Genomic DNA, 47,778 nt, shown 5'->3' with positions numbered 1-47,778 from the left:
GGCAAGTTGAAGCCCCAGCCCCTCAACGTCGCCGGGGATCTCTACATCGCCGGCGAGTGCCTGTCCAGCGGCTACATGGGCTCGCCGGCGCTCACCGCGTCGAAATTTCTTCCCGATCCGTGGAGCGAGATCCCCGGCGGACGTATGTACCGCACCGGCGACCGCTCACGCTATTGGGCAGACGGCAATCTGGAGTTCCTGGGCCGCCTCGACGCTCAGGTCAAGGTGCGCGGCTACCGCATCGAGCTGGGAGAGATCGCCGCCGCCCTCACCGACCACGAGAGCGTCTGCGACGCCGCGGTCATCGTCCGCGAGGACACTCCGGGGGATCAGCGGCTGGTGGCCTACATGGTGCCGGAGGAGGGGATGGAGGTCTCCGGCGGCGAGCTGCGGCCGTACCTCCAGCAGAAGCTCCCGGACTACATGGTGCCGTCCCGCTACGTCACCCTCGACTCGCTGCCGGTGACCGCCAACGGCAAGCTCGACCGCGAGGCGCTGCCGGAGCCGGAGGGCGACCGGCCGGAGCTGGAGCAGGCCTACGTCGATCCCGAGAGCGAGGTGGAGCAGACCATCGCCGACCTCTGGCAGCAGGTGCTGGGGGTCGACCGGGTGGGGCGCCACGACAATTTCTTCGAGCTCGGCGGCCACAGCCTGCTGCTCACCCAGATCCACCTGGATCTGCAGCAGAAGCATCCCGAGCTGACCCTGGTGGACCTCTTCACCTACCCCACGGTGGCCTCCCTGGCGGAGCACCTGAGCCGCGCCGCCGGCGCCGCCGCGGAGGTGGAGCAGCATTTCGAGCGCGCCCGCGCCCGAGTGCAGAAGAAGACCGTCGATCAGGAGACGGACATCGCCATCGTCGGCATGGCCCTGCGCTATCCCAAGGCGGTGACCCCGGAGGAGTTCTGGGCCAACCTGACGGCGGGGCTCGAATGCATCGAATTCTTCACCCTGGAAGAGGTGCTGGAGGCCGGCGTCGATCCCGAGCTCGCCCGGCATCCGGACTACGTCCGCGCCGAGGGCACCGTCGCCGACGTCGACCGCTTCGACTGGCGTTTCTTCGGCTACGGCAGCAAAGACGAGGTGGAGCTCCTGGACCCGCAGCAGCGCATCTTCATGGAGTGCTGTTGGGAGGCCTTCGAGCGCGCCGGCTACAACCCCTACGACACCGGCTCGGTGGTGGGGGTCTTCGGCGGCGTCAACATCAGCAGCTATCTGTTCAACGCCCTCTACGACTACGACCCCTACAACGTCATGTCGTCCTTCCTCACCCGCATCGGCCTGCTGGTGGGCAACCAGAACGATTACCTGTGCACCCGCGTCGCCTACCACTTCGATTTGAAGGGGCCGGCGTTCACCGTGCAGACGGCGTGCTCCACCGCCACCGTCGCCAGCCACCTGGCGTGTCAGAGCCTGATGCGCGGCGAATGCGACATGGCCCTGGCCGGCGGCGTGCAGATCCGCGTGCCGCAGAATATGGGCTACCTCTACCAGGAGGGCGGCTTCCCGTCGCCGGACGGCCACTGCCGCTCCTTCGACGCCCAGGCCCGGGGCAACGTCCACGGCAACGGCGCCGGGGTGATGCTCTTGAAGCGGCTCTCCGACGCCCAGCGCGACGGCGACCACATCCACGCGGTGATCAAGGGCTCGGCGCTGGCCAACGACGGTTCGGTGAAGGTGGGCTTCACCGCCCCGGGGGTCAGCGGCCAGGCGCGGGCGGCGGCGGAGGCGCTGGCGGTGGCCGGCGTCGGCGCCGACGACATCGGCTATCTGGAGGCCACCGGTACCGCCACCGAGCTCGGTGATCCCATCGAGATCGAGGCTCTGTCCAAGGCCTACACCCTGACCACCGAGCGCCGGGGCTTCCTGCCCATCGGCTCGGTGAAATCGAATATCGGTCACACCGACGCCGCCAGCGGTGTCGCAGCGTTGATCAAGACGGCGCTGGTGCTGGAAAACCACCAGATTCCGCCGAGCCTGCACTATCAGGAGCCCAACCCGCGTATCGACTTCGACTCCAGCCCGTTCTTCGTCAACACCGATTTGCGGGACTTCCCCCGCAATGGAGAGCCGCGGCGAGCCGCGGTGCACACCTATGCCGTGGGCGGCACCAACACCCACTTCGTGCTCGAAGAGCCGCCGGCGCCGGTGCCCGGCGATGCGGGCCGGACCTGGCAGCTGCTGCCGCTGTCGGCGCGCACCAGCACGGCCTTGGGGGCGTTGGGAGAACGCTTCGAGGGCTATCTGGCGGGGCACCCGGAGGTGCCGCTGGCGGATGTGGCCTTCACTCTGCAGACCGGGCGCAAGGCCTGGCCGTTGCGCCGCTGGGTGCTGGCCCGGGACGCCGCGGAGGCGGCGGAGGTACTGAGCACCCTGCCGGAGCATCGCACCGGCGCCGCCTTCGACGCCGGGGACGGTGGCCGCGTGGCCTTGGTCTTCCCCGACCTGGAAAACCTCGACGCCGCCCTGGTGGCGGAGCTCTACGAGGCGGAGCCGAGCTTCCGCAAGGCTCTGGACGAGGCCCTGGCGATCCTCCGGGAGCAAGGCCTGAAGCTCGATCCCGTCTCTTTGCCGGCCTCTCCGGAGCCCGATGCCCGCGCGTTCGCGGCGGCCGTGGCGGCGGTGCAGGTGGCCCTGGGCGAGCTGTGGAGAACCTGGGGGCTGGAACCCAACCGGGTGGTGGGCTGGGGCAGCGGCGAGTTGCCGGCGGCGGTGGCCGCTGGTGCTCTCTCCGCCGCCGAGGCTCTGAATCTGGCGCTGGCCCGCGGCGCGGTGCTGGCGGCGGCGGAGATCGGCGAGGTGATGGAGATCTACGCCTCGGCGGAGCAGACGGTGGGCCTGCTGGCGGAGCTCGACGGCCTGGAGACGGTCTACGAGCTGCCCGAGGGCCCGTGCCGGGTGCGCGGCGCCTCCGCCGCCGTCGACGCTTTGGAGACTCGCTTGGAGGAGCTGGAGGTCGACGCCTTCCGCCTCGGCCCGGCGCCCTTGCCGGCCACCGCCGGGGCGGCGCTGGAAGCCTTCCGCGAGCGCGCCGAAACGGCCGCCGCTGGCGCGGAGGCTCCCCGGGCCCGGCTCTTGCTGGCTTCCCGGGGGAGCGCAGTGGAGGCCGCAGTGGAGGCCGCCGACGTCAAGGCTCCCGGCCTTTGGCTGGCTTCGCTGAAGGCCCCGGCGCGGCCGGCGGCGGCACTGGCGACGGCGTTGCCGGGAACCCTCGCGGCGGTCACCGCCGCTCTCGGCGGGGAAGGCCTGGCGGAGGCGGAAGCCGCTCGACAAGCCTCCGAGAGCTCCGACTCGCCGGCGGCCCAGAGCTTCGAGCTGCTGCCGGCTTTGGCGCCCTCGGCGGGCGAGGGCGGTTCTGAGCTCCCGGCCTCGGCTCGCCTCCTGGCCACCCTCGGCAACCTTTGGCTCGCCGGTGCGCCGGTGAGTTGGCGGGGGCTCTACCAGGACGAGCGCCGGCTGCGGCTACCGCTACCCACCTATCCCTTCGAGCGCGAGCGCATCTGGGCCGAGCCTCAGATGGACCGCCAGACCGCCATGGCGAATCTCTCCCGGGATCCCGGCCAACGCCGGCCGCTGGAGGAGTGGTTCTACGCTCCCTCCTGGAACCGCAGCGAGAGCTCTCCGGCGGTGGAGGAGATCGCCCCCGAGGGCGCCTGGCTGTGCTTCTGCGAGGCGGGAACCCTCGGGGACGAGCTGGGTCAGCGCCTCTCCCGGGCGGGCCGTCGGGTGATCACGGTGCGGGCCAGCGAGAGCTTCGAGGCTCAGGGAGAGGACGCCTACGCGGTGCACCCGCTGCACGAGGCGGACTATCTGCAGCTGCTCTCCGCCCTCGGCGACCTGCCCATCGCCGGTGCGGTCCACGGTTGGGGGCTGGAGACCGCGGCGAGTGCTGACGCCGGAGGCCTGGAAGATCTTCTCGCCGAGGAGCACCAGCGCTCCTTCTGGAGCCAGATGTTCTGGAGCCAGGCGCATCTGGCTCGTGCCTGGGCGGGATCCGGCCGCGGCGAGACCTTGCGGTGTGAATTGATCACCAGCGGTGCCCGGGAAGTGGTGGGGGACGAAGAGTTGGACCCCGCTTTGGCGCTGCCGCTGGCGGCGAGCCTGAGCCTGCCGCGGGAGTATCCGAACCTGCTCTGCCGAGCCATCGACGTGGCCGCTGGGGTTTCCGGCCCTCGCCGGGAGCTGCTGCTCGATCAGTTGACGGCGGAGCTGCTCCATCGTCCGTCGGAGCCGGCGGTGGCCTACCGCGGCCGGCACCGCTGGGTGGAGAGCTTCCAGCAGCTGGCGCCGCCGCCGGAGTCCGCTCCGCTCCCCATCTCCGGCCTGGTGCTGCTGGTGGGCGGTGCCGGACCGTTGGAGCTGGCGGCGGCGGAGTCGCTGGCGGCGCAGCATCGAGATGCCGGTCCGGACGAGAACGATCTCATCTTGGCGGTGGTCGGCGCTTCCGGCCTGCCGCCGCGGGATTCCTGGGAGGAGTGGCGCCGGCAGGCCGGCGACGACGATCCCGCCGCGGCCCGCATCGACCGTCTGCTGGCGCTGGAGGGCGACGGCGTCCGGGTGCTGGCGGAAGCGGTGGATCTCGGTGCTCCGGCCGCCGTGGCCGCCGCCGTAGCGAGGCTGGAGGAGGTCGCTGGGAAGGCCAATAGTGAGGTGCAGGCGGTGATCTACGGAGCGCCGGAGCTGTCTCCGGAGCTCACCCGCACCCTCGGCGAGCTCGATGCCGACTTCCTCGCCTACCGCCTGCGGGGGCGCCTGGAGGCCTTCGAGAGCGTCAGCGCCGCCCTCGCCGACCGCCCGGCGATCCACCTCCTCGCCTCCACCGTTGCGGCGGTGCTCGGCGGCCTGGCGGTGGCGGTGGATTGCGCGGCGGATCTCTACCTCGGTCTAGCGGCCCAGGCGCGCAGTCTGGCCGGTTCCGCCGGCCGCTTCCTATGCGTCGATTGGGACGCCGTGCGCTACGGCCACGAGAGCGCCGAGACCGCTGCCCGGCTTCCCGAGGACGCGGTGAAGAGCGCCGAGGTGCCCCAGGCGCTGGGGCATCTGCTGCGCCTCGCCGCCACCGCCGAGGGCAGCCGGGTGGTGCTCTCCACCACCGACCTGGAGGCTCGCCGCCGGCGTTCCTTCGGGGGCGATGAGGTTGCGGTTGGAGAGGATTCGGAGCTGCGTGCGCGCCCGGAGGACCTGCCCGAGCCCTACACCGCGCCGGAGACCGAGATCCAAAGCCAGGTGGCGGAGATCTGGGCCGAGGTCCTGGGCCTCGACCGGGTGGGGCTGCACGACAACTACTTCGATCTCGGCGGCAACTCGCTGATGGCCACCCAGCTGGTGTCGCGGCTGCGTGGCACCTTCCGGGTCGAGCTGGCGCTGCAGAGCTTCTTCGACGGCGCCACCGTCGCCGACGTCGCCGAGAGCATCGAAGTCGCTCGCTGGACCACCGAAGTGCAGGCCGAGGAGGCCGGCGGCGCGGTGGCGGTGGGGGCCGGGGAGGAGGTCGGCGAGATCTGATGGCCGGAACGACGACGGCGGATTTGGTGCAGCGCCTGCGGCAGGCGGGGGTGGAGCTCAGCCTCGACGGCGAGAGGCTGCGCTACCGCACTCCCGGCGGCCCGCCGCCGGCGGAGCTGCGGGCTGCGCTGGTGCGCCGGAAGAGCGAGATCGCGGCGGAGCTGATGCGCCAGGCAGCCGGCAGCTCGGCGGGGGCGGATCCCGCCCTGGCTCCGCTCCTCACGCCTTTGCGGGTGGGCTCTTTGGAGCTTGCCCACCGCATGGTGCTCTCCCCCATGGAGGTGGACTACAACGATCCCGGCGGTGCGCCCACGGAACGCACCTTCGCCCACTACGCCGAGCGCGCCCGCGGCGGTGCCGCCCTGGTGGTGGTGGAGGCGACCTGCGTCGAGACCCCGGTGGGGCGCCTGTCGCCGGCCCAGCTGCGCCTCGACGACGACAGCGTGCTGCCGGCGCTGGAGCGGCTGGTGACCACGGTGAAAGAAGCCGGGGCAAGCTTCGAGACGAAAATCGCGATCCAGCTCCAGCATGCCGGTCGGCGTACCTCCGCGGCCCTCACCGGCGAGACCCCGGTGGCGCCGTCGGCGACTCCCAACCACCGCGGCGAGACCCCCCGGGAGCTCGGCGAGGAGGGCATCGCCGCCGTTGTCGAGCGCTTCGCCGAGGCCGCCGCCCGGGCGCAGCTGGCGGGCTTCGACGCGGTGGAGATCCACGGTGCCCACGGCTACCTGGTGGCCCAGTTCCTCTCGCCCCTGGCCAACCAGCGGCAGGACCGCTACGGCGGCTCGGTGGAGAACCGGGCCCGCTTCCTGCTGGAGATCGTCGCCGCCATCCGCCGGCGGGTGGGGCGGGACTTTCCCCTCTTCTGCCGGCTCAGCGCTTTCGAGGTGGAGCCCGGCGCCTCGCCGCAGCCGCGTCCCGGCGGCCTGACCCTGGAGGACACGATGGTCACCGCTGGGCTGCTGAAGGACGCCGGCGTGGACGGCCTCGATCTCTCTGCCACCGTCTTCGGCCCACCGCGGGTGCACCCCATGGCCTGGCCCGAGGGCTTCTTGCTGGAGGCGGCGGCGACGGTGCGCCGGGCGGTGGATCTGCCCGTGGGCATCACCTCCCGGGTACCCTTGGCGGCGGCGGCGCGGGCGGTGGAGCGCGGGGAGCTGGACATGGTGCGCCTGGGGCGGGCGCTGCTGGCGGACTCGGCCATTCCCGTCAAGGTTCTCGCCGGCCGCGGAGAAGAGGTGCGGCCTTGCATCTACTGCAATATTTGTCTCGACCCGGCCCATCGCCGGCCCGGCGCGGTGTGTGCCGTCAATCCGCGGTTGGGCCACGAGGCCGAGCTCCCCGATCCGGAGGCGGTCCCGGCCGCCGAGGCTCGAACGGTGATCGTGGTGGGCGGCGGCGCCGCCGGTCTCGAGGCGGCCCGGGTGGCGGCGCTCCGCGGCCACCGCGTGCATCTCTTCGAACGCTCCCCGGAGCTCGGCGGCCAGCTGCGGGTGCCATCCAAGACCGGCGCCGCCGGCGAGACCTGGAAGAGCTTCCTCGATCACCTCGTGGCGCGGGTGGAGGCCTCCACCGTCACCATTCACCGTGGCCGCGAGCTCGACGCCGCCACGCTGGCGGAGCTCGATCCCGACGCGGTGCTGCTGGCCACCGGCGCTGCTCCCCTCCGTCCCGCCTTCGCCGGCGACGCCGTCACCGCCGCGGAGGTTCTCGACGCTGTTGCAGCCGGCTCCTTGCCGTCGGGGCCGGCGGCGGTGGTGGGGGCCGGGCTGGTGGGCTGCGAGACGGCCCTGCGCCTCGCCGAGGCGGGCCTCGCCGTGACTCTGGTGGGGCGGCGCAAGGAGCTCGCCGCCTCGGCGCCGGCGGATCATCGGATGCATCTCGCCTGGGCTTTGAAGGAGCGCGGTGTGACGGTGCTGGCGCCGGCGGAGGCGGTTTCCTGGAGCGCCGCCGAAGGACGGCTGGAGGTGTCCAGCCCCGGGGGCGGGGAAACCGTCGAGGCCGCCACCCTGGTCCTCGCCGCCGGCGCGGAGGCCACCGTGGGTGAGGCTGGCGACAGCGCCGAAGCATGGCTGCGGCGGCTGGCTCCGGACCTGGCGCCAGACCTGGATGGGCCGCTGCCGGAGATCCTCACGGTGGGGGATGCCCGGGCTCCCCGCAACCTGACGGCGACGATCCATGAGGCCTACCGCACCGCGCTTGTTTTATGACCGAGACCACTTGCTGATCGCCGACGGAGATTTTCTCACCATGACCTCATCCCAAGCATCCACCGCCGGCTCCCGCTCTCCGGCATCTCCGGAGGCCTCGTCCCGGGAGCGCCCATCCCTCGAGCCCAAGGCGCGGGAGATCCTCGCCGCCTGGGGGCTGGCGGAGGCGCGCGTCGCGGTGCTCTCCGAGGGCACCGATCTAACCCTGCGGGTGGACTCCGGCGACGAGACCTTTGCTCTGCGGCTCTACGATGCGGATCTCGCCGAGGAGGCCCGCTACGGCGAGGCGGAGGTGATCTCGGAAGCGCTGTGGCTCTCCCATCTCGCCGCCGCCGGCGTGACGGTGCCCCAGGCGGTGGAGGCCGAGGGTGGCGGCACCGCGGTGGCCTGGGCCGAGGACCGCTTCGCCGCCCTCTTCACCTGGCTTCCCGGCCGGGCTCTGGAGGGCGGCCCAGGAGCTCTCCCAGGCGCCGCCGACTATCGCCGCCTGGGGGAGCTCCTGGGGCGACTGCACCGCGCCGCCGAGAGCTTCCAGCCCCCCGACTCCTTCCGCCGGCCGGTCTACGATCTCGATCATCTCCTCGGTCCCGGGGGCCCTCTCGCGGATGCTTCCGGCAGCGATCTCGGCGCAGGTTTCGTCAGCCCGGAGGAGGCGCAGACAGTGCGCACCGTGGCCGCCGAGGTGCGGGAGACGCTGGCGGCGCCGGCGGCCGATGGGACGGCCGCGCAGTGGGGGATGATCCACGGCGACCTCCAGGTCACCAACTACCTCTTCCACCAGGGCCGGGTGGCGGCTCTCGACTTCGCCGACTGCGGCACCGGCTGGTTTCTCTACGATCTCGCCTGCTCGCTGCTGCCGGTGGCCCGCTCGCCGGCCTTCGAGGAGATGCGTGACGCCCTGCTCCGGGGCTACCGTTCAGTCCGGCCCCTAGCCGGTGCCGAGGAGCAGCTGCCGCTCTTCCTCCGAGCCCGCGCTCTCTTCGTGCTGCGCTGGACCCTGCAGCACCGCGAGAAACCGTCGGTGCGCGCCGCTGCCCTGGACATCATCGCCCATGCCAAGGCCTATCTCGGCGCCGACCAGGCGGGCCCTTCGGACGGGCCGGTGCGGCTGCTGGCGCGCATGCGCGAGCACGGCATCCGCCTGTGGGAGGAGGACGGCGCGCTGCGCTTCAAGGCTCCCGCCGGGGCGCTGACGGCGGAGCTGCGGCAGGAGCTGAAAGAACGCAAGCAGGAGCTCTTGGCCTTCCTCTCCGGGCAACGCCGCGCCACCGCCGACGACGGCCCGCCGCTGATGCCGGTGCCTCGCGGTCCTGGCAGCACGGCCCCGCTGTCCTACGCTCAAGAAAGGCTGTGGATCTTCTACCGTCTCGATCCCACCTCCAGCGTCTACAACATCGCCCAGGGCATCGAGATGCGCGGCCGCCTGGCGCCGGCGGTGCTGGAACGCAGCCTGCGGCGCATCGTCGAACGGCACGAGAGCTTGCGCACGGTGCTCTGCGAAGCGGCGGAAGGGCGAAGCGCGGAGGAAGAAGTCCTCCAGCGCATCGACCCGCGGCCTCGGCTGCCTTTCGCCAACGTCGATTTGACGGCGCTGGCCCGCCGCGAGGCGAAGCTGCCCTTCGACCTGGAGCAGGGGCCGCCGCTACGGGCCGTGCTGCTGCGGCTGGGCGACGAGCACCATCACCTGCTCCTGGACGTCCATCACGCCGTCTCCGACGGTTGGTCCACGGGGGTGATGATCCGCGAGCTGGCGGCCCTCTACCGCGCCTTCGACGCCGGCCAGCAGGATCCCCTGCCGCCGCTGGCCATCCAATACGGTGACTATGCCGCCTGGCAGCGCCGCTGGTTGCTCTCCGGCGAGGCCGGGAACCGCGAGCTGGATCGCCAGTTGGGCTATTGGAAGGAGCGGCTGGAAGGCATTCCGGAGCTTCTGGAGCTGCCCCGGGACCATCCCCGGCCGCCGGTGCGTTCCGGTGCCGGAGCGCGGCTGACGGTGGATCTACCGGCGGCGGTGGCGACGGGGCTGGAGGCCCTGGCGCGGCGCACCGACGCCTCCCTCTTCATGGTCCTGGCGGCGGTCTTCGCCGTGCTCCTACGCCGTCTCGGCGCCGGCGACGACCTGCCCGTGGGCACGCCGGTGGCGAACCGCGTGCGGCCGGAGCTGGAGCCCCTCATCGGCTTCTTCGTCAACACCCTGGTGCTGCGGCTGGAGCCCCAGGCCGGGCAAAGCTTTCAGGACCTGCTGGCGACGGTGCGGCGTACCGCTCTCGACGCCTTCGAGCATCAGGACCTGCCCTTCGAGCGGCTGGTGGAGGAGCTGGCGCCGGTGCGCGACGCCGGCCGCACCCCGGTGGCGCAGGTCTTCCTGGCGCTGCAGAATGCCCCCCGGCCGGAGCTCGAGCTGGGCAGCCTCAGGGTGCGGCCGCTGCCCACCGCCGCCACCGCCGCCAAATTCGATCTCGCCCTCTCTTTCTGGCCCGAGGGGGATGCGCTGCGGGGCTCGGTGACCTACAGCACCGAGATCTTCGATGGCGCTTCGGTGGAGCGCTGGATGAACTCTTTCGCCCGCCTGGCCGCGGCGGCGGTGGAGAATCCCGCGGCGCCGCTGACGGAGCTGACGATGCTGGCGCCGGAGGAACGCCGGCAGCTGCTCGAGGAGTGGGCCGCCGGACCGGAGCTCGCATCCGAAGGAATTCCGGTGCCGGAGGCCTTCGCCGCCGTGGCGGAGCGTTACTCCACTGCCCCGGCGTTGAGCGCTGCCGGGCGGACGTCGACTTACGGCGAGCTGGCGAATCTGGCCCGCCGGCTGGCCCGGGGGCTCGTCGCCCAGGGGGTGGAGCCCGGGGACCGGCTGGGCTTGCTCCTGGGGCGCTCGGTGGAGCTGCCGGCGGCGATTCTCGGCACCTGGGCAGCCGGGGCGGCCTATGTGCCCCTCGATCCGGGGCTGCCGGCGGAGCGGCTGGTCTTCATGGTGCGCGACGCGACGCCGGACGGCCGTGCGCCGTTGGTGCTGGTGGACGAGGAGCTGGCTCGCGCTGCCGGGGGCTTGGGGGAGCTGGGGGAGGGAGTGCGCATCCTCGACCTGGCGGAAGTGCTGGCGGCCGGCGAAGACTCCGCTCAGCCTCTGCCGCCGGAATCCACCGGCGACGATCTGGCCTACCTGCTCTACACCTCCGGCACCACCGGCGAGCCCAAGGCGGTGGCGGTGAGTCACGGCAACCTGGGGCATACCCTGGCGGCGGTGGGGCAGGCCTTCGATTTCCGCCCCGGGGAGGCGTCCCCGGCCCTGGCCTCCTTCGCCTTCGACATCTTCCTCTTCGAGCTCTTCGGACCCCTCCTCGCCGGCGGCTCGGTGGCGCTGGTGGAGAACCACCCGACCCTCGATCTCGATGATTTGATCTCGCGGCTCGGCGGCTGGACCTCTATCCACGGCGTGCCGGCGCTGCTGCGCCAGGTGGTGGATCGCTTGCTGAAGGACGAGACCGGGCCGATATCCGGGCTGCGGCAGATCTTCGTCGGCGGCGACCGGGTGCCCCCGGAGCTGTTGGTGGATCTCGCCGCGGTCTTCCCCCAGGCGAGCTCTTCCGAAGGCGCAGTTCGGGTGCTCTACGGCCCCACCGAAACGGCGATTCTCTGCGCCTCCTGGTCGGTGCCGGAGGACGGCAGCGCTCCCGGCGCGATGATCGGCCGGCCCTTGCCGGGCTGCCGCCTGTGGGTGCTGGACGAGGCCGGCGAGCCCGTGGCCACCGGCGTGCCGGGGGAGCTGTGGATCGGCGGGCCGGGAGTGGCCCAGGGCTATTGGCGGCGGGAGGAGCTCACCGCCGAGAAGTTCACCACCGGTCCCGACGGTGAGAGGGCCTACCGCAGCGGTGATCGCGCCCGTTGGCGCCGCGACGGATCCCTCGAATTCCTTGGTCGCGGCGACGGCCAGGTGAAGATCCGCGGCTTCCGGGTCGAGCTGGGGGAAGTGGAAGCGGCCCTGGCGAATCATCCGGCGGTGGCCCAATGCGCCGTGGTGGCCCGGCAGGACGGCGCCTCCGCGAAGCTCGAGGCCTTTGTCGTGCCCGCCGGGGATGGGTCCGGGAATCAGGCCGAGCCGTCGGTGGAGGAGCTACGCGCCACCCTCGCTCGCCGGCTGCCGGTGTACATGGTGCCGGAGGTCTTCTCGGTCCTCGACGAGTTGCCCCTCACCCGCCGCGACAAGGTCGACCGCAAGGCCCTCCTGAGCCTCGGCAGCCGCGCCCTGGCGGCCACTGCCGCGGTGGTGGCGCCGCGCACCGAGCTGGAGGCGGAGGTGGCGGAGCTGTGGTCCGAGCTGCTGGAACGGCCGGAGATTTCCGTCGAGGCGAGCTTCTTCGACCTCGGCGGTAATTCCCTCTCGGCGACCCGCCTGCTGGCCCGGGTACGGGATCGCTGGCAGGTGGAGCCGTCGCTGGCGGAGTTCTTCAACACCCCCACCGTGGCGCATCTGGCCCGCACTTTGGAGGTGACCCTGCGGCTGCGGCGCCAGGCTGCCGAGCCCCGCCGTCACGAAGCCGACGAGGAACGGGAGGAGGGGGACCTTTGACCACCTCGGGGCCCAGCGCAGTCGAGCAGGATCTGGCCCGCTTGTCGCTGGTCGATTTTCTCGACCATCTCCACCGCGCCGACATCGAGGTGTGGGCGGAAGGGGAGCGGCTGCGCTTCAGCGCCCCCAAAGGCGGGTTGCCGCCGGAGCTCCGCGCCGAGCTGGTGCGCCGCAAGCCCGAGCTGCTGACCTTCCTGCAGCAGGTCGGAGCGGGCGACGAGGAACCGTTGGAGCCGCAGCCAAGGGAGGGCCCGCCGCCGCTCTCCTACGCCCAGGAGCGGCTGTGGTTCTTCGACCAGCTGGAGCCCGGCAGCTCCGCCTACAACCTCTTCCAGGCCATCGAGCTCGCGGGACCGCTGTCGGTGCGGGCCCTGGGCCGCTCTTTGGACGCCGTGCGCCGCCGCCACGAGGTTCTGCGCACCACCTTCGGCGCCGCCGGCGAGAGCGCGTCGCCGGTGCAGATCATCCACCCGCCGGCGGCGCGGGCGCTGCCGGTGGTGGATCTTTCGAGGCTGCCGGGGAAGGCCGCCGGGTCCGTCGCCGATGCCTTGGCCGTCGAGGAGCGGCGGCGCCCCTTCGATCTCGGCCGCGGGCCGCTGGTGCGGGCCTGGCTGCTGCGCCTGCCCGGTGACGCCGGAGCTCCGGCGAGCCATCGTTTCCTCATCACCCAGCACCACATCGTCTCCGACGGTTTCTCCACTGGTCTGCTGATCCGCGAGCTGGCGGTGCTCTACCCTTTCTTCGAAGCTGCTGGCTTCGAGGCTGCCAGCTTCCAAGGGGACGCAAAGGTGAGGGCGGCGGAGCTGCCGGAGCTGCCACGGTTGCCGGTGCAATACGCCGACTACGCTATCTGGCAGCGGCGGCGGATGACCGAGGAGGGGGAGGCGGAGCGGCAGCTGGAGCATTGGCGCCAGCGGCTGGAAGGGGCGCCGGAGCTGCTCGAGCTGCCCCTGGACCGGCCCCGGGCTCCCGGCGGCAGCTGCGTCGGCGGGGCGGTGCGGCACGCGCTGCCGGCGGATCTTTCCCGCGCCGCCGAGGCCTTCGGACGGCGCTTCGAAGCGACCCCCTTCATGGTGCTGCTGGCCGTCGCCCAGCTCCTCCTGGGGCGCTGGTGCGGCCAGCTGGACGTGGTGCTGGGAACGCCGGTGGCCAACCGCAACCGGGCGGAGATCGAGCCGCTCTTGGGCTTCTTCGTCAACACCCTGGCCCTGCGTACCCGGCTGCGGGGGGCGGAGAGCTTCGAGGCGCTGGTGCAGCGGGTGCGCACCCAGACCCTCGCCGACTTCGCCCACCAGGATCTGCCCTTCGAGCGCTTGGTGGAGGAGCTGGCTCCCCGGCGCTCGGCGGTGCACACGCCCATCTTCCAGGTCTTCTTCGCGCTGCAGAACGCCTCGCGGCCCCGGCTCGCCGCCGGGGGATTGGAGCTGCGGTCACTGCCATCGCCGCCGGGGGCGGAGATCTTCGACCTCGAGCTCAATCTCAACCCGGAGGCGAACGGCGCTTTGAGCTTGGGCCTGCGCTACGCCCGGCGTCTCTTCGACGCCGCCACCATGGAGCGCCTGGCGCGGCGTTTCGAGGTCCTGCTGGCGGGGGCGTTGGAGGCTCCGGAGACGCCGGTGAGGCGTCTTCCCCAGCTGTCCCCGGCGGAGCGTCGGCAGCTGATGGCGGAGGTGACATCGGGGTCGAGGCACCGGGCGGAAGGCGGAGAACCGAGCCTGTTCTCGCGCCTCGGCCGCGTCGTCTCCTCCAGCCCCGATGCTCCGGCCCTGACCCTTGTTTCGGGGGGAGAGGAAGCAGCGGGGGAGAGCTGGAACCACGATGAGCGCTGGAGTTACCGTGGGCTGGCAGTGTGGGTCGAACGCTGTGCCCGCTCCCTGGCTTCCCGCGGCGTCGGACCGGGGCAGCCGGTGGCCCTGGCCCTGGAGCGCTCGCCGGCGCTGGTCGCCGCCCTGCTGGGGGCCTGGCGCGCCGGCGCCGTCACCGTGCCCCTCGATCCGCAACAGCCGGCGGCGCGACTGAGGCAGATTCTCGACGACGCTTCGGGGGGAGCCGAGGACCTTCTCTTGGTGGTCGAGGAGGAGCTGCCGCCGGGCCTCGATGCGCCCGCCGGGACCCGGGTCGTGCGCCGGGCGGAGCTGCTGGAGGAGGGCGCTGCCGCCGATGGGGCCCATTCGCTAGGAGCGCTACCGCCGGAACCCGGCGGGGAGGATCCGGCCTACGTGCTCTTCACCTCCGGCACCACCGGCCGGCCCAAGGGGGTTGTGGTCAGCCACGGCAACCTCCAGCAGACCCTGGCAGCGAGCCAAGAGCGCTTCCGCCTCGACGCCGACGACCGCGCCGCGGTCCTCGCCGCGCCGGTTTTCGACATCTTCCTCTTCGAGCTTCTGCCGACCCTGCTGGCCGGTGGTGAGGCGGTGCTCTTCTCCCGCTCGGCGGTGCGCGCCATGGAGCCGGTGGTTGAGGCTCTTCCGGCGCTGACGCGGCTGCACGCGGTGCCGGCGCTGATGGCTCAGCTCACCGCTGCCGCGGCGGCCCGGGAGACCAGCCATCCGCGCCTGCGTTCCCTCTTCGTCGGCGGCGACCGGGTGCCGCCGGCGCTGTTGGCGCAGATGCGGGCGGCCTTCGGTCCGGCCGTCGGCGTCCACGTTCTCTACGGACCGACGGAGGACACCATCATTTGCGCCTCCCAGGCCGTGGAAGAGGACGGCGCGGCGCCGGGCGCCCTGGTGGGCCGGCCGCTGCCCGGAGCGGTGCTGCGGGTGGTGGATCGCTGGGGGGACGAGGCCCCCTTCGGCGCTCCCGGCGAGATCGTCCTCGGAGGCGCCGGGGTGAGCGCCGGCTATCTGGGGCGCCCCACCACCACCGCCGCCGTCTTCGTTCCGGATGCGGCCCCGGGTGCACCGCCGGGGGCTCGGGCCTATCGCACCGGTGACCGGGCTCGGCGGCGGGCGGACGGGGTGGTGGAGTTCCTCGGCCGCCTCGACCACCAGCTCAAGATTCGTGGCTTCCGCATCGAGGCCGGGGAGGTGGAGACTCGTCTCGAAGAGCTGCCGGAGGTGGCCGAGGCGGTGGTCCTGGGTCGCGACGACGGCGCCGGCGGCCAGCGCCTGGTGGCCTGGGTGGGGGCGGCGGAGGGTGCCACCCCGGATGCCGCCGAGCTGCGCCGGCATCTGGCGGCGGCGCTGCCGGAGTACATGGTGCCCAGCGCCATCGTGGTCCTCGACGCCCTCCCCCTCACTGCCAACGGCAAGGTCGACCGCAAGGCCCTGCCGGATCCGGAGATGTCTGCGGGAGAGGGAGTGGCGCCGCGCACCGCCACCGAGGAAATCCTCGCTGGCCTCTTCAGCGAGGTCCTGGGGACCGCCGAGGTGGGCGTCACCGACGACTTCTTCCAGCTCGGCGGTCACTCCCTGCTGGCCACCCGCCTGGCGGGGCGCATCCGCGACGCCTTCGAGGCGGAGGTGGGCGTCCAAGCCATCTTCGAAGACCCCACCGTCGAGGGCCTCGCCGGGCGTCTGGCGGGTCTCGCCGGCAGCGCCGAGGCGGAGCCGGTCTTGCCCAAGCAACGGGAAGGAACCGAGCCAGGGGAAGGCCCCGAGCCTCTCTCCTTCGCCCAGCAGCGGCTATGGTTCTTGGACCGCCTGGACCCCGGCAGCACCGCCTACAACATGCCGGCAGTGCTGCACTGCCGCGGGGCCCTCGACCCCGCCGTGCTGGCCCGGGTGTTCACCGAGATCATGCGTCGCCACGAGATCTTGCGGACTCGCTTCCAGGACCAAGCCGAGGGCCCGGTGCAGGTCGTGGCAGCGCCAGCGCCGGTGCCGCTGCCGGTGGTGGATTTGCGCAACTTGCCGGAGTCTGCGGTGCGGGAGGAAGGTTACCGGCTGGCGGCGCGGGAGGCGGCTCAGCCCTTTGACCTGGAGCGCGGGCCGGTGCTCCGGACCCGGCTGGTGCGTCTCGGGAAAGACGACCATCTGCTGCTCTTGGACCTCCACCACATCGTCTCCGACGGTTGGTCCATGGGCGTCCTCATGGGCGAGCTGACGGCGCTCTATCAGGCCTTTGCCGGTGGCGATGCTTCGCTGCTACCAGTGCTGCCGGAGTTGCCAGTGCAATACGCCGACTACGCCCGCTGGCAGCGCCGGCGGCTGACGGAGGAGCGGCTGACGGCGGAGTTGGAGATCTGGCGGCGGCGGTTGGCGGGGGCGCCGGAGGTGCTCGAGCTGCCCACGGACCGGCCTCGGCCGTCGGTGCCCAGCTACCGCGGCGCGTCGGTGCCGGTGCGTCTGGGGGCCGAGGCATCGGAGCGGCTGGAAGAGCTCTCCCGGGCCCTGGGAGCCACCCCGTTCATGCTTCTGCTGGCGGCCTTCCAGGCTTTGCTGGGCCGTTGGAGCGGGCAGGATCAAGTGGTGGTGGGCTCGCCGGTGGCGGGGCGGCCGCGGCGGGAGCTGGAGGGGCTGGTGGGTTTCTTCGTCAACACCCTGCCGCTGCGCCTCGATCTCGCCGGGGATCCTTCCTTCACCGCATTGGTGCAGCGACTACGGCCGGTGGCCCTGGAGGCCTACGCCCACGGCGAGATCCCCTTCGAGCGGCTGGTGGAGGAGCTGGCGCCGCGGCGCCAGTCCGGCGTGCCGCCCCTCTTCCAGGTGGTCTTCGCGCTGCAGAACGCCCCCGGCGGCGAGATCGAGCTGCCGGGGCTGACCCTGGAGCCCTGGGCGCCGCCGGCGCGCACCGCCAAATTCGACCTCACCCTCTCCCTGTCGCGGCATCCCCAGGGCTTTGCCGGCTCCCTGGAGCTCGATCGGGATCTCTTCGACCGCACCACCGCCCGCCGGTTGGCGGCGAGTCTCGAAGCGGTGCTGGCGGCGGTGGCGGCGACGCCGGAGCTGCCCCTGTCCCGCTGGCCGTGGAGCTCCGCCGCCCAGCGTCATCAGCTGCTGGTGGAGTGGCGCGGCATCGAGACCGGCTACCCGCGGGAGAGCTCGCTGCCGGAGCTCTTCGGGCAGACCGTGTCCCGGTGCGCCGACGTCCCGGCGCTGGTGCCCGTGGATGCCTCGGCAGATCCTTGGAGCTACGGCCGCCTCGCTACCTGGTCACGGCGGCTGGCGCGGTATCTGCGGCAGCTGGGGCTGCGCCGGGGGGATCGGGTGGCGGTGCTCCTCGACCGTGAGCCGCGGCTCGTGGGCTCGCTGCTGGCCATTCTCGAAGCCGGCGGCGCCTATGTGCCGCTGGATCCGGCGCTGCCCGAGTCGCGGCTACGGCTGCTGATCGAGGATTCCGGAGCGGCGATTCTGATCACCGCCGGGGAGCTGCCGGGGGCACTGTCCCAGGAGCTCGCCGAGAAGCTGCCACATCTGCCCACCATGGTCGATGTGGAGGCCTCCGGGGAGCTGCTGGAAGAGCTCGACGACGCTCCCCTGGGGCTGCCCCTCGATGCCTCGGATCTGGCCTACATCATCTACACCTCGGGCTCCACCGGCCGGCCCAAGGGGGTGGCGGTGCCTCATCGGGCGGTGGCCCGGCTGGTGCTGGAGGCGGGCTGGGCGCGGCTCGCCGCCGACCAGACTTTCCTGCTCTTGGCGCCGGTCTCCTTCGACGCCTCGACCCTGGAAATCTGGGGCGCCTTGCTCCACGGCGCGCCGCTGGTGCTTTTCGAAGAGCGGGTGCCTTCGGTGGTGAGCTTGAAAGAAGCCCTGGGGCGCCACCGGGTGTCGTTCCTGTGGCTCACCACCGGGCTCTTCAACATGGTGATGGACGAGGATCCGGCGGCGTTGGCGGAGGTCGGCCAAGTGCTCACCGGCGGGGACGTGGGCTCGCCTCCTCATATGCGCAGGCTGCTGGCGATGCCGGGGACGAGAACCCTGACCAACGCCTACGGCCCGACGGAGAACACCACCTTCACCACCTGCCACGGCATGACCCGGCCGCAGGAGGTGCAGGCGCCGGTGTCCGTGGGGCGCCCCATCGAGGACACCGAGGTGGTGATCCTCGGCCGCGACGGCGTGCCGGCGCCGGTGGGGGTGGCGGGGGAGCTGTGTGCCGGCGGCGACGGTCTCGCCTGGGGCTATTTCGGCGACCCCCGCCGCACCGCCCAGGCCTTCGTCCCCCGCGCCCAGCCCCGCCGCCCCGGGGACCGCCTCTATCGCACCGGAGACCGGGCGCGTTTTCTGGCCGACGGGCGCATCGACTTCCTCGGCCGATTCGACTTCCAGGTCAAGATCCGCGGCTTCCGCATCGAGCCGGGAGAGATCCAGGCAGTGCTCGCCGACCACCGGTCGGTGGCCCAGGCGGTGGTGCTGGCGCGCAGCAACGCCGCCGGGGACAAGCGCCTCCTCGCCTGGGTGGTGCCGGAAGCTCCGCGGGAGGGGGAGGAGGCCGTCTCTCCGGCGGATCTGGAGGAGCTGCTGGTGGCCCATCTCTCCCAGCAGCTGCCGGCCTACATGGTGCCCGATGCGGTGATGGCTCTAGCGGAGCTGCCCCTGACCGCCAACGGCAAGATCGATCGCCGGGCGCTGCCGGATCCGGAGACCACGGCGGGGTTGGGGGAGCCGCCGGCCACCCCCTCGGAGGAGCTGCTGGCGGAGATCTGGCAGGACCTCCTCTCGGTGCCTTCGGTGGCCCGGCAGGATGACTTCTTCGAGCTCGGCGGCCACTCGTTGCTGGCCACCCGCCTGGCTTCGCGGCTACGGGACGCCGCCGGGGTCGATCTGGCCCTGCGGGCGATCTTCGATCATCCGACGCTGGAGGATCTCGGCCGAGCCCTGGACGCGGCGCGGGAAGAGGCGCAGGATCCGGTGCTGCCGGCCCCCGGCGACGAGCCCCGGCCCCTCTCTTTTGCCCAGCAGCGGCTGTGGTTCCTCGACCGTCTGGAGGGGGCCAGCGCTGCCTACAACCTGCCCACGGCTCTGGAGCTCGAGGGACGGCTGCAGCCGGCGGCGCTGGCGACGGCGCTGGCGGCGGTGGCTCGCCGCCACGAGAGCCTGAGGACCACGTTCCGCGAGGGACCCAGCGGCCCATTGCAGATCGTCGCGCCGCCGGGCCCGGTGCCCCTGCCGGTGGTGGATCTGTCGCGGCTGCCGGAGGCGGCGGCCCGGGAGATCGCCCGCCGCCTGGGCGCCGCCGAGGCGGGCACCCCCTTCGATCTGGAACGAGGCCCGCTGCTGCGGGCGCTGCTCCTGCGTCTCGGCGGTGAGCACCATGTCTTCGTGGCGAATCAGCACCACGCCGTCTCCGACGGCTGGTCCATGGGCATCTTCGTACGCGAGATCGCCGCCGCCTACCGCGGGGCGGTGGCGGCGCCGGAGCGCTCGCCCAGGGAGCTGCCAGATGAGCTGCTAGATGAGCTTGCTGATGAGCTCGCCTCGCTGCCCGTGCAATACGGTGACTACTCCCTGTGGCAGCGTCGCCGGCTCGACGCTTCGCGACTGGCGGCGGAGGTGGAGCATTGGCGCCGGCAGCTGGAGGGGGCTCCCCAGCGGTTGGAGCTGCCGGTAGATCACCCGCGGCCGGCGGTGCAGAGCTATCGCGGCGCCACCGTGCCGGTGCGGCTGCCGGCGGCGCTGGCGGAGCGTCTCGACGCCGTGGCCCGGGAGGGCGGAGCGACCCTCTTCATGGTCCTGCTGGCGGGCTGGGCTACGGTGCTGGCGCGCTGGTCCGGGCAGCGGGACCTGCTGGTGGGCTCGCCGGTGGCGGGGCGGGTGCGCAGCGAGCTGGAGGGGCTCATCGGCTTCTTCGTCAACACCCTGGTGCTGCGCCTCGACCTGCGCGCCGACCCTGGCTTCGCTGGGGCGGTGGAGCAGGCCCGCCATCGCGCCCTCGACGCCTACGCCCACCAAGAACTGCCCTTCGAGCGGCTGGTGGAGGAGCTGGCGCCGCAGCGGGACCTCTCCGCCCAGCCCCTCTTCCAGGTCTTCTTGTCGCTGCAGAATATGCCGTCGGAGCCGCTGGAGCTGCCGGATCTCGACTTGACGCCCGTGGCCACCGGCTCCGCCGCCGCCAAATTCGACCTCTCTCTGACCTTGGGCCCGCGCCCGGAAGGCAGCCTCGAAGGCTCCCTGGAGTACGCTGCGGACCTCTTCGACGCCACCACCGTGCAGCGCCTGGCGGGTCACCTGGAGCGGCTGCTGAATTCGGCGGTGGAGGATTCCCGGCGCCCGGTGTCGACCCTCGGCCTGCTGTCGGCGGCGGAGGAGCATCAGCTGCTGCGGGAGCTCAACGGTGCGCCGGGGCGGGTGCCCCTGGGCGAGCTTCCCACCCTCCACCGGCGGTTCCTGGAGCAGGCGGCGAGAACCCCGGACGCGACAGCCCTGGTGGCGGCAGGGGAAGAGCTCAGCTACCGCGAGCTCGAAGCGCGCAGCCGCCGGCTGGCAGGCCGGCTGGCGGCGGTGGGGGTAGGGACGGAGGTGGCGGTGGGGGTGTGCCTGCCCCGCCGCGCCGACCTGGTGGTCTCCCTGCTGGCGGTGCTGCGCGCCGGCGGCGCCTACGTTCCCCTGGATCCGGCGTATCCGGAGGAGCGCATCGAGTTGATGATGGAGGACTCCCGGGCGCCGGTGGTGGTGACGGACGAGACCCAGGCGGCGCGCTTCGAAGCGCCGCACTTCCGCGGTGCCCGCTTTGGGGACGGCGGGCTGCGGGTGCTCTTCGCGGATTCCGCCGCCGAGCCGGCGGGGGAAGGGACGCCGGATTCGGTTCCGGTTTCCCCTCGCGGCTTCAGTCTCGACGAGCGAGCCCGGCCGGAAAACCTGGCTTATTTCATCTACACCTCCGGCTCCACCGGGCGGCCCAAGGGCGTCGCCATCGAGCATCGCAGCGCGTCCCGGATGGTGGAGTGGGCCCTGGAGCGCTTCCCGCCGGAGGTCACCGCCGGCACCCTGGCGGCGACCTCGGTGTGCTTCGATCTGTCCATCTACGAGATCTTCATGCCCCTGGCCCGAGGCTCGGCGGTGATCTTGGCGGACAACGCTCTCAGCCTGCTGACCCTTCCGGAGGCGGTGCGGCGGCGGGTGACCCTGGTCAACACCGTGCCGTCGGCGATGGCGGTGTTGGTGCGGGAGGAAGGAGTGCCGGAGGGCGTCCGCGGGATCAACCTCGCCGGGGAGCCCCTCGCCCGCTCCCTGGCGGACGCGGTCCACGCCCTCCCCGGGGTAGGGGCGCTCTACGATCTCTACGGACCTTCGGAGGACACCACCTATTCGACGGAGGAGCGGGTCGAACGCGACACGGCGGATCCGCCGCGCATCGGCCGGCCCCTCACCGGCACCCGCGGCTACGTGCTGGCACCGGACTTCCGGCCGCTGCCCCGGGGCGCCCGCGGCGAGCTCTTCCTGGCCGGGGACGGGCTCTCCCGCCAATATTTCCGCCGCCCCGCCCTCACCGCCGCTTCCTATCTCCCCGACCCCTACGGCGGCGAGGCCGGCGGGCGCATGTACCGTACCGGCGATCTGGTGCGCTACCTCGCTGACGGCCGCCTCGACTATCTGGGGCGCCGGGATCATCAGGTCAAGCTGCGGGGTTTCCGCATCGAGCTGGGGGAGATCGAGACGGTGATCCGCTCCCATCCCGCCGTGGCGATGGCGGCGGTGGCGGTGCGCACCCGTGGAGGGGAGGCCTCGCTGGTGGCCTATCTCGAGCCGCGGCCGGAGACGGAGCTGGACGCCGAGTTAGACACCGAGGAGCTGCAGCGCTGGCTCGGCGAGCGGCTGCCGGCCCACATGGTGCCCTCGCTCTTGGTGGTGCTGGACGCCTTGCCCCTCAACCCCAACGGCAAGATCGACCGCAAGGCGCTGCCGGAAGTGGACGCCCCGCACAAGCCTCAGGAGCCCCCCGCCACCGTCGGCGAACGGCTTCTCGCCGGCATCTGGTGCGAGCTCCTGGGCCGAGACGCGGTCTACCGTCAGGATAGTTTCTTCGAGCTCGGTGGCCACTCGCTGCTGGCCACCCGCGTCGTGTCGCGGCTGCGGCAGGAGACGGGGGTTGAGCTCTCGCTGCGGCGCCTCTTCGATCACCCGACCCTCGAGGCTCTGGCCCGTCACCTGGAGCAGGCGGAAGGCCAAGCGGTGGGGGGAGCGCTGCTGGAACCAATTCCGCTGGAGCCAGTGCCGCGGGACGGCGAGCCCCTGCCCCTCTCCTTCGCCCAGGAGCGCCTATGGTTCCTCGATCGTCTGGAGGGGGCCAGCGCCACCTACAACATGCCCGCGCCGCTCCGCCTTCGGGGACTGCTGCGTCCCGCTCGGCTGGCGGCGGCGCTGAGCGCGGTGAGCCAGCGCCACGAGGTCTTGCGCACCCTCTTCCCGCCGGTGGCCGACGATGCGGAGAGCGAGGGCGCTCCGCGGCTGGTCATCCTGCCGCCCCGACCGGTACCTTTGCCGGCGGTGGATTTGTCGCGGCTGCCCTCGGAGACCGCCGAAGAAATGGCTCGGGGCCTCGCCGCCGAGGAGGCCGCCCGGCCCTTCGACCTGGCTCGGGGGCCGTTGCTGCGAGCGCTGCTGGTGCGTCTGGCCCGGGACCACCACCTGCTGATGACCAACCAGCATCACATCGTCTCCGATGGATGGTCCATGGGGCTCTTCGTCGGCGAGGTGGCGCGGCTCTACGGTGAGGGTGGAGAGACCGACGCTCTGCCGCCGCTGCCGGTGCAATACGCCGACTATGCGGCCTGGCAGCGCCGGCGCCTCACCGGCGAGGTGCTGGCGGCGGAGGTGGAGCATTGGCGTCGGGAGCTGGCGGGGGCGCCCCAGCATCTCGATCTGCCCACCGACCGCCCGCGGCCGGAGCGTCAGAGCCACCGCGGCGCCTCGGTGCCGGTGCGTCTGCCGGCGGTCCTCGGGGAGCGTTTGGAGGCCCTCGGCCGGGAGCACGGAGCGACCCTCTTCATGGTCTTGCTGGCGGCCTTCTCGCTGCTCCTGGCCCGCTGGTCGGGGCAGCGGGATCTGCTCCTGGGGACGCCGGTGGCGGGGCGCCTGCGGCGGGAGCTGGAGCCGCTGCTGGGCTTCTTCGTCAACACCCTGGTGCTGCGTATGGACCTGGGAGCCGAGGCCGGGGAGGCCACCTTCGCCGCGCTTCTGGCTCAGGCTCGGCGCCGGGTGCTCGACGCCCACGCCCACCAGGAAGTGCCCTTCGAACGCCTGGTGGAGGCGCTGGCGCCGCGCCGGGACCTCTCCCGCCAGCCGCTCTTCCAGGTGCTCTTGGCCCTGCGCAACACCCCCGGCGAGGGGGCGGCGCTGCCGGGGCTGGAGGTGGAACCGGTGGGGGTCGCGGGCACCAGCGCCAAATTCGATCTGACGTTGAATCTTGGAGAGGCGGCTGACGAAGGCGGCAGCGTTCTCGTGGGCGGTCTCGAATACGCCGTCGACCTCTTCGACCGCAGCACCATCGAGGACCTTCGGCAGCGCTTCCAGACCCTCTTGGAGAGCGTCGTCGAGGCCCCTGAAGCTCCTCTCGCCGAGCTTGGCTGGTTGCCGCCCCAGGAGCGCTCGCAGATGGTGGCGGAGGAGGTCGTGGCTCCGGAGGCGGCTGTGAAGATCGTTTCTCCGAGGGTGGCCCAAAGGCCGCCGGCGGACGAGACCGAAGGGGCCCTGGTGGAGCTCTTCGGCGAGCTGCTGGATTCTGACCAGGCGACCCCCACCAGCGATTTCTTCGCCCTCGGCGGTACCTCCTTGATGGCGGTGCGGGTGATGGCGCGCATCCGGCGGCGGCTGGGGGTCAGCCTGCCGGTGGCGACCTTGTTCAGTCATCCGACGCCGGAGGCTCTGGCGCTGCTGGTGCGCGGCCAGTCTTCGGCGGCGGAGGGATCGCTGGTGCAGCTGCGCCCCGGGGAAGGCCCGCCGCTGGTGTTGATTCATCCCATCGGCGGCCAGGTGCTGTGCTACGCGCCGCTGGCGAGGCAGCTCGATCCGCAGCAGCCCATCGTCTCCTTCCAGGCCTCGCCGGAGGGATCTCCGGACACTCTGGAAGAGCTGGCCGCCGACTACCTCAGGACCCTGCGAGAGCACCAGCCCGACGGACCCTATCGCCTCGCCGGCTGGTCCATGGGCGGAGTGGTGGCTTACGAGATGGCTCGGCAGCTGGAAGCTGTTGGGAAGGAAGTAGAGCCGCTGGTCTTGATCGATCCTCAGCTGCCGCCCATGCCCGAGGTGGACGAGGCGACTCTTCTGGGGCGCTTTGGTCTCGACCTGCTGGCGTCCCGGCCCGGGGCGGCGGTGGCGCCGGAAGCATTGGCCGGGCTCGATCCCCGCGGCGGTCTCGAAGGGCTCCTGCGGCGTGCTCATCGCCGCGGGCTGCTGCCGGAGGATCTGGCGCTGGAGGATGTGCGGGCGGCCTGGGAGATCTTCCGCCGGCATCATCGTCTGCTGGTGGACTATCGCCCCGAGGGCTATACCGGACCGGCGACGCTGCTGCGCGCCGTTGGTTCTCCCGACGCTAGGGGCCCCGTCGACGCCGCCGGCTGGCGGCGGCTGCTGCCGGAGCTGAAGGTGGTGGACCTCGAAGGCGATCACTACTCGCTGGTTCTCGGCCCTCCGGTGGGCGAGGTGGCTCAGCGCCTCAGCGAAGCCCTCGAGACACCGCGGGAGGAGCGGCCATGACCGCCCTTCCGCGCCTCCTACTCGCCGCGCAGGACGGTGGCGGGATCGACCCGCGTCGCCCGGCGCGCCGGCAGCAGCGCCGCCAGCAGGGCCACCACCAGCACGATCAGGCCAATACCGCCGAGGAGCATGGGATCCGGACGGTCGAGCTCGAAGACGTAGGCCTCCAGCAGGCGGGTGAGCAGGAAGGAGCCCGCCAGCCCCAGGAAGAGACCGATGCCGGTGACCGTCAGACCTTGGCGCACCACCTGCCACAGGATCTCGCTGCGCTGGGCGCCGAGGGCCATGCGCAGGCCCAGCTCGCGGCTGCGGCTGGCGACGCTGTAGGTCAGGATGCCGTAGATGCCGATGAGCGCCAGCACCAGGCCGAGGCTGGCGAAGCTGGTGAGCAGGGCGGCGGCGAAGCGCTCGTTGCCGTGGCTCTCGGCGATCATCTCCCGCGCCGTAGCGACGTCGTAGAGGGGCTGTTGGGGGTCGATCTCCCGCAACGTCCGGCGGATCGCCGGCAGGGCGTTGTTGGGCGGGCCCTCGGTACGCACCGTCAGCGCCACGTTGTCGTTGATGAAGCGGAAGTGGGTGATGGGAATGTAGAGGGTCTCCGCGGTGTCCCCGCTGTCGATGACGTCCTCCACCACGCCTACCACCGGTCCCCAGGGCCGCTCCAGCTCCCAGGGCGCGCGCTTCATTTGCCGTCCCACGGCGTCCTGGCCGGGGAAGAAGCGCTCCGCCATGGTGCGGCTGATGACGAAGGCCGGCGGCGTCGGGTTCATATCCCGCTGCTCGAAGAGACGGCCGCCCACCAGCCGCACGCCGAGGGCTTCGAGATAGCCCTCGTTGACCATGCGGAAATTGGCGGCGAGCATTTCCCCGGGGTCCGTCGGCGGCCGGCCGTCGATGGAGAAGGGGGAGAGCATGCGCACCTGGTCCAGGGGGAAGAGGGTGGTGACGCCGGCGGCGCGGACGCCGGGCAGCGCTTCCAGGCGCTCGCACAGGGTGTCGATGAATTGGACCTTCTGGACGTCCTCGGGATATTTGGAGCTCGGCAGCGCCATGTGGGCTACCAGCAGATTGTCCGCTTCGAAGCCCGGGTCGACGGCCACCAGCCGTTGGAAGGTGCCCACCATCAGGAAGGCGCCCACCAGCAGCACCGTGGCCACCGCCACCTCGGCGACGACGAAGCTGGTCAGCCAGCGGCGGCCGCCAGAGGACAGGGAGCCCCGGCTCTCTTCCTTGAGCAGGCTTTGCAGATCGACCCGCGAGGCGTGGAGCGCCGGAATCAGACTGAAGATCACGCCCACCACGGCGCACACCGCGAGGGTGAAGCCCAGGACCCGCAGGTCCGGCGTCAGCCGCGAGGCGAAGATGTAGATGTCCGCCAGGGGACTGAGGCGCACCACCGGGCCGAGGATGGTGAAGGCCAGGATCAGGCCGAAGCCGCCGCCGAGGATCGCCAGCACCAGGCCTTGGAGCATCATGCGGGCGATCAGGCGGGAGCGCGAGGAGCCCAGCACCGAGCGCAGAGCGACCTCTGCGGCGCGCTCCGTAGAGCGGGCCAGGAGCATGCTGGCGGCGTTGGCGCAGGCGATGAGCAGCAGGAAGGCCGCCGCCGCTGCCAGCAGCCAGACCACCCCGGTGTCCAGATCGCCGGTGATCTCCTCGCGTACCGGAGTCAGCCCGAAGCCCCAATCGGTATTACTCTCCGGATAGTCCTGGGCCAGCTGGGCGGCGATGGCGTTCAGCTCCTGCTGCGCCTCCTCGAGGCTGGCGCCGTCCCGCAGCCGGCCGACCACGTGCAGATAGTGGGAGGCGCGGGGATTGTTGACGTCGAAGCCCATGGGCACCCACAGCTCGGCGTCGTAGGGGTAGCGGTAGCTCGGCGGCAGGACGCCGATGATGGTGTGGGGCTCCTGGTTGATGATCACGTCCTCGCCGAGGAGGTCCGGATCCCCTCCCAGGTGGCGCTGCCAGAGGTCGTAGCTGAGCACCGCCACCCGCGCCGGCGCGCCGGCCTGGTCCTCGTCGGGAGAGAAGCTGCGGCCGAGGATGGGCTCGATGCCCAGGACCTCGAAGGCACCGGCGCTGGCGTAGGCGCCGAAGACGCGGATGGGCTCTTCCGTACCCTGCAGATTGAAGCTGCCCTCGTCCTGCAGCGCCAGGCCCTCGAAGACCTCCGTGCGCTGACGCAGCACGTCGTAGTTGAGGGCAGCCATGCTGGTCACTCGGGGGCTCTCGCCGGGCCGCTCCTGAACGTCCTGGATGCGCAGCAGCTCCTCTTCGTCGGCGAAGGGCAGTGGCCGGAAGAGCAGGGTGTTGGCGATGGTGAAGACCGCCGTCAGGGCGCCGATGCCGAGGGCCAGCGACAAGACTGTGACGAGGGTGAACACGGGCCGCCGGCGCAGCTCGCGAAAGGTCTGACGAAGCTCCTGCAGAAAAATGTCCAAAAGGGCCTCCGGAAGAGATTCAAAACATGCCGCCGGGCCCGGCGGTGGATGTGCAGCACAGGCCGGGAGAGGGTGCGTAACTCCCGGAATCCAAGCAATATAGCAGAGCTGGAAAAATGCTCCCAAACGGTCCGGGGAGTGTCCCGGACAGCCTGGTTGGGGGCACCCCTACGAAGTGGCTCGGCCACGCCCGCCCTTCTCCAATCCCCTGAAAGGAGCCGCCATGTCCTCCTCCGCTCGTGACACGAGTGTTTCATCTCGCCCCCGTCGCTGGCTGCGGTGGCTGGGCCGGGCCGTCCTGGTTTTGGTGCTGCTGGTGGTCGTGGTTCTTCTCGCCGCCGGTCTCTGGTTGCGCTCGCAATTGCGGGGGAGTCTGCCGGCGGTGGACGGAGAGATGACGGTGGCGGGTCTCGCGGCGCCGGTGAGCATCGACCGAGACGAGCTCGGGGTGGTGACGGTGGCGGGCACCTCCCGGGAGGATGTGGCCTACGGCCTCGGCTTCGTCCACGCCCAGGACCGGCTGCTGCAGATGGATTTGATCCGGCGCCAGGCCGCCGGCGAGCTGGCGGGGCTCTTCGGGGCGCGGCTGGCACGGGTGGACCGGCGGCTGCGCATTCACCGCTTCCGGGCCAACGCGGAGCAGGTGTTGGCGGCTCTGCCCGCCCAGCAGCGAGACCTGCTGGCGGCCTACACCCGGGGCATCAACGCCGGCATCGCGGCCCTCGACGAGCCGCCGTTCGAATATCTCGTGCTGCGCCGCTCGCCGGAGCCCTGGACCGAGGCGGACTCGGTGCTCATGCTCCACAGCCTGTGGGTGATGCTCCAGGGCAGTGCCCAGGAGTACGAGGAGACTCTGGCGGCGCTCCACCGCTGCCTGCCGGAGGAGACCTACCGGCTGCTCACCCCCCGCGGCACCCCGTGGGACGCTCCCCTGGCGGGAGAGGCCTCGCCGTGGCCCGAGGTGCCCAGCCCCTTGAGCACGGTGCCGGCGCCGGCGGATTCCGCGGCCGGGGAGGCTTCCGGGCCGGAGGAGGAGAGCTCCCAGGCCTTCCTCCATGCTCCCTGGGAGCGAGGCCTGAGCGGTGCCGAGGGGCTGGAGGTCGCCGGTAGCAACGCCTGGGTGGTGTCCGGAGAGCACACCGGTCACGGCGGCGCCATGCTCGCCTTGGACATGCACATGGGCTACACCTTGCCCAATATCTGGTATCGCACGGTGCTCCAATGGCCCGACGGTGCCGGTGGCGAACACCGCCTGGCGGGCATTACCCTGCCGGGCCTGCCGCTGCTGGTGGCGGGGAGCAACGGGCACGTCGCCTGGGGCTTCACCAACGGTCGCACCGACTCCCTGGACGTAATCCTGCTGGAGCCGGATCCCCAGGACGAGACGCGCTATCTCACTCCCGACGGGCCGCGGGCCTACGAGGTCTTCGACGAGACCTTCGAGGTGCCGGGGCAGGAACCGGAGGTCGGTTCGGTGCGCTGGACCCTCTGGGGGCCGGTGCTGGAGGACGGTATCGGCGGCCCGGAGGGCGCCCAGCCGGCAGCGGTGCGCTGGATCCCCCACGACCCGGCGGCGGTGAATCTGGAGCTGCAGGCCTTGGAGACCGCCACCACGGCGCAGGAGGCTCTGGAGATCGGCCGCCGCTCCGGCCTGCCGTCCCTCAACATGCTGGTGGCGGATGCCGACGGCCACATCGGCTGGACCATGGTGGGCCGGGTGCCGAAACGCGTCGGCGGCGCCGGCCGGCTGCCGGTCTCTTGGTCTTCAGAGATGGGGTCTTCGGAGGCGGGAGGATGGGACGGCTACCTGGCGCCGGAAGAGGTGCCGATGATCCTCGATCCGCCGTCGGGGCGACTGTGGTCCTCCAACCAGCGGGCCCTGGCCTTCCCGCCGGAAGCGGCGGAGGCTGAGGGAGCCGCGGAGGTCGAGACCAGCGCCGTGGGGTCGAGGGAGGCTTCCTCGGGCCTCGCCGAGGTCGATCTGCTGGGTGACGGCAACTTCGGCCTCGGTGCCCGGGCGACCCAGGTACGGGATCAGCTCATGGTGCTGGAAGACGCGGACGAGCAGGACATGCTCGCCATCCAGCTCGACGACCGGGCCCTCTTCCTGGAGGGTTGGCGACAGCTCCTCCTGGACGTTCTGGACGACGAGGCGGTGGCGGGTCATCCCCAGCGCGGCGAGCTGCGCCGGCTGGTGGACAACTGGCAGGGCCGCGCCACCGTCGACGCCGTCGGCTACACCCTGGTGCGCGATTTCCGCCTGGAGCTCGGCTCCCGGCTCTTCGACGCCATCGCCGGCGGTTGCCCCATGCCCGACGAGGAATACGACTACCTGGACGATTACGGTCAGGCCGAGGGCGCCGTCTGGGCGCTGGTGGAGGCGCGGCCGCCGGAGGCCGCGGCTGGTGTCGAAGGAGGCTGGGACGGATTGTTGCTGGAGGCCGCCGACGCCGTGGTGGCGGAGGTGGAAGAGCGGCAGGAGGCCCTCGCCGACCAGACCTGGGGCGAGCGCAACCGCTTGCGCATGACCCACCTCTTCAGCCGCATGGCGCCGGGGCCGGTGAAGGGCTGGCTCGACATGGCGCCGGATCCCCAGCCCGGCGACTTCTACATGCCGCGGGTGCAGAGCAGCGGCTACGGTCCGTCCCAGCGCATGGTGGTGGCCCCGGGGCGGGAGGATCAGGCCATCTTCCACATGCCCGGCGGCCAGAGCGCCCATCCCATGTCCCCCCACTACCGCGACGGCCACCAGGCCTGGCTCGCCGGGGAGGCGACGCCGCTGCTGCCGGGAGCGGCGCAGCACACCCTGCACTTGGTTCCGGGGGAGAGAGGGGTTCCCGAGGGGGGCGAGGGAGGAGCGGACGGGGCCGGTTCCGAGCACTGAGGATGAAGCCATGGCCAAGCCAACGTCAGCCCATTCCGAGACCCCTCATCCTGAGGCCCCTCATCCCGAGGCCACCGATTCCGGTTCCGGCGCCGCGGCGGAAGGGAAGATATCGCCGGCCCGGGCCCACGCCCTGCGCTGGGAGTGGAGCCGAACCTTCGGGGGCGGATCCACCGGGGCAGCCCTGGCTCTCCACCAGCGGGTGCTGGAACAAGCCCGGCGGACGCCGGAGGCGGTGGCCGTGGAGGATGCGAAGGGGGTGCTCACCTACGCCCGGCTGGCCCAGCGTTCGGCGCGGTGGGCGCAGCGGCTGGAAGCTCTCGGGGCGGGGCCGGGGGACCGCGTCGGCGTGCTCCTGGAGCGTTCGCGGGATCTCGTGGTGGCGCTCCTCGCCGTACTGCGCACCGGCGCCGCCTACGTTCCCCTGGATCCCGCCTACCCGCGGGAGCGGCTGGGCTTCATGCTCCAAGACTCGGCGGTAGCCGGCGTCCTCTCCCGGACCGCTCTGCTGCCTTCGGGGCTGCTGTCTGGCGAGTCCGGCGGCCGCGGATTTCTCTTCGATCTCGATGCGGAAGAGCCGCCGGAAGAGGGCTCGGCCAACGGCGATCCCGAGCAGGGCGCCGCCGTGGCACCGGAGAACGGGGAAAGCTTCCTGGGCAGCGAGCTGGCCTATGTGATCTACACCTCCGGTTCCACCGGGCGGCCCAAGGGAGTGGGGGTGACCCACGCCAATGCCGGGGCGCGCCTCGATTGGAGCCTCCAGGCCTTCGACGACGGGGAGATGGCGGTGATGTTCGCTGTCACCTCGGTGTGCTTCGATCTCTCGGTTTTCGAGATCTTCGCGCCGCTGGTCCGCGGTGGGCGGGTGGTCCTGGCCGCCGGCGCCCTGGCTCTCTCCGGCCATCCCGCCGAGCATCGGGTGACCTTCATCAACACCGTACCCTCGGCCATGAGGGAGCTGCTCCGCCGGGGGCCCCTGGGGGATTCGGTGCGGGTCGTCGGGCTGGCCGGCGAGCCGCTGCGCCGCGGACTGGCGGAAGCGGTCCACGGCGCCGCCGGCCCGGGCGGCGTACGGTTGCTGAATCTCTATGGCCCGTCGGAGGACACGACCTACTCCACCGCCGAGGAGGTGGTTCCCCAGGAGCTGGATCAGGGGATCGAGCCCGCCATCGGCCGGCCTTTGCCGGGCACCGTGGCCCGGGTCTTCGGCAGTGGGGTTTTCGGCAGCAGGGTCTTCGATGGCGTCTCCCCTGGTCAGCCGGGGGAGCTCTTCCTCGGCGGTCGGGGCGTCACCCGCGGCTACCTGGGACGCCCGGCCCTCACCGCCGAGCGCTACTGTCCCGATCCGCTGGCCGAGGAGCCTGGCGCGAGGCTCTACCGCACCGGGGATTTGGTGTGCCACCGCCCCGACGGGCGGCTCGACTTTCGCGGGCGCAAGGATCACCAGGTCAAGCTCCGAGGCTTCCGCATCGAGCTCGGCGAGGTCGAGGCGGCGCTGGTGAGCCATCCGGAAGTGGCGGAGGCGGTGGTGGGGGTGCGGACGGTGGCCGGGGAACCCATGCTCACCGCCTGGGTGGCGGCGCCGGAGGAGCGGCTCGCCGATCTGCGTGCCTTCCTCGCGGAGCGCCTGCCCCAGCCCATGGTGCCGGGGGCCTGGATGGCTCTGGAGCGATTGCCCCGAACCCCCAACGGCAAGGTCGACCGCGCCGCGCTGCCCAATCCTCGCCGGGGGCAGGCCAGTTCTCGCCGGGGGAAGACCAGTCCTCGCCGGGGAAAGATCCGAGAGGCCGGCGCCATGGCGCTGGAAGGCTCGGCGGAGCTGGAAGGAGCGGCAGAAACCACCGTCGCCCGAGCCTGGTGCGAGGTGCTGGGCCTCGACGCCGTGGCTCCGGAGGACGATTTCTTCGAGCTTGGTGGCCATTCCCTGCTGGCGCCGCGGCTGGCTCGGCAGCTGAGCGCCGAGCTCGGCCGGCGGGTTCCTCCCGAGGCGGTCTTCGAGCATCCGACGGTGCGGGCGCTGGCGGCCTGGCTGGAAGCCGCGGAACGATTCGAGGACGGTCCCAAGCCCGGGCATCGGGAGGCCGCGGGGGGCGGCGCCGGTCCCTGGCCCGTGACCTCCTCCCAGCGCCAGCTCTGGCTCTTCGAGCAGGCCCATCCGGACACCGCCGCCTACAACGTTCTCGACGCTCTCGACCTTGAGGGCGCCCTCGACCTGCGAGCCCTCGACCTGGCCCTCGCCGCCCTGGTGGAGAGGCATCCGGCGCTGCGCACCCGCATCGCAGCAGAGTCCGAGGGCGAGGCTGATGGAGAACCCACGGGAGAACCCGCGCAGAGCGTCGCCCCGGCGCCGGAACACGTGCTGGCCACGCTGGACCTTTCCCGCCTGTCCGTCGCCGCCGCCGAGAGCGAAGGGGAAGCGCTGTCCCGGCGGGAAGGAGCCCGGCCGCTGGCCCTGGACGCTCCCACGGCTCTGCGGGCCACCCTCCTGCGCCTGCCCGGCGGTGACCGCCATCATCTGCTCCTGACCTTCCACCACGCCGCCGTGGACGGAACCTCCGAGGTGCTCTACCACCGGGATTTGGGTCAGCTCTACGGAAGGGCTCTGGAACGGGCCACGCCCATGCCGACCGAGCCAGGGTTGGGGCTGGGGCTGGAGCTTGGGGATTGGGCCTTGTGGGAGCAGGGGAGACTTCCGGGGAAAGCCGCCGGCATCGAGGCCCGGGCCGATCGCCTGGCGGAGATTCCGGCCCTCGAGCTGCCGATGGACCGGCCCCGCCCCGGGGTGCCGACCTTCCGCGGTGGCCGCTTCGAGCTTCAAGGCTGGCTCGGCAAGGAGGTCACCACCCGGTTGGTGGATCTCGGCCGGGCCCGGGGGGCGACCCCCTACATGACCTTCCTGGCCCTCTTCCAGCTCTTCCTCGGGCGCCTCTCGGGGCAGCGGAGCTTCGCCGTCGGCACTCCCACCGATCTGCGGGTGGGAGGCGCCGACCAGGAGCTCGCCGGCTATCTGGTCAACATGCTGGTGGTGCCCGCCTGGGTGCCGGCGGCGGGGAGCTTCGGGGATCTGGTCGACGAGGTTCGCGCCGAGGTGCTGGAAGCCCTGCGCTCGAAGGATCTTCCCTACCCGCAGCTCGCCGCGGCGGCGGGAAGGCATCGCGGCGGCGGTGCTGCCGGGATCGAGGCTCATCCGCCAGGGACTCATCCGGTGGGGGCCAACCCTCTCTTCCAGGTCCTCTTCCAGGTGGTGGCGCCGGAGCCGCTACCGGATCTCTCCGGGCTGACGGTGCGCCGCCGACGGCGGTCCAACGGCACCGCCAAGCTCGACCTCGAGCTCACCCTCACCCTGGATGGCGGCGACCTCGGGGGATACCTCGAATACGCCGCGGACCTCTTCGATCACGCCAGCGTGGCGCGCTTCCTCCAGCGCCTGGAACGGCTGGCCCGGGCCGTCGCCGCGGCGCCGTCGGCGTCTCTGGCAGCCCTGCCCCTTCTGACGCCGGCGGAGGAAGAGCAGGTCCTGGGAGACTTCGGCCGAGGACCGGAGAGCGTTGCCGGACCGCAGCTGGCTCACGCCTTCTTCCTCGATCAGGCTCGGCGGACGCCGGCGGCCCCGGCGCTGCGCTACCGCGAGACGGAGATCAGCTACGGGGAGTTGGAGGAGCGCTCGGCGGCGCTGGCCGTTGCTTTGGGTTCCGCGGGGGTGGAGGCCGAGGACCGGGTGGGCATCCTCCTACCCCGGGGACCGGACCAGGTGGTCGCCGTGCTGGCGGTGCTGCGGGCCGGTGCGACCTACGTGCCCCTGGACCCCGCCTATCCCGAGGAGCGGCTCCGCGGGATGGCCGCCGACGCCGGCCTGGCGGCGGTGGTGGCGCTGCCGGAGGAGGGATCGCCGGAGGAGGTGTCGCCGGAGAAGGAGCAGGAGGGGCTCCTGCAGAGCTTCACGGACGCCGGGACGACGGTGCTGTTCCCCAGCTCAGGAGAAGCGGCTCCGAGCCCCGATCAGCGCCGGCGGCTCGATGCGGGGCTGGCGTCTTTGACGGTGCACCCCGAGGCTCTGGCCTACGTCATCTTCACCTCCGGTTCCACCGGCCGGCCCAAGGGGGTCGCCCTCTCCCACGGGGCCCTGGCCAACCTGGTGCTCTGGCAAAACAACCTCTCCACTCCCGAGAGCCGCGGCCCGACGCTGCAATTCGCCGCCCTCTCCTTCGACGTTTCGTTCCAGGAGATGTTCGCCACCTTCGCCGCCGGCGGGACGCTGGTGCTGGTGGACGAGGAGCTGCGCACCGACCCCGCGCGGCTCCTGGACCACCTGCGGCGGGAGGCGGTGGAGCGCCTCTTCCTGCCCTTCGTGGCGCTGCAGGCTCTGGCTCTGGCGGGGGCCCACCGGCCACCGCTGGAGGCACTGCGGCATCTGATCACCGCCGGCGAGCAGCTGCGGGTCGGGACGGTCCTCCGGCGCTGGCTGGAGAGCATGCCCGGCTGCCGGCTGCACAACCAATACGGTCCGTCGGAGAGCCATGTCACCACCGCCTGGACCCAGTCGGGGGAGGCCTCGGAGCTGCCCGACCTGCCGCCGGTGGGCGGCCCCATCTCCGGCCACCGGGCCTATGTCGCCGACGCCTGGGGCGCCGCCGCCGGCATCGGCGTGCCGGGGGAGCTGCTGCTGGGGGGCGCCGGTCTCGCCCGGGGCTATCTCGGCAGGCCGGGGTGGACCGCTGAGCGCTTCGTTCCGGATCCCTTCTCCGGCGTTTCCGGGGCCCGCCTCTACCGCACCGGCGATCGCGCTCGCTGGCGCGAGGACGGAGCCCTCGACTTCCTGGGCCGGGCCGACGACCAGGTGAAGATCCGCGGCTACCGCATCGAGCCGGGAGAGGTCGCCGCCGCCCTGGAGGAGTGCCCGGAGGTGGATTCGGCGGTGGTGATGGTGCGGGAGGACACCCCGGGACACCGGCGGCTGGTGGGCTATTGGGTGCCCGCGGAGGGAGCGGTGGATCCCTCGGCGAAGGCCCAGGAGCTAGATCGGGCGCTACTGCGGCAGCTCCAGGGGCGCCTGCCGGAGCCCATGGTGCCGGCGGCCTTGGTGGCCCTGGGAGCCTTCCCCAAGACCCCCAGCGGCAAGCTCGACCGCCGCGCCCTGCCGATGCCCCAGACCGAGGCTGGCGAGGATTTGGCTGGCACCGAGCCCACGACTCCGGCGGAGCAGCTGCTGTTGGAGATCTTCCGAGAGGTCTTCGGCGCGGCGGCGGTGACCGGCACCGGGGATGACTTTTTCGCCCTCGGCGGCCACTCCCTGCTGGCGGTGCAGCTGGTGGCCCGGGTGCGCGACCGCCTGGGGGTGGAGCTGAGCGTCCGGGACATCTTCGAAGCACCCACCGTGCGCGCCCTGGCTCAGCGATTCGAGACGGCCCTGCGGGCGGGCCACGGCGCCCAGCTACCGCCGGTGGAGCCGCGCCGGGAGGAGGGGCCGGCGCCGCTGTCGTGGAATCAGCAGGGCTTCTACATCCTGCAGCGGCTGGCGCCGGAGAGTCCTTTCTATCGCCTGCCCTACGTCCATCGCTTCGCCGGCCGCCTGCGCCGCGGTGCCCTCGACCGAGCCTTCGAAGCGGTGCTGCGACGCCACGAGGCGCTGCGGACGACGGTGGTGGAGAGCTCTGAGGCGGGCAGCGAGGCTCGTCAGCAGGTGCACGACGAGCCGCTGGAAACCCTCCGCTGGATCGACCTGCGCGGTCTTGGCTCCGATGCGGAGCCGACGGCGGAGAGGCTGCTGCGGGCGGCGGGACGGCAGCCGCCGGACCTCGCCGCCGGGCCGCTGGTGCGCGGGCTCGTCGTCGAGTTTCCCGGAGGAGGTGCGGGAGACGACCAGGGAGCCCTCTTCCTCGACACCCATCATCTGATCAGCGACGGTTGGACCCTCGGCCTGGTGCGCCGGGATCTGCGCCGGGCCTACTCCGCACTCTGCGCCGGGGAGTCCTCCTCCGTGCTGCCGCCACCGCCGACCCCCAGCTTCGGCGACTTCGCCGTCTGGCAGCGGCGGGTGGAGGCGGAGGGGCTTCTGGATGGCGCGCTGGATTATTTCCGCGAGACCCTGGCGGGGGCGCCGGAGGCCTTGGAGCTGCCCCTGGACCGCCCCCGGCCCCCGGCGCCGAGCTTCGAGGGCGGGGTGGTGCGCCGGCCGCTGGAGGCCACGGCGGCGGTGGAACACCTGGCCCGCCGCCTCGGGGCGACACCGTTCATGGTCTACATGGGAGCCTTCGTCGCCCTGCTGGTCCGCCTCTCGGGCCAGCGGGACCTGGTCGTCGGTCTGCCGGTGGTCAACCGCCGCCAGCGCGAGCTCGAAGAGATCGCCGGCTGCTTCGTCAACACCGTGGCGGCACGGTTGGACTTCGCGGCGGCGAGGCGGGATGTCGATGAGGACTCCACGGGGGCTGCCATTGGAGGCCTCACTGGAAGCCTTACTGGTGGCGACGTGGTGGCCCGGGTGCGCGACGCGACCCTCGGCGCCTACGCCCACCAGGACCTGCCTTTCGGCCGCCTGGTGGAGGAGCTGGTAGAGCGCCGGGACCAGAGCCGCAATCCCCTCTACCAGGTCAGCTTCCAGCTCCTCGACGACCCCATGCCGTCCCTGGTCCTGGAGGGCCTCGCGGTCAAGCCCTGGAAGCTCTACAACCAGACTTCCCGCCTCGACCTCGAGCTCTTCGTGCGTCGGGAGCAGGGGATTCCCACGGCGGTGTTGGAATATTCGTCGGATCTTTTCGACGCGGTGACCGCTCGCCGCTGGGTGGAGCTTTTCGTGCGCATGTTGCACGCTCTGGCGGAGCATCCGGAGCTGCCCCTGGCGGCGCTGGACGTTCACTCGCCGGCTCAGCGGCAACAGCTCCTGAGCGAGTGGAACGACACCGTCCGGGATTTCTCGGCGGTGGGCTCAGCGGTGGACGAAGCACCGGCGGATCCCTGCCTGCATCAGCTGGTGGCCCTCCAGGCCCAGCGCACTCCGGAGGCGACGGCGTTGCGCTTCGAGGGCGAGACCTTGACCTACGGCGAGCTGCTGCGCCGCGCCCACCACCTCGCCGCCTATTTGGCGGAGCGGGGCGTCGGGCCGGAGACGCCGGTGGCGGTGTGCATGGACCGCAGCCTGGAGCTCCCGGTGGCTCTGCTGGCAGTGCTCGCCGCCGGTGCCTTCTACGTGCCCGTGGATCCGCGGCTCCCGCCGGAGCGGCTGCGCTTCATGTTGCAGGATTCGCTGCTGAATGCTTCGGATGGGGGAAGCTCTTCCGCGGCCTGGGTCTTGACCCAGGAGCGCTGGCTCTCCTCGCTGGAAGAGCTCACGCAGCCGGAGGCTTCAGCCCCGCCGGGTGCCGCCGGTTTGTGCATCCTGGCCGTTGATGGCGGGTTGCCCGAAGGAGCAGCCGCGGTGGATGAGAGCTCCGTCGAAGCCGGGCCGGACGCCGGTCGTCTTCTCGATGCTCGTCACGGCGCCTACGCCATCTACACCTCCGGCTCCACCGGCAAGCCCAAGGGGGTGCTCAACAGCCACCGGGGCATCGTCAACCGCCTGCGCTGGATGCAGGCGGCCTACGAGCTGGGGCCCGGCGACCGGGTGTTGCAGAAGACCCCCTTCACCTTCGACGTTTCGGTGTGGGAGCTGTTCTGGCCGCTGATCACCGGCGCCGAGATGGTGCTGGCGCGGCCCGAGGGCCACAAGGACGCCGCCTATCTGCTGGAGCTGATGGCCGACGCCGGCGTCACCGTCGTCCATTTCGTGCCCTCCATGCTGCAGCTCTTCCTCGAACAGCCGGTGGAGCGGGTCCAGCGGCTGCGCCAGGTGGTGTGTAGCGGCGAGGCCTTGCCGCTGGAGCTGGCGCAGCGCTTCCTGGAGGCCTCGCCGGCGGCGCTGGACAATCTCTACGGTCCCACCGAGGCGGCGGTGGACGTCACCCGCTGGCGCTGCCGCCGGGGGGAGCAGCGGCTTCCCATCGGCCGGCCCATCGCCAACCTCGGGCTGCGGGTGGTGGATCGGGAAGGTGCCCTGGCCCTGCCCGCCGCCCCGGGGGAGCTGCTGCTGGCGGGGGTGGGGCTGGCCCGCGGCTATCTCGGCCGGCCGGCCCTCACCGCCGAGCGCTTCGTGCCCGATCCCTGGGGGAAGGAGCCCGGCGCCCGGGCTTACCGCACCGGTGACCTGGTGCGCCACGACACCGACGGCGCGGTGGAATACCTGGGGCGCATCGACTTCCAGGTCAAGATCCGCGGCTTTCGCATCGAGCTGGGGGAGATCGAGTCGGCGCTCACCGCTCATCCGGCGGTGCGGGAGGCGGTGGTGCTGGCGCGCTCCGTTGGGGACGGCGGGGATCTGCGGCTGGTGGCCTATCTGGTGGTGCGGGAGGAGACCGCTCCGGCGTCGTTGCGGGCCTATCTGGAGGCTCAGCTCCCGGAGTACATGGTCCCGGCCCACTACGTCTTCCTCGACGCCCTGCCCCTCTCCGCCAACGGCAAGCTGGACCGCCGGGGGCTGCCCGATCCGGTGCCCGGCCGCGGCGACCTGGGCCACGAGCGGGTGGCGCCGCGGACGCCGACGGAGGAACGCCTGGCGGCCCTCTGGTGTCAGCTCCTGGGGGTCGAGGAAGTGGGCGTCCACGACGACTTCTTCGCCCTCGGCGGTCACTCCCTGCTGGCCATCCACGTCATGACCCACGTGCGCAACGGCTGGGAGCTGGATCTGCCGGTGGCCACCCTCTTCCGCGCCCCCACCATCGCCGAGCTCGGCCGCCTCCTCGACGGCGAGGGCGGGCGCTCGACCTCCGTGCTGGTGGCCATGGGCGGCCAGAGCCTTCCCGCCCGGCCTTTCTACTGCGTCCACGGCATCGGCGGCAACGTCTTTCGCCTGGTGCGGCTGGCGCGGCTGATGGCCGGCCAGCGGCCGTTCTATGGGCTCCAAGGTTGGGTCGGCGGCGGCGACACGGCGTATCTGGGCAGCGTCGAGACCATGGCCCGGCGCTACGTGCCGGAGATCCTAGCCTTACAGCCCCGGGGGCCCTACCTGCTGGGGGGCTACTCCCTGGGCTCTTTGGTGGCTTATGAGATGGCCCGCATCCTCACCGCCGAGGGGCACGAGGTGGCTTTCGTCGGCCTCCTGGACGTCGCGGCACCGAGCCCCGGAGCGAGCCCCGAGGCCGCCAAGGCGGAGCTGTCCAAGGGCAGCTTCGAGGGCGGCATCGCCCGCGAGCTGGGGATTCCCATCGAGCCCGACAAGCTCTTCGCCCTGGAGCCGCGCCAGCGATTGGGCTACGTGTTGGAGGCGGGCATGAAGAGCGGGGCGCTGCCCCCGGGTTTCACCCACCAGGATGCCTTCCGCTACATCGACGTCTACCAGAAGACCGGCTTCGCTTCCGCCTCCTACGGCCGTCATCCCTATGGCGGGCGAGTGGCTCTCTTCTCGACCCCTACGGACGAGGAACCCCCGGACCCGACCCTGGGCTGGGGCGAGCTGGCGGCGGGAGGCGTCGACGTCTACTCCATCCCCGGAGATCACTTCAGCCTGGTGATGGAGCCCCACGTGGAGGAAGTGGCGCGGACCCTGTGCCGGGCCCTCGACGAGGCCGAGCGCCGATGGGCCGAGGAATGAGCGCTCCGCGGGAGCGAGAGCTACGAGAACTGCAACATCGTCAATCGGAGCCGGGGATCCCGGCCAGGAAATATAGGATTTTTGGAGGACCACCCCATGACGCTTGAGACCACTGAACACCACCCTATGGCGGGCGATGAGGCCGAAACCGAAGGGTTGCCCACCGGCGAGTTGCTGCACGGCTTCTTCGAACAGCGCGCCGTGGCCCAGGGGCCGGCGCCGGCTCTGCTGACTCTGCGCGGCCCCGTCACCTACGGGCAGGTGGAGGAGTCCTCCCGACGCATCGCCGGCACGCTCCAGTCCTTGGGCGTCGGTGCCGAGGTTCCGGTGGGGCTCTTCGCCCACCGCGGCCCGGCGATGCTCGGTGGCTTGCTGGGGATTTTGCGCGCCGGCGGCGCCTACCTGCCGCTGGATCCCACCTTTCCGGATCAGCGCCTGAGCTACATGTTGGAGGACGCCCTGGGCGGCGCTGCGCCGGTGGTGGTGTGCAGCGCTGCTCTGCGCCAGCGGTTGGAGGAGATGGTGCCGACGGCGCGGGTAGTGGTTTTGGAGGAGGTTCTCGAGGCTGAGGAGGAGGCGCCGGGGCTCACCCCGCCGCAGCTCTCCGCCGACAACCTGGCCTACGTGCTCTACACCTCTGGATCCACCGGTCGCCCCAAGGGAGTGCAGATCTCCCATGGCGCCGCCGTCGCCTTCCTGCGCTCCATCGCCCAGCGCCTGGAGCTCACCGCCGAGGACACGCTGCTGGCGGTGACCACCTTGGCTTTCGACATTTCGGTGTTGGAGATCTTCCTGCCCCTGGCGGTGGGCGGGCGATTGGTCATCGCCGATCACGAGACCGCCTGGGGCGGTCGCCAGCTGCAGCAGGCTCTGGCCATGAGCCGTGCGACGGTGCTGCAGGCGACGCCGGCGACGTGGAATCTGCTCACTCACAGCGGCTGGCCCGGCAACGAGGACCTGCGCATGTGGTGCGGCGGCGAGGCTTTGCCGCAGGAGCTGGCGGCGGCGCTGCTGCGGCGTAGCGGTGGGCTGTGGAATCTCTACGGCCCGACGGAGGCCACGGTGTGGTCGACGGTGCAGAAGATCGAGAACGCCGACGATCCCATCTCCATCGGTCATCCCATCCCCGGCACTCGGGTCTATCTGCTCGACGCCGAGGGCCGGCCGGTGGCGGACGGCGAAACCGGGGAGGTCTACCTCGCCGGCCCCAGCCTCTCCCGCGGCTATCGCGGCCGCCCGTCCCTCACCGCGGAGCGCTTCCTCCCCGACGGCTCCGGCGACGGCGAGCCCGGCGGCCGGATCTACCGCGTCGGCGACCTGGCGCGGTGCGGCGACGGTGGCGAGTTGTACTTCGCAGGGCGGGTGGATCACCAGGTCAAGGTGCGGGGTTTCCGCATCGAGCTGGGGGAGATCGAGGCGGCCCTGCGCGCTCATCCGGCCATCGACCAGTCGGTGATCAAGGTGTGGCAGCCGCAGGGTGGTCAGCCGGTGCTGGTGGCCTACGTCACCCTGGCGGGGGAAGAGCGTCCGGAGGTGGTGGCCCTGCGGGAGAGCCTGCAGGAGCGTCTTCCGGCCTACATGGTTCCCGGAATGTTCCTCTTCCTCGAGGAGATGCCCCTGACCCCCAATCTCAAGATCGACCGCAACGCCCTGCCCGAGCCCGCCGGCGCCAGCCGCGCCCGGGCCGAGCGGGTGGAGCCGCGCACCGACACGGAGCGGGTGGTGGCGGAGATCTTCGCCAAGGTGCTGGACATCGAGGACGTCGGCGCGCTGGACGACTTCTTCGACCTCGGCGGCCACTCCTTCTTCGCCATCCACGTCATGACCCATCTGCGCCAGCGCAAGGGCATCGACCTGCCGCTGGCGGTGCTCTTCCAGGCTTCGACGGTGGAGGCTCTGGCGGCCCTGGTGGACGAGCGCTCGGCGGATCCGGCGAGCCTGCACCTGGCGCTGCTGGCGGGTCGCCCCGATCATGGCGGCCGACCCTTCTTTTGCGTCCACGGCATCGGCGGCAATGTCTTCCTGTTCATGGAGCTGGCCCGTCACCTGGGGGATGATCGTCCCTTCTACGGAGTCCAGGGCTGGGCCGATCTGGACGACGTCGACTACCTGGGCAGCGCCCAGACCATGGCGGCGAGATACGTCGACGTGCTGCGCCGGGTGCAGCCCGAGGGGCCCTACACCTTGGGCGGCTACTCGGTGGGGGCGTCGGTGGCCTTCGAGATCTGCCGCTTGTTGGTGGAGCAGGGAGAGTCCGTCGACCGCTTGGTGATTCTGGACACCGACGCGACGCCGCCGGACCATCCCATCGATATGAAGAAGGTGAGCTTCGAGGGCGGCATGGCGCAGGAGTTGGGCATTCCCATCGAGCCCGAGAAGCTCTTCTCCCTGCCGCCGCAAGAACGCCTGGGCTACGTGGTGGAGACCGGCGTCGAGACCGGCGTGCTGCCGGCGGGTTTCACCGTCGCCGACGCCATGCGCTATCTGCGCGTCTTCCAGCTCACCCTCAACGCCTCCCTGGCCTACCGGCCCGAGCCCCTGGACGTTCCCGTCACCCTGATGCGGGCGGACGATTCACCGCGGGATCAGGATGACCTCAGCTGCGGTTGGGGCGAGGTCACCTCGCTGCCGGTGCAGGTCTTCAAGATGCCCGGGGACCAGAACACCATGATGCGCGAGCCCCACGTGGTAACGGTGGCGGAGCGGCTCCATGCGGTGCTGAACGAGCTCGATCCGGTGGATTCTCCGGAGGGCCGGTGAAGCGCTTTCTGGCCCTGGTCTTTGGGCAGACCGTCTCCCAGCTCGGTTCCGGCTTGACCTCCTTCGCCCTCGGGGTGTGGATCTTCGAGAGCAGCGGGTCTGCCACCCGCTTCGCCCTGGTGGCCTTCTTTTCCATGGTGCCGCAGCTGGTGATGATGCCGCTGGCGGGGAATCTGGCGGACCGCTGGAGCCGCAAGGGGACGATGATCCTCGGCGACAGCCTCGCCGGTTTGCTCACCCTGGTGTTGCTGCTGGTCTTCTATTTCGATCTCCAGGCCTATTGGATCATCTACCTGGTGGTGGCCATCTCCGCGGCCTCGAGCTCCATCCAGCAGCTCGGATTCCAGGCCTCCGTGGCGCTTTTCGTGCCCCGGGAGCAGCTGGGACGGGCCAACGGCGCGGTGCAGCTGGGGCGGTCCATGAGCCTGCTGCTGGCGCCCCTGGCGGCGGGCTACCTGCTCGGCATCCTGGGCGTCGACGGCATCCTCTTCCTCGATCTGATCACCATGATCCTGGCGGTGCTGACGGTGGTCTTCGTGCCCTTCCCCGCGCTGCGGGAAGCGGCGGCGCCGGAAGAGCTCGGCGAGGAGGCCGCAGCGACGGCGGCGGATGCCGAAGCGGCGGACGGGGTCGCCGGTGCGCCGGGCCCGGCGGGGGCTGCCGCCCAATCACCTCCGAAGCTGGGGGCCTTCGCCGAGGGCTGGGCCTATCTGCGCCAGCGCCCGGGCCTGCTGGGCCTGCTGGCGACCTTCGCCGGGGTCAACTTCTGTCTCGGCTCGGTGGAGGCCTTGCTGACGCCCTTGGTGCTCTCCCTGGCGGACGAGAAGGCCCTCGGCAGCGTGCTCTTCTTCGCCGGATTGGGAATGCTCACCGGCGGCTTGACCCTCAGCGTCTGGGGCGGCCCGCGGCGGCGGGTCCGGGGCATCCTCATTCTGGTGGCGCTGGAGGGGCTGGTGCTGGTGCTCTGCGGCGTCCAGGCGGAGATCATTTTCGTCTCCGTGGCGGCCTTCTGCTTCATGGTCCTCACCCCCATGGTGGCGGGCACCAGCCAGGCGCTGTGGCAGAGCAAGGTGGAGGTGGAGAAGCAGGGCCGCGTCTTCGCGGTACGCCAGATGCTCGCCATGGCCGCCATGCCCCTGGCCTTTCTCACCGCCGGCCCGCTGGCGGACTATGTCTTCGAGCCGGCCATGGAACCCGGTGGCTGGCTGGCGGCGTCGGTGGGTGGCCTCATCGGCACCGGCCCGGGGCGCGGCATCGGCTTCTATTTCGTGCTGCTGGGAGGATTGCTGGCGGTGCTGGCGGTGATCTCCTACGCCAACCCCATGATCCGGCGACTGGAGGAGGATCTACCGGACCAGGTGTGAGGCGGCGGGATCAAACCTCCAGCGTCAGCACCGACGGCACCCGCTGCGGGTAGGCGAGGCGGAGCAGGCCGTAGCCGATGCCGGCGAGGCCGTTCATCAGCGACGGGGTCTCGACTCCTAGGGCGGTGCCGCAGCGCCAGCCGTGGGTCGTGCCCTGGCGGAGGATCGCTGCTGCCAGCCGGTCGTGCCGTTGCAGGAGCTCGTCATCTTCGAGGGCGGTAGCCAGCCGACGGAGGATCTCCAGATTGCCCAGATCGCCGTGGCACAGCCCCTGGTTCTGGCCGAAGCCGGTGGCTGCGATAGCCGCCGCTGCCTCCTCGATTTCCTCGACCAGTCGCCCTTGTTCCTCCGGGCTGGCGAAGGCTGAACCGTCCTGCTCTGAGGCTGCTAGGAAAGCGAGACGCGACAGCCCGATGCCGGCGCCGCCGTGGCACCACGCGGGGAAGAGGGGCGGTGGGTCCTGCCCTGGGCGCACGTTGCCGTCGAGGTCGTAGAAGCGCAGGTCGAGCCACCGGCCGGTTGCGGAGCCGGTTCCGTCCTCGCCGGCCCGAAAGGCTCGGCGTTCGAAGGCCAGGGCCTGGGCTGCAGTCTCTTCCAGTCGGGCAATCAGGGCCTCGTGTTCTCCAGGCTCCTGGCGCAGAACCCGGGCGAGCTGCAGGAGTGCCCAGGCGATGCCCGCAGTGCCGTGGGAGAAACCGGTGATGGGCTGGTCGCCGGCGACTCCGGGCCAGCCGACGCCGCCGCTCGACGGATGTTGGGGCTGGGCGTCCGCCAGGAGCTTTTCGGCGCAGGCGATGGCGGCTTCGAGGGTAGCCGTGGGCTGCTGGCGTTGGAGTTGCCGCTCGTAGAGCCGCAGCAGCGCCACCACGGCGCCGGCGGCGCCCCCCAGCAGGTCCCGATCCCGATCCCGCAGCAGGCGCCGGAGGATCTCCGGTACCAGGCCCTCGGCGAATTCCAGGAGCGGATCCTCATCCTCCGGCCACAGGCTTGCCAGCCGCACCGCCGTGTAGATCAGCGAGCCCCAGCCCAGGAAGCCGCCGATGCGCGGCATGGGGTCTGGCATGGGTTCCCTCGGAGGCTCTGCGGTACCGTCGGCGCTCTCGACGCCTTCTTGGATCTGCTCCCGAGCGCTCCTCCAGGCCCGCCGGGCCAGGTCGTGGAGCTCGGCGTCGTCGCGAAGGCTCCCCAGCTGAGCCAGGAAAAGAGCGATTCCCGCCAGGCCGTGCTGGAGGTCGGCGGAGAGCTCTGCCAGAAAGAGGCTGTTGTCAGCGCCGGTGCGGACGCCCAACCAGGTGGCACCGTCGCCACCGTTCGAGCCAAGGGTGTCCTGGGAACGGAGCGCGAGGCGCCGGATGCGCTCCGCCAGCTGCTCTACCGTGGCCATCAGCTCCTCCTGCGCCGGCGGACCGTCGGGGAGCCCCGCATCGTCGCCTACCTCAGACGGGGCCGCCCGGGCGATCTCTTCGACTCCCTCGGTCACCGTCGACAGGGACATCTCGATGAACCACTGCTGCCGCTCCAGATCCGCCTCGCTGAGACCCTCGATCTTTCGGCGAGCGGCGTCGAGGCCGGAGGTTTGGAAATGGTCTTCGAAGACGTGGCCCTCCCCTGCCAGATCCCGGGAATCGGGTCGGGTGCTGAAGAACGGGATGTCCCCCCGGTGCAGGGCCTCCTGCTCGGCGGGGATCACCGCATCCAGGTCGGGGCGCTCCACCGCTTCCAGCCACAGTCGATCGAAAAGGCGGTCGCGGATGGAGGCTTCCCCTAGAGCGCCAGGGTGATAGCTCTCCCCTTGAATCAGGGCGTAGACCCGGGTGGGGCGCAGGATGGCCCGGAGCTCGACCTCTGCAAAGGCCGCCAGCGGCCCGTCGTCGGCGAGGAGCTCGGCGCGATGCTCGAGGAGCAGCCGATAGGTTCGGGAGAAGCCATCCAGGAGGTCTTCCCGATACGTCACCGGGGAAAGCTCGTCCTCTCCCAGCCGAGCTCGATGATGGCCGGCCGTGATGACATTCCGCCGCCGAACCACCCGCGCTTGGTCGGTGCCCAGACCTTCCGCCACCGGCGCCGCATGGGGGTCGTGCTGGCCGGCTTGGCTGGACAGGCCGCTGACGTCGAGGCCGCTGATATCGGGAGCCCTGGCATCGGGGTTCTTGGCGTCGGGGGCCTTGGTATCGGGGCCGCTGGCTCCCGAGCCGCCGCCGGAACCTCCTGCCTCCTCACCTTCTCCTGCGTCGTGGCGCTGCCACAGCCGCTGGGGCAGCAGGCCCACCCGCAACACCGAATCCGTCATCAGCGCCATGGGCGTTCCGGCCTCCACCTGGCGCTGCCGCGGGTGGAGGAGGGCTTCCAGGTCCACCAGGCGGGGGTGCTCGCCGTCGGCGATGAGGTTTTGATAGTGGAAGTCGGTTGCCTCCAGGGCGTGGAGGAGAGCGAGGAAGCTACCCTGGCGCTGGAAGAAACGCCGGGCCTCGGCCGGCGTCCGGCACGGCCCTGGAGTAACGAAGGCGGACCAACCGTGGGAGCCTCGGTCGAGAGTGTCGACGGCCTCCAGTGCCGGCTCCAGGCCCCGTTGCGCCAGCCACTCCAATAGCTCGGCGAAGCGTTGATCCACCGCCGTCGATCGCGGCTTGTAGACCAGCCGAAAACCGTCACGGAAGCTCAGGAGCGCTACGCTCCGGCCCCCGCGGTGGGGATCGCCGGCGCCGGTGTCAACGGATTCCAGCCGCGGCTCACCGTTCTCGGTCTCGCCGCTTTCCGGCGCCGCGGCCCAGCGCTCCCGCAGCGCCGGCCAGTCCGCCGCCAGCCGGGTGAGCAGCTCTTCCGAGGCCTCCCGCCACTGTTCCACCAACACGCTGAGAAGCCGCGCCAGGGAAGGATACTCGGCGAGGAGGGCGAGGCCGTAGGCGGGTTCTTGGAGGTGATGGACGAAGGATTGGAACCGTTCACCAGGGGTCTCGCCCTCCAACCGGCCCTCCATGCGCGCGATGTTGAGCTCCAGGATCAGCGTGCGCTGGACCTTCGGGGCCAGCCGGCCGGGGAGCGCTCCGGCGAGGAGTGGGACCACCGTCTCGGGGTCCCAGGGCACAGGATCTCCTGACCTCGCGGCTGAGCTTTCGGCAAGATCGAGGCTCAGCCGGTGGAGGGAGCGCAGGGCCGGGTTCACCAAGGGCTCGAGCCAGCCCAGCAGGGAGCGAGCCTCGGCGCTGGGATGGCTCTCCAGCAGCGCCGCCCAGGAGCAGCCCGGGGGCGGCGGCGAAGGATGCGCGAAGGCGGTCTCGAGGGCGTCGGCCCATTCGGGCTCCGGCAGCAGCTCCGACAAGGCTTCCGCCGGTAGTCCCAGCAGATCCCGGAATGAGTCTGCCTGCAGTCCATCCGTCACCAGGCGGCGCTCGAAGACGTCGTCACGGTCGAAGGGGGGCTGTCGACGCCACAGCTCCACCCGTCGCTCCCCCAACCTATTGTCGGAACGCTCCCGCCAGCTGTTGGGCAGGAGCTCTCGGAGCTGTTGCAGCCGATGCCGCAGAGGTGTTGCTGCGGGCCACGGGCTGGCGGCGGAGTCGGGAGCGGGGTTTGAGTCGGAGGAGGTCAAGGGAAGTCGCAGAACGATGGGCAAGGGACCCGAAAAGCAAGGAGCGACGGGCTGGGACAGCCGCGCCGCTCCGGGACCGCTTTCACGGTCTTGGGATGCTTCCGAGGAAGCTGCTCCGATTTATCCGCAGCTGCTCTCGTCCGGACAGAAACAACGGCAAGAGTCGCCGCCGGCCACCGAACGGAGCTCGTCGTCGGCGAGCTCGATAACGCCGGCGGGGTTCTGCGGCAGCTGAGCCCGCTGCTCGTCGTTGAGGCT

At 71.4% G+C, this 47,778-nt stretch carries 11 protein-coding genes; 8 read left to right on the top strand and 3 right to left on the bottom strand.

All coding sequences use genetic code 11. The features are described from left to right. The first annotated feature begins 6 nt into the window (after positions 1-6). From SX243_07705 to SX243_07690, 4 genes are read left to right on the top strand one after another with little or no spacing between them, the layout of a single operon-like run. On the top strand, positions 7-5,505 hold the full coding sequence (locus SX243_07705) for a beta-ketoacyl synthase N-terminal-like domain-containing protein (protein MDY7092840.1): 5,499 nt from the start codon (positions 7-9) through the stop codon (positions 5,503-5,505). Further along, positions 5,505-7,715: an FAD-dependent oxidoreductase gene (locus SX243_07700; GenBank protein MDY7092839.1), complete on the top strand. Its 2,211-nt coding sequence runs from the start codon at positions 5,505-5,507 to the stop codon at positions 7,713-7,715. The genes SX243_07705 and SX243_07700 overlap by 1 nt, the downstream gene beginning before the upstream one ends. 40 nt (positions 7,716-7,755) lie before the next feature. Next, entirely contained in the window at positions 7,756-12,282 is a 4,527-nt protein-coding gene (locus SX243_07695; GenBank protein MDY7092838.1) for an amino acid adenylation domain-containing protein, read from the top strand. Beyond that, positions 12,279-24,863 (top strand): amino acid adenylation domain-containing protein, encoded by a 12,585-nt coding sequence (locus SX243_07690; protein MDY7092837.1) that lies wholly within the window; start codon positions 12,279-12,281, stop codon positions 24,861-24,863. The genes SX243_07695 and SX243_07690 overlap by 4 nt, the downstream gene beginning before the upstream one ends. Before the next feature lie 17 nt (positions 24,864-24,880). Here SX243_07690 and SX243_07685 read toward each other — a convergent pair whose 3' ends face one another. Continuing rightward, positions 24,881-27,304, bottom strand: a complete 2,424-nt coding sequence (locus SX243_07685) for an ABC transporter permease (protein MDY7092836.1) — start codon at positions 27,302-27,304, stop codon at positions 24,881-24,883. A 223-nt stretch (positions 27,305-27,527) separates the two neighbouring features. On the opposite strand from SX243_07685, the gene SX243_07680 reads away from it, so the two are divergent. From SX243_07680 to SX243_07665, 4 genes are all read left to right on the top strand, one after another. Then, positions 27,528-30,188: a penicillin acylase family protein gene (locus SX243_07680; protein MDY7092835.1), complete on the top strand. Its 2,661-nt coding sequence runs from the start codon at positions 27,528-27,530 to the stop codon at positions 30,186-30,188. 10 nt (positions 30,189-30,198) lie between these two features. Then, complete coding sequence (locus tag SX243_07675) at positions 30,199-39,807, top strand: amino acid adenylation domain-containing protein (protein MDY7092834.1); 9,609 nt, start codon at positions 30,199-30,201, stop codon at positions 39,805-39,807. A 96-nt stretch (positions 39,808-39,903) separates the two neighbouring features. Then, positions 39,904-42,567 carry a non-ribosomal peptide synthetase gene (locus SX243_07670; GenBank protein ID MDY7092833.1) on the top strand — a complete coding sequence of 888 codons (2,664 nt, stop codon included), beginning with the start codon at positions 39,904-39,906 and terminating at the stop codon, positions 42,565-42,567. After that, positions 42,564-43,931: an MFS transporter gene (locus SX243_07665; protein ID MDY7092832.1), complete on the top strand. Its 1,368-nt coding sequence runs from the start codon at positions 42,564-42,566 to the stop codon at positions 43,929-43,931. The genes SX243_07670 and SX243_07665 overlap by 4 nt, the downstream gene beginning before the upstream one ends. Positions 43,932-43,941: 10 nt before the next feature. Here the strand turns inward: SX243_07665 and SX243_07660 are convergent, their stop codons facing one another. Together SX243_07660 and SX243_07655 are read right to left on the bottom strand one after the other, a co-directional pair. After that, the gene (locus tag SX243_07660) at positions 43,942-47,520 is read right to left on the bottom strand and encodes a type 2 lanthipeptide synthetase LanM family protein (GenBank protein MDY7092831.1); all 3,579 of its coding nucleotides are present in this window, start codon (positions 47,518-47,520) and stop codon (positions 43,942-43,944) included. A 120-nt stretch (positions 47,521-47,640) separates the two neighbouring features. Further along, on the bottom strand, positions 47,641-47,778 hold a 138-nt coding region (locus SX243_07655; GenBank protein ID MDY7092830.1), incomplete at its 5' end, for a mersacidin/lichenicidin family type 2 lantibiotic.

The organism is Acidobacteriota bacterium, from assembly GCA_034211275.1.
Classification (GTDB): domain Bacteria; phylum Acidobacteriota; class Thermoanaerobaculia; order Multivoradales; family JAHZIX01; genus JAGQSE01.
The sequence above is the reverse complement of the archived record's forward strand: the minus strand, read 5'-3'. Positions and strand labels throughout refer to the sequence as shown.

What these genes read in the sequence shown, in the direction of transcription:
- SX243_07700 (MDY7092839.1), top strand. Translation starts at nt 5,505, where the DNA reads ATGGCCGGAACGACGACGGCGGATTTGGTGCAGCGCCTGCGGCAGGCG.
- SX243_07695 (MDY7092838.1), top strand. Translation starts at nt 7,756, where the DNA reads ATGACCTCATCCCAAGCATCCACCGCCGGCTCCCGCTCTCCGGCATCT.
- SX243_07680 (MDY7092835.1), top strand. Translation starts at nt 27,528, where the DNA reads ATGTCCTCCTCCGCTCGTGACACGAGTGTTTCATCTCGCCCCCGTCGC.
- SX243_07675 (MDY7092834.1), top strand. Translation starts at nt 30,199, where the DNA reads ATGGCCAAGCCAACGTCAGCCCATTCCGAGACCCCTCATCCTGAGGCC.
- SX243_07670 (MDY7092833.1), top strand. Translation starts at nt 39,904, where the DNA reads ATGACGCTTGAGACCACTGAACACCACCCTATGGCGGGCGATGAGGCC.